This is a genomic window from Curtobacterium sp. PhB130 (assembly GCF_003755165.1).
GTDB lineage: Bacteria > Actinomycetota > Actinomycetes > Actinomycetales > Microbacteriaceae > Curtobacterium.
The window spans coordinates 166956-222640 of the sequence record NZ_RKII01000009.1 but is presented as its reverse complement, the minus strand read 5'-3'; the positions used below and the strand labels follow the sequence as shown (position 1 = coordinate 222640).

The following is a 55685-nucleotide window of genomic DNA, read 5'->3' as shown; positions in this document are numbered from 1 at the left end:
CACGCTCGCCGGTCCCGCCGACACCTTCGTCACCATCAACAACGACACCCTGTACTCGATGGCGCAGATCGACCTCAGCGTCGGGCCGGTCCGTCTGCGTGTGCCGGACACCGCCGGTCGCTACTACGTGCTGCAGTTCGTGTCGGCGTGGACGGACAACTTCGCCTACGTCGGACACCGGGCGACGGGGACCGCCGCGGGGGAGTTCCTGCTCGTCCCACCGGGCTGGAGCGGTGACGCTGCAGATGCGTCCACGGCCGATGCCGACCTCGCCGCGACGACCGTGATCCACTTCCCGACCACCGTCGCGTCCATCGTCGGGCGCTGGGCGGTCGCCGACGGTGACGACCTCAGCACGGTGCACGCGCTGCAGGACGCCACGACGCTGACACCGGTGGCCCCGGCTGCGGTCCCGGTGGGACTCGCGGAACCGGACGCCGGCGTCCCCGATGCGGTGGCGTTCCTCGAGGAGCTGCGCGTCTGGTCGCAGCAGTTCCCTCCCGCAGCGCGCGACCTCGAGTTGCAGCGCTCGTTCGGCCCTGCCGGCATCACCGCGCCCTCGAGTCCCTACCTCGACCTGCCGGAGGCGACGACCGAGTCGCTCGCCGACGGGATCGCTGCCGGACACGCGGCGCTGGAACACGCACTGTCGTCGGGAGCGAGTCCGCAGGTCAACGGGTGGAAGCTCACCCTGCACGCCTTCGACTACAACCTGGACTTCTTCGAGGTCGGTGCCCTCGACGACGAACGGTTCGAGATCGCCGACCCGGAGCTCCGGATCGTCGAGCGAGCCGCGGCCGCGCTCGGTGGCCTGTGGGGGAACCACGCCTACGAGGCGGCGTACATCATGACGTACGTGGACGACCACGACGAACAGCTCACCGGCAGTCGGACCTACGCACTCCGCCTCGACCCCACGCCGCCGGTCGGCGCGTTCTGGTCGCTGACGATGTACTCGGTCCCCGACTACTTCCTCGTCGCCAACCCGATCGACCGGTACTCGGTCGGCGACCGCACACCGGGGCTGGTGCGGGACGAGGACGGCGCGCTGACGATCACGATCAGCCACGAGCCACCCGCCGACCCGAACGCGAACTGGCTGCCGAGCCCGGCGGGGGACTTCCGTCCGATCCTCCGGATGTACGAACCGGACGACGCGGTCCTCGACGGGGAGTGGACTGCGCCGCCGATCGTCCGGCGGACCTGACCCCGGCGGACCTGAACCCGCCGGCCCCGACCCGACCCGGTCCGGCGTCAGGCGGTCGCCGAAGCCCGACGCGTGCGGGCGCACACCATGCCGACCCCCACGAGCGCCGCAGCGATCACCGTCAGCACCACGCCGGCGACGGTGATCCCGCCCTCGAACGTCGCGAGCCGCTCCGGCGTCCACGACGTCGTCGCGATGCTCCCGGACACCAGTGCCGCGAGGATCGTGCCGATCGCCGCGATGCCGACCCCGTTCGCGATCTCGCTCGCGGTGTCGACCAGTGCGGCCCCGACGGACGTCCGGTTCGCCGGCAGCCCCTGGATCACGTTGTTCCCGGCCACCACGCCGACCACCCGCATCCCGGCGGCGACGAGCACGATCGCAACGACGATCCACCCGTACCCGGCGCGGCCGCCGACGGCGAAGACCGCGAGTCCGGCGACCACGGCGCCGGCGCTCATCCACGCGGCCCGCCCCAGCCCGACCCGCTGGACGAACGGCCCGACGAACCGCCCGCTCGCGAGCAGCACGACGACCTGCGGCAGCATGGCGAGCGCGGCCAGGGACGGCGCCCACCCCCACGCGAACTGCAGCTGCAGCGTGACCATGTAGGACAGTCCGGACACGGCCAGCCCGGCGGCGGCCTTGTAGGCCAGTCCGCTCGCGACGAGCGGACGGGTGAGCAGCGTCAGGTCCAGGAGCGGCTGGGCCGCGGTCCGCTCGCGGAGCACGAAGGCGACGGCGGCGAGCAGGGTCACGGCCACACCGGTCCAACCCGGCCAGGAGGCTGGGCTCGCCTCGACGAAGAGGGTCGGGGTCACGAGTGCCCCGACCAGGGCAGTGGTCCCGATCACCGCGCCGGCCACGTCGATCCGGTCGGGATGGAGGTCCTCGGCCCGGTCGGCGGGGACGCCGAGCCGGATCCCGACGAACGCGAAGAGGGCGATCGGCACGTTCACGAGGAGGAGCGCCTGCCACGGGGCGACCGCCAGCGCGAACCCGCCGGCGGTCGGGCCGATCGCGAGGCCGACGAGCCCCGCGGTGGAGATCACGGTGAGTGCGCGGATGCGGAGCGACTCGACGTCGAAGAGCCGGAACGCCAGGGCCATCGACCCGGGCGTCGTCATCGCCGCGGCGATGCCCATCACGACCCGGACGGCGATGAGCTCACCGGTGGTCGTGACGAGGGCGGTCGCGAGGCTTGCGAGCCCGAGCAGGACGAGCCCGACGAGCATCACGCGCCGACGGCCGAACCGGTCGGCGACCGCGCCGAAGAGGAGCATCAGGGCACCGAACACGACCGAGTACGAGCCGGTGACCCACTGCAGTGCGGTGGTCGACGCGTGCAGGTCACGGCCGATCGTCGGCAGCGCGACGTTGAGCACCGAGTTGTCGAGCATCTCGAACAGGAAGACGGCGGACAGCCCGGTGAGGGCGACCCATGCGTCCTGGAGCCGAGGGGCGGTGGGGGTACCGGTGGAGACCGGGGTACGGGTGGACACGTGCACTCCTTCGATGAAGAAGTGGCGACTCGTCCGAGACCGCGTGTACTTGCCCTGCCGGCGAACCGGCGAGGCCTTTTGCCCTCTGCCAGAGAGGCTAGGCCCAGATCGCCCGGTTCACAACCCGAAGCCACCGTCCGACGTGAGGACCTGCCCCACCATCCAGCTGCCGGAGGCCGTTGCCAGCCACCCGATGAGCTCCGCCGGGTCCGCCGGCGCCCCGACACGACCGAACGGGGTGCTCGCGATGTACGCGTCGAGGTCCTCGAGCGAGCGGTCGGTCGTCTCCGGGTCCATGTATCCGGTGTTCACCGGGCCCGGGTTGATCGTGTTGAGGATGATACCGAGTTCCAGGAGCTCCGCCGCGACCGTCGCGGTGACCCCGGCGAGCGCCGCCTTGCTGGCGGCGTAGGCGACCTCGCCGCGCATCGCGCCGGAGATCTGTCCGGAGGTCATCCAGAACACGTGTCCCTGCGCCTCGGTGTACGGGCCGCTGCCGACGATCCGGTCCCCGGGCCGCCGCGGTTCCTCGAGCTCGGGCGCTCGGAGTCGCGCGAACTCGGCGGTGAGCAGCAGCGTCGAGCGGGTGTTGACGTCCCAGAAGGCGCTGAGCCGTTCGGGCGTCATGTCCAGGATGCTGCCGTCGTCGCCGCTCTTCGCGTGGTTGCAGACGAGCACGTCGAGCGTGCCGGTCAGCGCGGTCGCCGCGCCGATGACCTCGGGGATGCTCGCGGGGTCGGACAGGTCGGCCGCGACGTCGGCGAAGCGCGCGCCCTCGGTGAGGTGTTCCCGGACGCCGGTGCGGACGGCGTCGAGGTCGTCACCGCCCCAGGGGAGATCGAGGTCGTGCGGGCGGTGGTGGTGGATGACGACGCTCGCGCCGAGGGACGCGAGCTTGGTGGCGACGGCGAACCCGATGCCCCGGCGCCGTGAGACACCGGTGACGAGGGCGGTCTTGCCGTGCAGGGGAAGGTGTGCGGACATGGTGAACCTCTCGATCGCGCCCGGGACGGCGCAGTGATGGGAATCGGAGACGGTTCAGCGGCACTGCATGAGGAATACCCTAGCGGCGGACCGGTGAGGTGACCATGTCGAAGACGGTGCTCTACATGTCCATGTCGCTCGACGGCTTCATGGCCGGACCGAACGTGCGCGACGACAACGGGCTCGGCGACGGCGGTCCGCGACTGCACGAGTGGGTGTTCCCGCCGGAGGGCGAGGTGAACACCCGCGTCGTGGCGGAGTTCATGGCGACCGGCGCGGTCGTCGCCGGTCGCGGCACCTTCGAACCCGCCGGGGGCTGGGACGGCGACCACCACGATGGCGTCCCGATCTGGGTCCTCAGCCGGAACCCGGACCCTGCGTGGGCGGAGCGCTGGCCGCGGGTGCACTCCACCGACGACGTCGGGGAGGCGTTCCGCGCGGCGCGGGACGCAGCCGGGGACCGGGACGTCCTGGTGCACGGCGCGACCGTGGCGCAGCTCGCGATCCGGGCCGGACTGCTCGACGAGATGGAGATCCACCTGGTCCCGGTGCTCTTCGGCGGGGGACGGCGACTGTTCGAGCACCTCGGCGTCGGGCAGCGGGAGCTCGAACGCGTGCGGGTCCTGGCCGGCGACGGCGGCGTCACGCACCTCCGTTACCGGCTGGCGTCCGATCCCTCGTAGCCGGCGGTGGCGAGCGGACCGGATGCCATGGTCGCGACCAGGAGACGGACGGGAGGCCCGGTGCCAGCTGGCACCGGGCCTCCCGTCCTTCGTGCAGCGCGTTCAGCGCGTTCCGGACGTCACTCGGTCGTCGCGACCCAGTCGATCAGCAGGTGGCCGGAGGCACCCCAGTTCCCGACCTGGAACATGTACCGGTGCGGGGTGGTCGGGACGTCCTTCGTGAGCGTCTCGAGGACCGTGCCGTCGACGCTGTAGGTGACCGACTTCCCGGGGACCCAGTCCACGGTGTACGTGTGCCAGTCGCGCCACGAGACGCCGGTGCCGACCTGGGCGCGGTCGGCCTCCTGCCCGGGGACCATCGAGTGCTGGAAGGCGGAGGGGACGTCCTCGAAGTTGCCCTCGGGGAAGTCGATCTCGCCGTCCGACCAGGTTCCGGACGTCGGCCACAGCATGAACGCCGCGCCGTTGCCGTCGCCGCCGGTCGCCTTCGCGCGGACCGAGAACGAGCCGCCGACGTGGCCCCACGCCCCGGCGACGGACCCGAACGTGCCGGCGGTGCCGGAGCCGTTGCCGAGCGTGACGTCCATCACACCGTCGTGCACCGAGACGGTCTTGCTCGGGGCGTAGATGCCGGACGTGCCGTCCGGGTACGGCTGCCAGGACTGCGGGTACGCGGCCGCGACCTGGCCGGTGGCGGCGTCGGTGTCGAAGGTCTCGACGAACGAGGCGTCCGGGGCGTCGGCGGCGCCGGTGTCGGTGCTCGCGTCGGTCTCGGGGGCGGCCGTCGCGCTGGGCTGCGGCGTCGTCGTGACCGTCGGGGCGATCGGCTGGCCGGTCGCCGTGGCGGATGCGGACGGGGTCGGGTCTTCCGAGGGCGTCGCCGTGTCGCTCGGTGTCGGCGTGGTCGTCGGTGTGCTCGGCGCCGAGGGGGAGGCCTTCGGTGGGGCGTGGTGGTGTCCGCGGCCGCCCCACCAGGTGTGGGCGGAGGCGGCGGTCGGGACACCGATCACGAGAGCAGCGGTGGTGGCTGCGGCGACGAACACGCGGCGGCGGGTCACCGGGCGGTCCGTTCGGGCATGGTGGTGAGGGTCGTGTCACGCATGGGCGTGCACGTGCTTCGAGTCGAGATGTCGGGCTCCTCGTGGGCTCGGGCGCGGGAAGCGGGCAGGTTCGGACACGTCGTAGTGGGTGACGCGTCCCCGAACATCTTGCCTCATCTGTGCCCCGTTCGGGGGCCGTCACGCGATCCGCGGCCCCGCAGTCCGGCGCGACGGGCTCACTCGCGTGGCGCCCGGATCACGCCGCCGCTGTGCACCGGACGCACCTCGACGCCACTGCCCGGGGTCCGTGCGACCGGGTTCGTCGCCGCGATGCGGACCGCCTCGTCGAGGTCGGTCGCCTCGATGACGTAGAAGCCGGCGACGATCTGCCCGGTGTCCACGAACGGCCCGGGGGTGGATCCCTCGACACGGACCGACACGGCGTACTCCCGCGGGGTCAGTGCGTAGGCGACGAGCATCGAGTCGGCGGCCAGGAGCTCGCCGGCGTGGTCGTCGCACTCCTTGATGTCCTCGGGCGTCGCGTCGGGCGCGTGGGCGGAGTCGGGTGCGTAGATCAGGGCTGCGAAGAGCGGCACGTCATCGTCCTTCCGTGATGGGTGATTCCTACACCCCTCCGGCATCGCCGGTTGCGCGCGCCCGCTCCTTGATCGCGAGGATCACCGCGGTCTTCGCGTCCGCGTAGTCGTTCATGTCGTCCCAGTGCCTGCGCAGCAGGGCGCGCTTGGTGTCGGCGTACAGCGCGCGGTCGGCCGCGTCCCGGCGCAGGTGGTCACGGAGGAGCAGGTACTCCTGCACCGCGGCGTCACCCCGCTCGTAGACGTGCACGTGGACGTCACGTGCCGGGGTGCGGACGAGCCGGTGCCCGGGCTCCCGGACCCGGAGTTCGTAGCCGGCGGCGAGGAGCGGGTCGAGGTATCCCTGCTCAGCGGTGATGTCGTCGACGGCGACCACGATGTCGATGATCGGCTTCGCGGCCAGCCCGGGGACGGACGTCGAGCCGATGTGCTCGACGTCGACGTCCGTGCCCGCCAGTGCTCGGCTGATCCGCTGCCGGTGCTCGGCGTACACGTCCGGCCACCGCTCGTCGTACTCGTGGAGCTCGACAGCGACGGGCTCGGGGCCGCCGACGACATCGACCGTGGTGACGTCCTCGTGCGCGCTCATCGGGGCATCATCCCAGCAGGGACGCGCGTGCTGCGTCGACGCCGTGTCGCTCGAGCTGCCAGTCCGGGCGGACGAAGTCGTCCCGGGCCAGGCGGACACGGACCTCGTCGACCGTCTCACCGGGTCGGGTCTGCGACCGCGTGACCCCGTTCCGCTCGTAGCCGAGCTTCTCCGAGACGCGGAGCGAGCCGTCGTTCCACGCGGCGGCGCTCGACTCGGCCCAGTCGGCGTCGAGGTCGTCGAACGCGAAGGTCAGCAGTGCCGCCCGCATCTCCGTCCCGAGTCCGACGCCCTGGTGCGCTGACGCGAGCCAGGAGCCGCTCTCGACCGTCCTCCGCGCACCGAACCGGCGCGCGTGCAGCTCCTGGACACCGATGGGGGCGCCGTCACGGAGCACCGTGAAGGACACCCCCCACGAGTCCGGAGTCACTCCGGCGCGGAGCTTCCAGTGGTACTGCGCCAACGACCGTGCCAGCGCATCGGGTTCGGCGTCCGTCCACGGGACGCCGAACGGCATCCGCGCCGGATCGTGCACCCCGGACAGCGCTGCCTCGACCAGGCCGGGCAGGTCCTCGTCCCGCACCGGTCGGAGCTCCAGTCGCGGCGAGACGAGCCGGAGCCCGAACAACGGCCACACGTGTGCAAGGTCCATCGACCAACGATACGAGGCCCGCGCGTCCCGTGACGGCGCGCCCGCGTGGGCACCTAGCCTGATGGGATGACCGACGCCCCAGCCGCATCCGTTCCCGCCGACGATTGGGAAGCGCAGGTCGCGGCGCTGTGGTCGGATGACTCGCTCGGCGACGAGGAACGGCTCGGCGCGATGCGCGATCTCGCTGCTCGCGCGCCGCACCCGGCACTCGGCGCGTTCGAACTCGGCGGAGCGTTCGACTCCGCGGGGCACGAGGCCGAGGCCGACGTGCAGTACGCGCGCGCCACGGCCGACGGCCTCGGCACGATCGACCCCGAGCGCGCCGCCCAGCTCGTGGTGCAGCACGCGTCGACGCTGCGGAACCTCGACCGCGTCGACGAGGCGATCGCGATGCTGCGCGACGCACCCGCCCATCCCGCGACCGGTGCTGCGCCGCGCGTGTTCCTCGCCCTCGCGCTGCACAGCGCCGGTCGGACGGACGAGGCGCTCCGTGTCGCGATCGAGGCCGTCGAACCGACGCTGCCGAGGTACCACCGCTCGGTCCGCGCGTACGCGGCGGCCCTGACGGACGGGTAGTGCGCCGGATGGGGGCTCGACGTGTTGCGCTGGTCACTGGCGGGTCGGTGATCGTGGCCGCCGCCGCGGTGGCCGCGCTGCTCGTGTCGGGGATCGTGTGGCCGACGCGGGTCGCGGCGCTCCGCTACCCGGTGCAGGGCGTGGACGTCTCGGCGTACCAGGGCACGATCGACTGGCCGGTGCTCGCGCGGCAGCACATCGACTTCGCCTACGTCAAGGCCACCGAGGGCGCTGGCACGCAGGACTCCCGGTTCGCGGCGAACTGGTCAGCTGCCCACGAGACGGACCTGCTCGTCGGGGCGTACCACTTCCTGAGCATCGACAGCTCGGGCGGTGCGCAGGCCGCGAACGTCTTCGCGACCGTCGATCGCCGGAGCGGTGACCTCCCGCTCGTCGTCGACGTCGAGTGCTACGCGGCCTACTGCGACGCGCCGCCGTCGCGGGCCGAGGTCCGTGCGGTGCTCGACCCGCTGCTGGCAGCGGTGGAGCGGCACTACGGACGCCCCGCCGTGCTGTACGCGACGCGGGACTGGTACGAGCGGTACCTCGCGGACGCCTACCCCGACAACCCGATCTGGTTCCGGTCGGTCCTGACCGCACCGCACATCGACGACGGCCGCGACTGGACATTCTGGCAGTGGTCCGCCCGCGAGCGGCTCGACGGGTACGACGGCGACGAGGCGTTCATCGACCTGAACGCGTTCAGCGGCAGCCGGGCCGACCTCGACGCGATGCGGCTGCCGTGATGGACGCGTGGCTCATCGTCGTTCGGCTCCTTCGCTGAGCGCGTCAAGGACCTTCCGCTCGATGCCGGCCCTGTCCTGACCGCTGCGGTCGATGAGCAGGGAACGCATCCCGGCTGCTCGTGCTCCTGCGACGTCCGTCCCGGGGTCGTCGCCGACGAACAGGCAGGACGACGGTGTGACGTCGAGTGCGGTGGCCAGTGCAGCGAATGCGCGGGGATCGGGCTTCTGCACGCCGATCGACTCTGACACGCAGATCGCGTCGAACTCGTCGGAGAGCCCGATCAGATCGAGCTTGTCGCGTTGCTGCGATTCGATCCCGTTCGTCAACAGGCCCACTCGGTATCCGGTCGACCGGAGTTGGCGCAGGAGCGACCGGCTGCCCGGGAACGCCCGCCAGGCACCCCGGTAGGCGCGCAGGTACTCCTCGAACAGCGCATCCAGGTCGTCGTCGCCCGTCGGCAGCTCGACGCCGAGCGGCGGGAGGACGGCACGGAGCCGCGCCCGGCGTTGCTCCTGGAAGCTGATCCGCCCGCCCCGCCAGCGTTCGAACTCCCGCTGTTCCGCCGTGAACCAGGAGGTCACCGCCGCTTCGGTCGGCTCCACGCCGAGCGACCGGAAGAAGGACTCGACCCCGTCTCGCGCCGACCCGAGGTGGTCGAAGAGCGTGCCGTCGAGGTCGAACCCGACGGCGCTCACGCCGACCAGAGCCATCGCAGCGCGTCCGGGAGGAGCACCCCACCGTGGTTCGGACTGTGACCACCGTCCCCGACAACGAGTCGGACGTCGTACCCGGCTCGCGCGAGTGCCGACGCAGTGTCGAGGCTCTCAGCGAACCAGTTGTCCTCGCGCTGATTCCAGCCCAGGTCGCGGTGTGCGGCCTGGAGGAAGATCTTGATCGCCCGCGCGTCCCCGTTGGCGAGCAGCGACGGGTACGGATTCCCCCCGGGCATCTGCGCGAAGCTCGCGTTGAACGTGATGACACGCCCGAAGCCGTCCGTCCGCCACCAGGCTGCGGTGAGTGCCGCGTTCCCGCCACTGCTCCCACCGCAGATGCCGCGCATCCTCGGGTCCGACGAGATCCGGAAGCGCGCTTCGACGAGCGGCAACACCTCGTCGAGCAGGAAGTCCGCGTACTCGGAGTCGAACGCGTCGTACTCGGCGTTCCGGTGCTTGGTCGCGACGCCGTCCGCGTTGCGCATGCCTGGGTCGACGAACACACTGGTCATCGCGGGGATGTCGTCCGCAGCGGCGAGGTTGTCGAGAACAGTCCCCCCGCGGACGTCGCCATCGGGGTCGAGGTACCACCAGCCGTCGTTGAAGACCATCACCGCGGTTTCGTCCTCAGCTGACAGCCCAGCCGGCCGGTGCACCCAGATCCGGCGGGACGTGCCCGGGAAGCGACGGCTCGGCGGCATGTGCAGCTCGACGACCGTCCCCGGCGCGACTCCTGCGCGCGGCTCCGAGTCCGGGCCGTACTCGTAGGTGACGTCGACCTGGGAGGTCGGGATGGGGGAGTACCGCACCGTCGTGGCCACGCGTCGACTGTACCGAGCGGTCGTGCGAGGATCGAGCCGTGGGGGAGAAGATCGTGCTGCCGGCCGGGGCTCCGGAGCGGGTGGAACTGGAAGCGGGGGGCTGGACCGTCGTCGCCCGGTCCTTCGGGGCGCAGCTGGATGCGGACCGGATCGACCACGCGAGGCTCAGTGCGCTCGTGTCGCGAGTAGCCGGCCCCGTGCGTGAGCTCGACGCCGGCGACGTCGACGCGGTCCTGCGACTCGACGCCGTCACGGCGGACGACTACCCCGGGAGCATCGCCACCCAGCACGAGCCCCTCGACCGCTCGACGGCGATGCCGTCGGACTCGCGACGGGCCTTCGGCGCCTTCGCGACCGACGGGCCGCTCGTCGCGATGACCTACGTCGACGTGGACGGAGCCGCTGCTGAGACCGGCTTCACGGTGGTGCACCCCGGGACTCGACGTCACGGACTCGGTGTCGCGGTGAAGGCCGCCTCGGTGCTGCAGCTGGTCGCGGACGGGGTCGCACGATTCCGGACGGGTGGCTCACTCGAGAACACCGGCATCCTGCGCGCGAACGACGCGCTCGGCTACGTCCGCGACGAGGAGTGGGTCACCCTCGAGCGCCGCTGAGGCAGAAGAGCGAGGACGTTTCGTCAGCGACGTTGACGAATCCGGTTCTGCGAGCACGGGAATCCTCGACCGGATCCGTCAAACCGGATTCGGAACGTGCTGCTCCGCCGGCGTCGTCACGGCGTTCGGGGGCGTGACCGATCAGGTTCATGATGTCCGGCCCGCGCGAACCGGATCGGTCATCCCGCGATCTGAACGTGCGTGCCCGTCACGCACGGGTGCGCTGCAGGAGTCGATCGCACGCGAGCACCGCGGCGCCGAGCAGGGCACCCGCGACGGCCCAGATCGCCACGGTGAGCGCGATCCCCGCCGGCGGCAGCGCGGTGACGGAACTGGCGAACCCGCCGGACGTCGGGAACTCGGTGATCGGCGCCGTGAGTTCGATGACGGGGAACATCACCCCGGTCACCGCCGAGACGAACGCCGCACCACCCGCGGCGACCGCGGCGAGGGGGACGAAGAGCACCGGGCGCCGGATCCACGTCGCGACCGTCGCCACCATCAGCCCGAGCAGCGCGCCGGTGGTGACGCCCCACACCCAGTCCTGGTCGAGGGGGACCCGACCGAATCCCGCGCCCACGAACGTCCCCGAGCTCGGCAGGCCCGAGAACCAGGGTGCGTTCCCGCGCCGGAGCCACCAGCCGAGGAGCCCGGCCGCGCCACCGAGCACGGTCGTGAGCGCGATGCGTCGGACGGTCCCACCCGTTGGCCGGTGGACGGGACGCAGCACCGCGGTGAGCGACGCAACGGTCCCGCCGAGTGCTCCGACGGCGGTGAGGACCAGCGTCGCCGTGTTGAACACCGTGCTGTCCAGCGGCAGGAACATCAGGTACCGGGAGGGAAGGACGTCCGCGACGTAGCCCCAGCAGCAGAACGCGACCAACGCGAACGCGACGAGGAGCAGCTTCCGCGGGCCTCCGGTGCGCGAGAGCACCGGGGCGAACGGGGCGACCAGTGCTGCGAGCACCGTGCCGACCGCGGTCGCGACCAGGACCAGCGCCGGACCGAGGGCAAGCGCGCCGACGACGAGGAACCCCGTGTCGTTCCGCCCCGCGGCGGCGACGAACACGGCGACCGCCAGCCAGAGCGCTGCCGCGCCGACGATGCCGGCTCGGTACCCGATGAGGGCACCACGGCCGATGATCCTGCTGTGCATCCGACCATCCTGGCCGATGACCAGCCCCGCCACCGTCAGGCCGGCAGGACGATGACCTTTCCGGACACCCGCCCCTCGCTGGCTTCGGCGTGCAGTTCCGGCAGGGCGGTGAGGGGGATACGCCGCGTGACCTCGACCGTGAGCGCGCCCTGGTCGACGAGCGCCGCGAGTTCTGCGAGGCGGTCGCGGTTGCTCAGCACGAACACCGTCACCGACCGCACCCCGCGGGACGCGTCGTCCGGAGCGGCCATCCACGCCGTGGTGCTGACGACGACGCCGCCGTCCCGGACGAGACCGACGAGCGCCACGAACTGGTCGGGCTCGATCGGGGCGAGGTTGAGGAGCACGTCGACCTGATCTTCGACGGCGGCGAGGAGGTCCGTCGCGGTGTGGTCGACGACCTCGTCCGCCCCGGCTGCGCGCACCGCGTCGATGCTCCGCGGGCTCGCGGTCGCGACGACGTGCACGCCGGCACGCTTCGCGAGCTGGACGGCGTACTTGCCGACGACACCACCGGCGCCGACGATCAGCACGCGCTGCCCGGCCCGGAGTCCTCCGTCGTCGAACAGTGCCTGCCACGCGGTGAGCGCCACGGACGGCAGGGCGGCCGCGTCGGGGAGCGGGATGCTGGTGGGCGCCGCCGTCAGGACCGATGCCGGAGCCACGACGAACTCGGCCGCTCCGCCGTCCAGCTCCATCGGGAGGAAGCCGAACACCGCGTCACCGACGGCGAGCCCGGTGGCGTCCGGACCCAGCGCGTCGACGGTGCCGGACACGTCGTAACCGGGGACGTGGGGGAGGACGACCGGGATCGGGAGGAACCCGGCCCGCATGCCGTTGTCCGCCGCGTTGAACGCGGACGCGGCGACGCGGACGCGCACCTGACCCGCACCCGGCACCGGCTGGGGGACGTCCTCGATCCGCAGGACCTCGGGACCGCCCACCTCGTGGAACCGTGCTGCCTTCATGATCTGCTCCGTTCGCTTGTGCTTCGAGTTTGAAGCAACTGACGGCGACGCTAGCACTGCTTCGAACTCGAAGCAATAGGTAGGATGAGGTCATGGAACTGACGCCCACGCAGCTCTCGGCCTACTTCGCCTTCACGGAGGTCAGCAGCCTGCTCCGCCACGCGGTCGAGCGACAACTGCGCGACGTCGGGGATCTCAGCTACGTGCAGTTCCAGCTCCTCGCACGCCTCGGTGACACCCCGGGCGGGCGGCAGCGGATGACCGACCTGGCGGACGGCGTGGTGATCAGCCGCAGCGGACTCACCTACCAGGCGCAGCTGCTCGACCAGCGCGGACTCGTCACACGGGCGCCCTCGCCCGAGGACGAACGGAGCACCGTCGTCGCGATCACCGACGCCGGTCGGGACGTCCTCGCGGCGGTGTTCCCCGGCCACGTCGAGACCGTGCACAGCCTGCTCTTCGCGACGCTGTCGGACGCGGACGCCGACGACCTCGCGCGGATCCTCGGCCGGGCGAGCGAGCACCTCCGCGCCATCCCGCCGCGCTCAGCCGCACCCCGCAAGCGGAAGTGACGTCCTCGGCGAGCCGTCAGTCGTGCTGCGCGGAGTCCCACCAGTCGAGCACCCGCGTGCCGATCAGCGTGAGCCACGGCGACGCCTCGCCCGGCGGGACGTCCTCCGCGAACCAGACCCGGCCCGCGTGCACGCCGTCCTGCACCCAGCGTCCGTCAGCGCCCCGGGCGTCGCGGACCAGCTGGACCGCGTCCGCGAGTCGCGGGTCCGGAGCGGTGCCGTCGACGAGCGCGGCGGCGCGGAAGTGGTCCAGCGCACGCAGCGCGCTGTAGACCCACCGGAACGGGTACGTGAAGTGCGCCGTCCACGGTCCGACGGGTTCGCCCGTCGACAGGCGGCGGAGCAGGTGTCGTTCGAGCAGGTACTCCTCACCACGGTGCCGTGAGCGCCGGAGCGCATCGTTGCCGCCGGTCAGCTCCTCGTGCGCCAGCAACCCCTCGATCACGTTGAGCGTCGAGTGGAACGAGGACCGTGTGGAGCCCTCGACCCACTCGCAGTTCCAGCCCCCGTCCTCGAGCTGGTGCGCCGGCAGCCAGTCCGCGAGCCCGCCCACATCGGCCCCGAGCCACGCCCCGTTCGCGAGCGTGAACCCGTTGATGCAGCAGTCGTCCTCGCCGTTCCAGTACGGCGCGTCGTTGGACTCCCAGCGGCTGTTCCGGGCGAGGAGCTCGGCGGTCCCGGCGAGTGCCGCCGCGTCGACACCCCACCGGCGCAGCGCGTTCAGGGACCAGGTGGTCGCCGTCCACGGCTGGCCCTCGGCGTCGTCCACGTCGCCCTCGACGTCGTGCCCGGCGTCCTGCGCCGGGAAGTACGCACCGCCGGCCCACTGGCCGTCCTCGTCCTGCAGCGCGAGGAGCCGCGCCCCGAACCCGGTGGTGGGCACCGTGGCGCGGGTCGCGCGCCATCGCTCCTCCGGCGCACGCAGCACGTCTCGCTCGACCTGCCAGCGCACCGCCGGGTCGGTCTCCAGCAACCAGTCGACGAGGGCGGGTTCCGCAGCCATGGACGGAGGCTACGCCGGACGGGAGGCTCGGTGCCAGGCCGATCCGAGCCTCCCGTCCGCCTGTCGGTCGCGTCTCGTCACCATGCCGGCCGGACTAGCGCTCGGTCGCCGCCCGCAGGATCCACGTGCGGAACTCGACGGCGAAGTGCTCCAGGTGCTGCTCGACGACCGTTGGTGCACAGGACGCCGGCAGCGTGACGGAGAGCCGGGCGGTGAAGCCGTCGGGCTCGTCGACGAACGTGTTCGCGATGGAGCCGATGACCGTCCCGTCGGCCAGCAGCATGTGCGACCGTCGACCAGCGGGTGGCTCCGCGACGGGGAGCTCCTGCTCGACGACCAGGCTGTCGTCCCACGGGTGCATGAAGAACGAGCACACGTACTCGTCCAGGGTCTCGACGATGTTCACGTCCTGCCCGGGCTCCGCGTGGATCGCGTAGTGCTCGGGGTGGCCCGCGAGCATGACGTCCTCGCGGGCGAACGCGGCGCCGAGCCACGCCCCGAACTCCGCGGCCGTGATGCCGCGCGCACGGAGCGTGGTCGTGCCCGTCGTATCCTCGCCGCCGGAGCGTTCGAGGTGGCCGCGGAGGAACGCGTCTCCCGCGGCGATCTCGTCGGCCAGGAGCTCGAGGAGCCGCGCGCGTCCCGCCTTCCGCTTCAGGAGCGCGAGTGCCCGGCGGGCGGAGAACAGCTCGAAGCCGTCGATCGTGGCGTCGGTGTCCTCGCCCGCCAGGCGGACCGTGGCGGCGGTCACCGCGCTGCCCGGACGGGGAGCTGCAGGTACGAGGCGTGGTCGCCGCCGGTGTGCACGACGTGCGCCCCGGAGTTCGCACCGACGTACTCGCGGATGGCCGGCATCAGCGTGCCGAGGAGGTTCCGCGAGCTCACGATGAACCGCAGCTGTTCCCCCGCGTGGAAGCGCAGCCCGACCGGGAGCAGGTCGATCTCGATCTCGGCGATCTCGCCCGGGGCCAGCTTCTCGACGCGGTCGAAGGTGTGCGCTGGGACGTCGTCGGTCGTCAGCGTCTCGTCGAGGTGCCGGGCGGACACGCGGAGCCTGCCGTCGGAACCCTTGTAGCGGAGGATCGTCGCGCCGTGGTCGGTGAGGTCGTGTGCGATCGCAGACTGGTTCGGGACGGTGAACGCCTGCAGCGGCGTGCCCCACCGGTCGGTCTTCTGGACGAGCACGAACAGGTCCATGTCGTCGGCGCCGCGAGCCTCGACGAACAGGTGCGCCTTCGGGTGGCCGACGAGGACGGTCTCCTCGTCGAAGCGGGTGATGAACGAGACGGCGTCCGGGTTCGCGTCGACGGCGTACGACGCCTCCGCTGCGTCGGACGGCGCGCTGGTGGACAGGGTCCGGGTCCGTGCGTCGAGGAAGTACTTCGTGGCGGTGGCGTCGGCCGGCGGGAACGAGTCGGCGGGGACCGCGACCTCGTCGCCGCCCTCGAGGTCGAGGACCGAGTACCGGACGGTGGGGGTCCGCTCCCACCCGTTGTCGACGCCCTTGAGGAAGTGGTCGAAGAACCGGCGGAGGTCCTCGACGTTCGCCTGGTCGTAGTAGTCCGGCCACTCCTGGCCGTTGTGGATCCGGAGCCACTTCTCGGTACTCGCCATCCGGCGCCAGGCGCGGAATGTGCCAGCGGTGTGCAGGGTGTTCGAGTAGCTCGCGACGACGTACGCCGGGACGGCGATCTTCGCGAAGTCGGGGATCTTCTGCTCCCAGAGGTCTGTCATCAGCGGGTACGCCTCGACCTCGGCGAGGATGTCCTCCTTCTGGCCCTTCCCGAAGAAGCTGCCGTCCTGGAGTTGCTGCGCGAACCCGGTGTCGGGCATCCCGCCGCGCATCACGAGGTCGCGGTAGACGTCGCTGACGCCTTCCCACGGGTTGATCGCGACGAGGTGCGGGGGCTGCTCGGCGGCGGCGAACCACTGCGAGACGGCGAGGTAGCTCGTGCCGCTCATGCCGACCTTGCCGTCGCACCACTCCTGCTCGGCGAGCCACTCGATGACGTCGTACGCGTCGCGGCCGTCCTGGCGGTCCCAGAGCACGCTGTCCCCCTCGGACTGGTCGATCCCGCGGTGGTCGACGTTGCAGATCGCGTAGCCGTGCTCGACCCAGTACGCCGGGTCTGCTCCTTCGAACTTCTCGAGCCCGGACACGGTGCTGTTCGGCAGGCCGACGAGCCCGAACACGCCCATCACGCTGGGGGAGGTGCCCTGTGCCTTGCCGTAGGGGCTCCACGCGAGGATCACCGGGACGGGGGTCGGCGCCGTCCCGGTCGTGGTCGCGGGTCGGAAGACGTCGACGTGGATGGTGGTGCCGTCGCGGAGCTGCATCGCGACGTCCTTGTCGAACACCGTGTCCACCGGCAGCGGCGCGAACTGCGGCGCGATCCGGAACCCGGCCTGGAGCGTGCGGGTGCCGGGCTCGAACGGGGTGAGCACGCCGGTCCGGGCGGCGGGCAGCGGCGTCGACGGGGTCGTGATCCTCTGGTCGGTCATCGTGATCTCCTTCGTGCGGGAGTCCTCCGTGGGCTCGTCGTCGTGGCGAGTGTACGTCCGATCCCGCCGAAACTCAACAGGCGTTGAGAACGGATTCCAGCGTCGGGTAGATTCGGCGCATGACCTCGGAGAACCAGCCAGCGCAGGCCGGCCGCGTCGGGCGTCGTCCCGGTTCGTCGAGCACGCGGACGACGGTGCTCGCCGCCGCCAGCGCGCGGTTCGCCAGTGACGGCTTCGCCGCGACGACGATCCGGCGGGTCGCGGCGGACGCCGGGGTCGACCCGTCCCAGGTGATGCAGTTCTTCGGGTCGAAGGACGACCTCTTCGCTGCGGTGATGGCCGTGCCCGCGACCGCGCTCCGGCGCTTCGACACGGCGTTCGAGGGGCCGGACGAGCACCTCGGCGAGCGCGTCGTGCGGGCGTTCCTCGAGGCGTGGGAGGGGCCGGTCGAGGAGTCCGAGCCGCTGATGGCGATGCTCCGCGGGGCGGTGGTGAACGACGAGGCCAACAAGCAGCTCCGGGACTTCATCCAGGCGCGGCTCGTCGCCGGGGCGGGGCGCGGCGGGACCGAGGTGGCCGAGGACCGGGCGCTCCGCGCCGGGCTGGCTGCCGCGATGCTCGTCGGGATCGTGACCGGCCGTCGGGTCATCGGCGTCCCGACGCTCGTCGAGGCCGACCACGACGCCGTCGTCGCCGTGGTCGGGCCGGCGATCCAGCACGTCCTGGTGGGCCCGGCCGACTCCTGAGGCGCGGCCGCGGGGCGCTCCCGGGTCAGGCGCGGTCGTGCAGGGTGACCTGGTAGCCGTCGGGGTCGGCGAAGGTGAACGTCCGGCCGAACGGGCCGTCGATCGGCGCCGAGACGATCGTGTGCCCGTCGGCGACGAGGGCGTCGTGGATGTCCTGCACGTCGGTGGCGTGCAGCCAGATCGCCGCGCCGATGCCCGGCTGCGGCACGGACGCGAGGTCGGTCCCGGGCACGACGTCCCGCAGCGCGAAGGCGATCGGAGTCGTCTCGAACACGACGGCATGCGGGGGGCCCGCCTGGGAGCGGACGAGCCCGAGGTACTGCTCGTAGAACGCCTGCGACGCGTCGAGGTCGCGGGTCTGCAGGGAGATGAAGTCGGGACCGGTGACCGGCATGGTGTGCTCCTTCGTGTGGTGTCAGTCTTCTGACACGACGCAACCTATGTCAGACTACTGACATGAGTCAAGACGGAGCGGCCATCGACCTCGAGACCTCGCTCGGCTACCTGCTGAAGGAAGCATCGAGTGCGCTGCGGGTCGCGATGGAGACGGTGCTGCGGCCGCTCGGGCTGACCGTGACGCAGTACTCGTGCCTCGAGCTGCTCGCCCAGCGCCCCGGGTTGTCGAACTCCGACCTGGCGCGAGGCGCGTTCGTCACCCGGCAGTCGATGAGCGTGTTGCTGCAGGCGTTCGAGCGGGACGGCCTCGTGGTCCGGGCGGCCGAGCCCCCGGTCGGCAAGGCACTCCCGACGCGTCTCACCGACGCGGGGCGACGGACCCTCGGGCAGGCGAGCGCCGCGGTGCGCTCCGTCGAGGACAAGATGCTCACCGGCATGACGGGGGACGAGCGGACGGCGGCGTTCCGGAGCCTCCAGAGCATGATCCGCTCCCTGCGCTGAGGGCGACAGCGAGACCGGATCGCAACACTCGCTCGTCAGGAACGGCAGGAGACTGACACTGCATGGGTAGGGGCACCCTCAGGCGCCCCGTCCGGGAATCCGAGGGGGATGCCATGAACCAGTCCACGAAGCCGGGGTACCGCCGCACCGCGGTCGTCGGCGCCACGATCGCACTCGTCGCCACTGCGGGGGTGCTCGGGTTCGGCGCGACGGCCGCCACCGCCGCGACCGCGTCGCCGTCGCCGACGCCGACCGGGACCAGCACGCCGGCCGTCAGCACGCCCGGCAGCGCGCCGGCCGCGACCAGCGCGCCGGCCGCCAGCACGCCCGTCACCTGGTCGGAGCCGTCCACGCCGCAGCACCCGATCATCCTCACGGTCACCGCCGGCGAGCCGTTCTCCCACACCTTCGTCGCGAACGGCGGCGACGGTCCGCTCGAGTACCTGTTCAACCCCCTCGCCGGCGCCGACGGCTTCACCTGGGACGAGCAGACCGGTGTCCTCAGCGGCACGCTCACGAGCGCGACCTCGTACCCGTTCGACGTCACCGCGACCGACCTGCACCAGAGCGCGGTGCAGCACGTCGTGGTCGAGGTCCAGCCGGCCGCTCCCGTGCAGGTGGTCGCCGACGTGGTCTCCGGACCGAACGGCGAGGCCCCCGGGTGGCTGCTCAAGGACGGCACGATCACCGCGCACCAGGGCGACGCGACCGTCTCGACGATCCCGGCGGAGCAGGGGCAGTCGGTCTGGATCGACTCCACCCCGGTCGACCGCTTCGGCAACCCGTTGTACGGCCCGGAACAGGGCGGGAAGCCCGCGATCACGAGCAGCGTCGCCAGCGACGAGTTCGCCTGGGACGCCACGCGGGCCCTCTGGCGGGTCACCTTCACCCACGCCTCGCCGCACGTCGTGACGCTGACGTACGGGGACGTGACCGGCGTGCTCCGGTTCGCGGTCGCCGCCGCCACGACCCCGGTCGCCACGCCCACGCCTGCGCCCACACCGACCGCGGTCGCGGCCGCCACCGGCACGGCGACCGGCAGCGGGACGGACACCCTCGCGTACACCGGCGCGGACGACACCGGCCTGCTCGCGTGGGCACTCGGCCTGCTGGCCGCCGGTGGTGGACTGCTGGTCTGGCGTCTGCGCCGACGCGCCTGAGACGCGACCGATCGACGGCCTGGAGGCCCGGTGCCGGACCGCACCGGGCCTCCAGGCCGTCATCCGGTTGCGACCACCGTCCGCGCGCCGACCGGCCGGACCGCGTCAGATGGTGACGACGTCGACGGCCCACGCCTCGACGGCGAGGCGCAGCGTCGCCGGCCCACCCGCGAGGATCGCGGTGGACAGGACGTCGGCCGTCACCACGTCGTCGGCGATCACCGTGACCTGCCGGTAGACGCGGTCCTGGTCGGTGCGCCAGACGTGCTCGCCGCGTTCGGAGGTCCCCGAGGTCGCGACGGCGCGCCGCGGGGCGGCCAGCCGGACCACGCGGAGGACCTCGCCGGCGCGGTCCGGGTCGGTGATGCCGGCGTTCCAGTCCCGGCCCGTGACCGTCCCGGAGACGAGCACGTCGCCGCCGACGTTGACGCACCAGTCCGCGTGCCCGGCACTCCGGAGCAGTGCACCGGCCCCCTCGATCGCCGCGGCCTTGACGATGCCGGTCAGGTCGACGCTGCGGTCCGCGCGGTGGGGCTCGAACGCCCCGCCTGTCGCGTTCCGCCACGCGATCGCCCGCGCGTACATGTCCCGGTGCTCGCTGCTCGCCCGGGTCAGCGCGAGCCGGCCGTCGGCGACCTGCGAGGCGGGGGAGTCGGGCCGGTACCGGCTGTACTCGGCGTCCATCCGGGCGAACAGGCGCTCGACGTCGTCGAGCACGGCGGTGGTCGACTCCGTGCCGGCCCCGTCGACGTGCACGGAGGCGACGGTCCCCATGGTGTCGAAGACCCGGCGCACCTACATGCCCGCCTGGTCGAGTGCCGACTGCAGCGACTGGATGTACCCGTCGGAGGTGTACGTGGCTCCGCTGACCGTGTCGATCTGGGCGGACTGCGCGGTGAGGGCCTCCTGCCGGAGCGCGGGCGCCGCCTGCGCACTGATCATCGACGAGCGCGGGTCGTCGTCGGTGAGCTGCAGTGCCGTCACCTCGGTGAGCTTCCCGCCGGCGACGGTCACCTCGACCTGGACGTCGCCGTACCGGGTGCTGACCGCGGTGCCGGTGTAGGTGCCGTCAGCGGCGGACGAGCCGGAGCCGGAGCTCGCGTTCTCCGTCCCCGAGGTGCCCGTGCCGGTGGTCCCGCCGGCCTGGGTCGTCGTCTGCGTGGCCTGCAGGCTCCCGGCCTCGACGCCGGCGGCGATGATCCCGAGGGACACCAGCGCGCCCCCGATCACGATGCGTTTCCTCACCAGTCGAACCGCTCTCGGTGCAGGTGGTCGACGGGGAGCCCCGCGGCGAACGCGTCGCGTTCGACGAGGTCGCTCCACCGTCCCGGACCACAGATGTACAGGTCGGAGTCGGCGAGGTCGGGGAACACCGAGCCCGCCCACACGCCGCGGGCCGTGTCGGACGCCGCCAACCAGCCGGCGGGTCCGGCACCGCGCAGGCCGATGCTCGCGAACACGCGGTGCCCGTGGAGGGCCGCCCAGTCGCGGATCTCGTCCCACAGGAAGGACTCCTGCTCGGACCGGCCGCGGAGCAGGATCGTGACGGCACCCGGAGGCGCGTCGAGCCGCTCCAGGAAGGCCCGCACCGGGGTGACCCCGATGCCGCTCGCCGCGACCGCGATCCGGGTGCTCGTCCGGGTCGCCTCGGTGAAGATGCCGTACGGGCCCGCGAAGCTCACCGGGGTCCCGTGCCGGAGCGCGGCGAGGTCCGCGCTGCCTCGGCCGAGTGCACGGACGGTGATCCGCATCGTCGTGTCCGTCGGCGCAGCGGACAGCGACAGCGGGTGCGCGTGCCACCAGGTCCCGCCCGTCCAGAACCGCCACATGAAGAACTGGCCGCCCGCCGCCCGCAGCCGGTCGAGGTCCCGCCCGCGGAGGTGCACGGACACCACGTCGGCGCCGACGCGCTCGATGCGGTCCACCGTGACGCCGTGCCGGAGGCTCCGGAGCGCAGGCAGCCCGAACCGGAACACCGCGACGGACCCGAGCGCGACCACGTAGAGGACCACCCAGTACACGCGCTCCCAGCTCCCCGCGGCGAGGATCCCGCCCGCGGAGAGCTGGTGCGGGATCGCGACCCCCACCGCGACGTAGGAGAGCAGGTGGACGGCGTGCCACGCCTCGTAGGGCAGCACACGGCGGACCGCGACGATCGACGTCCACACCACGGCGACGAACAGTGCGAGCCCGACGATCGCGAGCACCATGTCCGGGGTGTTCCAGAGCGCCACGGTCTCCGCCACGACGTTCGTGCCGTCCTCGAGCGAGTAGCCCACGATCAGGAGCACCGCATGTGCGAGGAGCAGGTACAGCGCCGGCTTGCCGAGCTTGCCGTGCTGCTGCATCGCGGCGTCGTGGCCGACGAGCCGGTCGACGAACGGCAGCCGCGCGGCGAGCACGAGCATCACGAGCACCAGGTCCGTGCCGACCAGCCCGGCGACGATCCCCGCGGCCGTGACCACGGGGCCGACGCCGGCCAGGTCGACGGTGCCGGAAGCCAGCCAGAGGGTGACGGCCATCGCGGCGGACGCCCAGGCGGTGATGCCGAGCAGGTCCGCGACACCGCGACGGCGTGCGACGCGGCGCCGGTACGGCCGGTCGTGCGGCAGCGGGGGCCGGCTGCGCGCCGGCGGGCGCGTGGTCGGGCGGGGGGCTGCGGCGGTCATGGGGTCGATTCAGCCGCGCGGCGCTATGGGGAGGCTGTGGTGCTGCCGTGGACTTGCCGCGCGGTTCGTGCCGTCTTCCGATGTGCCGGACGGCGCCGTCCGTAACGGTTGCGTAACGGCGCTTTGCGTCAAGACGTTTGACGTTCGTACGGTCACATCAATCGATTGACGAAGCCCGTCGATCGATCGACGTGAAGGAGCGCCATGCTGACGATGAAGGACATCGCCGCCCAGGTGGGTGTGTCGGTGTCGTCCGTCTCGCTGGTGCTCAACGACCGTGACGCCGGGCGGGTCAATCGCGAGGTCGCGCAACGGATCCGTGAGCTGGCGGACGCGTTCGGGTACGTCCCGAACCAGCTGGCGCGGTCGCTGAAGTCGAAGCAGACGCAGACGATCGGGCTGGTGTCCGACCGGGTGGCGACCGTCCCGTTCTCGAGTGCCATGCTCGCCGGCGCGCAAGAGGCTGCCTGGCGTCGCGGGTACGTCCCGATGCTCGTCGACACCGGTGGGAACGAGGAACTGCAGACCCCGGCGGTGCAGTCGCTCCTGCAGCGCAACGTCGACGGGCTCATCGTCGCGGCGACGTTCCACCGCGAGGTCACGATGCCGGATGTCCCGACGTCGACGCCGGTCGTCCTGCTCGACGGACGTCCGGAGACGGAAGAAGCCAGCGCCGACTTCGTCGTGCCGGACGAGGAGCGCGGTGCGTACGACGCGGTCACGCACCTCGTCGAGGCGGGACACCGGCGCATCGGGTTCTGCAGCGTCAGTGCCTACCCGATCGCGGACGCCCTGCGCTCCCGCGGGTACCGGCGAGCCCTCGCCGACGCCGGACTCCCGGTCGATCCGGCGCTCGTCGTGACCGCCGAGGACGCCGCGACCCGATGTGCGATCGCTCCTGCGCAGCGCCTCCTCGACCGGCCCACAGCAGCGCGACCGACCGCGGTCTTCTGCTTCGGCGACCAGATCGCCATGGGCTTCTACCAGGTCGCCAGGTCCCTGGGCCTCGCGATCCCCACCGACCTGTCCATCGTCGGCTTCGACAACCAGGAGTTCGTCGCCGAAGCGCTGGAGCCCGGACTGACCACCATGCAACTGCCGCACCGCGCCATGGGGGACTGGGCGGTCGAGCGGATCCTCGCCCGGATCGACGGCTCCGTACCGCGGTCGGTCGCTCCCGCCGGCATGCGCATGCACTGCCCCCTGGTGATCCGCGGGTCGGTCGCACCGCCGCGCGATCCCCCCTGATCCCCCCCTCCGTCTCGACCCACTCGTCCACGCCGTGCGCCCTGCACGTCGTGCTGGTCGAGCGCGCCTCGGCGCATCCCGAAACGCCATCAGCAAAGGAGCTGCACCATGCACCGAACACCACACCGCCGATCACTGCGCATCACTGCCATCGCCACCCTCGCCCTCGCCGTTGCAGCGCTGACCGGGTGCAGCAGCGCCGGATCGGCCTCGGGCGGCAAGACGTTCACGATCCTGCAGTACGAGGACAAGACGACCGCGCAGGGGCAGGGCTGGCAGCTCGCGCTCCAGATCTTCAAGAAGAAGCACCCCGACGTCGACGTCAAGTTCCAGACGACGAGCTTCGACGGGTTCCGGAAGAACGCGAAGCTCGTGCTCGGCGGCAACAAGGTCCCCGACGTGGTCGAGTTCAACAAGGGCAACGCCGACGGCGGTCAGTTGACCAGCCAGGGACTGCTGCAGGACCTCGACGACCAGGTCACGAAGTACGGGTGGGACGACAAGATCACCGGGTCGATGCAGTCGTTCGCGAAGTACGACCAGCAGGGCAAGGCCGGCAGCGGGAAGTGGTACGGCATCCCGAACGTCGGCGAGTACGTCACCTTCTACTACAACAAGGACAAGTTCAAGCAGGCCGGCATCACCGCCGAGCCGACGACCATGGCCGAGTTCGTCACCGACATGCAGAAGCTCAAGGGCGCCGGCACGACGCCGATCTCGTCCTCCGCGGCGGTGAACCAGGGCTTCAACCAGATGTGGATCTGGTACTCGCTCGTGTCGGCGGCCGCGGACCGGAAGCACATCGACGACTTCATGTTCCTCAAGGGCAAGGTCGACTTCTCCAAGGACCCGTGGAAGACCGGGACCGAGGAGTTCCAGGACTGGATCGACAAGGGGTACGTCGGGAAGGACCTGGGCGGCCTCAACTACGAGCAGGCGACGGTCAACTTCCTCAGCGGCAAGACGGGGATGCTCATCTGGAACAACGGCGTGTTCAGCCGGATCAAGGACCAGTCGACGTTCGGCTGGGGGTCCTTCACGCTCCCCGGTGCGTCCATGTCGATGGGCTCGTCCGGCCACCTCTGGGGTGTTCCCGCGAAGGCGGGCAACAAGGAACTCGCCTACGACTGGATCAACACCACGCTGAGCAAGCGCGTGCAGGACAAGATCGGCGAACTCGGTGGTCTGCCGCTCGCCGGTGACACGGACGCGATCTCCGACCCGGTGACGAAGGCGTACACGCAGCGCTTCGACGAGGTCGTCGCCGACGACACGCTCTCGTTCTACCCGGACTACCCGGTCCCCGGATTCCTGGACTTCATCCAGAACAACATGTCGGCGATGTCGAACGGCAACGAGACGGCGGACGAGTACCTCACCAAGCTGCAGCAGTTCTACGACGACGGCAAGAAGACCGTCGACCAGGGCTGACCCCGACCCGCGGGGCGGGTGCCGTCGTGGCACCCGCCCCACCTCCGAGGAGACCGCGATGACCGCACTCACGCAACGAACCACCGGATCTCCCGGCGTCCGACGCCGGGACCGCCAGCACTCGTACTGGTGGTACCTGGTGCCGATGATCCTCGGCACCCTCGCCATCGTCCTGCTGCCCTTCGCGATGAACGTCTGGTACAGCCTCTTCCAGTGGAAGGGCGGGCTCGCCCCGATGCGCTGGTACGGACTCGGCAACTACGTCGACCTGTTCGCCGACTCCCAGTTCTGGTTGGCGTTCAAGAACTCGGTCTTCATGATCGTCGGCATCGTCGTGGTGCCGACCCTGATCGGGCTCGTGCTCGCGGCGATGCTGTTCGACTACCTCGGCCGCGAGTTCGGACCGAAGGTCGCAGCGACGCTGCGCGCCATGTACTACCTGCCGCAGATCCTGCCGATCGCGGTCGCCGGGTTCATCTGGAGCTGGGTGCTCGCGACCCAGAACGGGCTGCTCAACAGCGTCCTCGCCGTGTTCGGGGACAGCAATCCACCCGACTGGCTCGGCAACCCGGACATCGCGATCTACGCCGTGATGCTCGTGCTCGTCTGGCTGCAGATCGGCTACCCGGTCGTGGTCTTCATGGCCGCGCTGCAGCGGGTCGACCCCGAACTGTACGAGGCGGCGTCGCTCGACGGCGCCGGGTGGTGGCGCCGGTTCACGGCGATCACGCTCCCGCAGATCCGGCCCGAGGTCTTCGTCGTGGTGATCACCGCCACCGTGGGTGCCCTCAAGGTGTTCGCACCGATCCTCATCCTGACCGGCGGCGGACCGGAAGGGTCCACCGTCGTGCCCTCCTACTACTCGTACCGGAACTTCTTCGAGCTCTCGAAGGTCGGGTACGGCTCCGCCATCGCGACGGTCATGTCGATCGTCATCTTCGTCATCGCCGGCATCCTCATGTGGCTGCAGCGTCGCGATGCCGAGGGGAAGGAATCCGCATGAGCGCCCTCCTGTCCGAACCCACCGTGAGCGCACCCGAGCAGCGCACGCCGGCTCCGCTGCGGCGGAGACGCGCGCGCAGGGGCCCTGCGCGATGGATCGTCCTGGCAGCGGCGGCGGTCTTCGCGCTGCTCATGCTGGCGCCCCTGCTGCTCCTGGTCCTCAACGCCTTCAAGACCGGCGCCGACTACTCCGCGCACGGACCGTTGGCCCTGCCGCGGCACCTCAGCATCGAGGCGTTCCAGCAGTACCTCGAGATCGTCGACTACCCGCGGGCGCTCGTGAACTCGGTCGTGATCTCCGGCCTGGTCGCGATCCTCGGGACGGCGCTCGCCCTGATCACGGCCTACGGGATCGGGATCGGTCGGATCCGCGGTCGCGGTTTGCTGCTCGCCGTGTTCCTCCTGGCGACGATGCTCCCGCAGGAGTCGCTGATCTACCCGCTCTTCTACGGTGCACAGGCGACCGGCCTCTTCAACACCGTGTGGAGCGTGGTGATCGTCTTCACCGTCCTGCAGGCGGCGTTCGGCACCTACCTGCTCTCGAGCGTCATGAGCACGATCCCGGAGTCACTGCTCGAAGCGGCGGCCCTCGATGGTGCCGGTCGCTTCCGGATCCTCTGGTCCGTCGTCTTCCCGGTACTCCGACCCACGCTGTCCGTACTCGTCGTCTTCTTCTTCGTCTGGACCTGGAACGAGTTCTACATCCCGCTCGTGCTCCTCACGGACCAGTCCGCGCAGACCGTACCGATCGCCCTCGCGACCCTGCAGGGCCAGAACAGCATCAACCTGACCGCCCTGAACGCCGGGTCCCTGCTCTCACTGCTGCCGACCCTGGTCTTCTTCCTGATCTTCCAGCGCACCCTGAGCCGCGGCGTCACCGCCGGCGCGGTGAAGTGACCGCCCCGGAACCGACCACCCAACCGCTCTCGAACACCGGAGGCTCCATGCTCCCCACCATCACCGAACTCGCACCGCCCGCCGGCGTGCGGTCGCGGTCGATCAACGCCGAGAACCCCGCCGGGGCGTTCGGGGCGGCGGCGGCGGCGTCCTCCGCGCTCGGCCCGGGCCGCAAGGGCAGCGCGTGGTCGAGTCTGCCCGCCGGCGGCACGATCGACCTGGTCGACATCGACGGGCCCGGAGTGATCCGCCACATCTGGATCACCGTGGCGGACGCGACCGACGCCGGACCGTTCGTCCTCCGCGACCTGGTGCTCCGTGCCCACTGGGACGACGAGGAGACCCCGTCGATCGAGGTGCCCCTCGGCGACTTCTTCTGCAACGGCTTCGCGACCAGGGCCCTCGTCACGTCGGAGCCCGTCACCGTCGCGCCCACCGGCGGCATGAACAGCTACTTCCCGATGCCGTTCCGGAAGCACGCCCGGATCTCGCTGAGCAGCGAGCACGGCGCGGACCTCGAGCACGTGTTCTTCCAGGTCGACCTCACCACGGGTGACGAGATCGCCGAGGACACCCCCTACTTCCACGCGCAGTGGCGTCGGTCGAACGCGTCGACCGCACTCGGCGAGGACCACGTGATCCTCGACGGCGTGCAGGGGAGCGGGCGGTACGTCGGCACCTACGTGGCCCTCGCATCGCTGAGCAGGTTCTGGTGGGGCGAGGGCGAGGTGAAGTTCTTCATCGACGGGGACGACGACCTGCCGTCGCTCTGCAGCACCGGACTCGAGGACTACGCCGGGGGCGCGTGGGCGTTCCAGGACGAGCTCCGCTCCGATCCGGAACCGGTCCCGCTCACCTTCAGCGCGCCGTACTTCGGGTACCCCTTCTGCAGCAGCCGGGACACCACCGGAGCGGCGACCTTCCTGCAGGCCACCGCGCCGATGCACGCGCTGTACCGCTGGCACCTGCCGGACCCGATCTGGTTCGCGCGTGACCTCCGCGTGACGGTGCAGCAGATCGGGACGTGGGACCACGGGCTGTTCGAGCGTTCGGACGACATCAGCACCGTCGCCTACTGGTACCAGACGGAGCCGCACCGCCGGTTCCCGGACCTGCCCGCGGCAGCGGGTCGCGTCCCGAGGTGAGCACGTGATGGACGGGAGGCCCGGTACCGGCCCGCACCGGGCCTCCCGTCCGCCCTGGTCACCACCGTCAGCCGTTCCTGGGAAGGTGGGCACATGAACCCCGTCGTCGTCATCGGTGAAGCACTCGTCGACGTGGTCGACCGGCCCGACGGCCGTGTCGAGCACCCGGGCGGCAGCCCGATGAACGTGGCGGTCGGGCTCGCGCGCCTCGGTGTGGCCGCCCGACTCGTGTGTGCGCTCGGCCACGACGAGCGGGGTGCGGTGATCCGCGCGCACATCGGCGCGAGCGGCGTCGAGCTGGACGCGACCACGATCGACCGTACGTCCACCGCGGTCGCCACGATCGACGGGGACGGCGCTGCGACGTACGAGTTCGACCTGGACTGGCGACTGGATCCCGTGTCCGTCCCCGCGGGGACACCGTTGGTCCACGTCGGGTCGATCGGTGCGGTGCTCGACCCGGGTGCCGCATCCGTGCTCGACGCGGTGCGGCGTCGAGCTCCCGGGACGCTCGTGTCCATCGACCCCAACGTGCGGCCGTCGATCACGCCCGACGCCGCGGCGGTGCGTTCCGCGCTCGCACCGCTGCTCGCCGAGGCGGACGTCGTGAAGCTCAGTGACGAGGACGCCGCCTGGCTCTGGCCGGACCGGGACGTCGATGCGGTGCTCGACGGACTGCTGGACTCCGGCGCGACGGTGGCCGCCGTCACACTCGGGGGGAACGGGTGTGCGCTCGCGAACGCCTCGCGCCGCATCGTCGTCCCGGCACCCCAGGTCGAGGTGGTCGACACGATCGGCGCGGGGGACTCGTTCACGGCCGGACTGCTCGACGGGATCTTGGCCGCTGGGTCGACCTTCTCCGACGATCTCGAAGCGCTCGCTGCGCACGCGCTCGCCTGCGCTCGGGTGACGGTGTCCCGTCCCGGAGCCGATCCGCCGCGGCGGGACGAGCTGCCGGCCTGACCCGCGCTGCGCGGGTGGGCCTAGGGTGGCGGCATGTCGAAGGTCAGGGTGCACAACTTCGCGGTCTCGCTCGACGGGTACGGCACGGGGGCCGAGCAGTCGCTCGAGCGGCCGTTCGGCCACGCCGACGGTCACCTCATGTCCTGGTTCGCGGCGACCGCGACGTTCCGCGCGATGCAGGGGGCGCCGGGCGGGGACACCGGCCTCGACGACGAGTACGCACGGGCCTGGGGATCGGGCATCGGCGTGGAGATCATGGGCCGGAACAAGTTCGGGCCCGAGCGGGGGCCGTGGACCGATGACGACTGGAAGGGCTGGTGGGGCGAGGACCCGCCGTTCCACACGCCCGTCGTGGTCCTCACCCACCACCCGCGCGAGACCCTGACGATGGCCGGCGGGACGACGTTCCAGTTCGTGGACGCGCCGCCGGCGGAAGCGCTGGCCGTTGCCCGCGCGGCCGCTCCGGGAACCGACGTCCGCATCGGTGGCGGGGTCGAGACGGTGCGGTCGTTCCTGGCCGCCGACCTGATCGACCACCTCCACGTGGTGGTGGTGCCGATCGTGCTCGGGCGTGGGGAGCGGCTGTGGGACGGGCTCGAGGGACTCGAGGACCGGTTCGACATCAGGACCGAGGCGTCACCGTCGGGCGTCGTGCACCTGACGTTCGACCGGCGGGGCTGAGCGCACCGCCGGTCTCCGGGCTCGCCGGTCGTCGGGTCGCCGGCCTTCCGGCTCGCCGGTCGTCGGGTTCTCAGTCCTCGGGGATGACCCGTTCGAAGCGTGACGTGTCGGCGCCGTCCGGGTCGGGCCCGTTGCGGCGACCGGTGTCGAGGGCGTCGAGTGCGGCGAGTTCCTCGTCGGCGAGCGTGAAGTCGAACACCGCGAAGTTCTCCGCGATGCGACCCGGGTTCGTCGACTTCGGGATCGCGTTCCGACCCTGCTGGACGTGCCAGCGGAGCATCACCTGCGCCGGCGTCTTGCCGTGCGCCGCGGCGATCGCGCCGATCGTCGGGTCGTCCAGGACGCTCACCCGCTCGTCGCCGAAGCCCGGGTAGAACGTGATCCCGCCGATCGGGGACCACGCCTGGTCGAGGATGCCGTGCTCGGCGTCGGCGCGCTGGACGTCGGGCTGCGTGAAGTACGGGTGCAGCTCGACCTGGTTGAGCGCCGGGATGACGTCGGTCTGCTCGAGGAGGGAGCGGAGGTGGTGCGGCATGAAGTTGCTCACGCCGATCGCGCGGACCCGGCCGTCGGCGTACAGGCGCTCGAGTGCCCGGTACGCCTGCACCGTCCGGTCGAAGCGGTCGGGTGCGGGCTGGTGCAGGATCAGCACGTCGACCGTGTCGAAGCCGAGCTTGCGGGTCGCCTTCTCGAACGCGTGCAGGGTCTCGTCGTACCCGTAGTCGGAGACCCAGATCTTGGTCTCGACGACGATGTCGTCCCGGTCGACGCCGGAGGCGCGGATGCCCTCGCCGACCTGGCGCTCGTTGCCGTACGCGGCGGCGGTGTCGATGTGGCGGTAGCCGACCTCCAGTGCGGTGCGCACCGCGTCGACCGTGTCCTCGGGGGAACTCTGGAAGACGCCGAAGCCGATCGGGGGGAGCTGGACGCCGTTGTTGAGCGTGATGTTGTCCATGTGTCCGACGCTAGGACCGCGACCGGCAGTGTGGAGGGCTCTGTCGGTACCTGTCTCCCCGGGGTGCCCTACTGCGCGTCGGCGCGCTGTCGGCCGGCTGCGGACGCGATCACGATCGTGATCGCCAGCAGCGCCGCGGGCACGAGCATCGCGACGCGCAACCCGAGGTGCTCACCGAGGAAGCCGAGTGCGGGCGGCCCGACGAGGAAGGCGATGTACCCGGCGGTGGCGACGACGGACACGCGCCGGTCGCCGTCGGTCGGGTGGTCGCCGGCCGCGGACACCGCCAGGGGGAAGCCGAGGGCGATGCCGAGCCCCCACACCACGGCGGCGCCGGCGGTCACGAACGGTGACGGGGAGACCACGACGACCAGCACCCCGACGACGCCGACCACGGCGCACGCGCGCACCACGGCGCCGCGGCCGAACCGGGTGACCAGCGGCGTCCCGGCGGAGCGGCCGATGAGCATGGCGAGCGCGAAGCCGGTGAAGACGAGGGAGCCGAGGACCTCCGGGGCGTCGTGGTCGCTCGTCATGAGGAGCGGGAGCCAGTCGCTCGCGGCACCCTCGGCGAACGCCATCGCCAGCGTGATCACCGCGATGAACACGAGCTGCATCGTGACGACCGACCTGCGGATGGTGGTCGTCGACCGCGGCGCATCGACGTCGACGGCGGGTTCCGCTCGGGGCAGCGGCCGGAGGTTCGTCGCCGCGAACGCCGCGAGGCCCGCCATCACGAGCGCGGCGATCGGGAGGTGCACGATGACCGGGACGTGGGCGGCGGTCATCGCGATGCCGACGATGCCGCCCGCGACCGTCCCCAGGCTGAAGCACGCGTGCAGCACCGGGACGACCGGGCGGTCGGTGAGCCGCTCGACCGCGGCGGCCTCGACGTTCAGGCCGATCTCCGCGACCCCGGCGCCGAAGCCGACCAGGAACAGGCCGGCCCAGACACCCACGGTGACCTGCGCCGGCGCGGACAGCCCGACCAGCAGGATCCCGACCACCGGCAGGGCTGCGCCGAGGAGGACGAGTGGGCGGGTCCCGAGCCGGCGGATGAGCGCGCCCGCGCTGAGGATCCCGAGCATCGAGCCGATCGAGAGCCCGAAGAGGACGAAGCCCATCGCCTCGATCGACGCGCCGAGGTCCTCACGGACGGCCGGCGTCCGGGTGACCCAGGACGCGATGCCGAACCCGGTCATGGTCGACGTCGCGAAGAGCGCCAGACGGTGTCGTCGGGTCGAGGGCGGCGCCGCCGTGGTGTCCACGGCACCACTCTCCCACAGCGGGTCACGCTGCCGGGGGAGCAACCTCGTCGACGGCGGCCAGGCCGTTCAGTGTGCGGGGGTACCCGATGAAGGGCACCAGCACGGTGAGGACGTCGAGCAGGTCGGCGCGGGTGTTCCCGACGTGCAGGTTCGCCGCGACGTGGCCCTTGACCTGGTTGTCGGCGCCGCCGAGCCCGACGAGCATCGCGAACGTCAGGAGTTCGCGCGTCCGCACGTCGAGTCCGGTGCGTGTGTAGTGGTCGCCGAAGCAGTTCGCCGACAGGAACCGCTGGAAGTGCACGGCGTCCGCCGGGGCGTTCGCGTACATCGCGTCGACGCGGTCGCCCACGATCGCGGTCTGCTCGGCCCTGCCGACGTCGAACCGGGTCTCGGGCGTGGTGGTCGACTGGCCGGGCAGCGGCAGCTCGACGCCACGGGCGGTGAGGACCTCGTTCGTGATGTGCAGGAAGTCCACGACCCGGGCGATGCCGACGTACGCGACCGCCTGGTAGACGACTTCCTTCACCTCGACCGGGGTCACCTCGTTGTCCAGTGCGGCCCCGAGCAGCACCCGGAACTCGTGCTGCGCGCCGACGGCGATCACGGCACCGAGCTGGACGACGAGCCGGTGGTGGCGGCTGATCGATGCCGCACGGAGCGTCTCGTCGAACGCGAAGTCGTCGAAGGAGGCCACGAACTCGGGGTCGGTCTCGGCGAGCGTGGAGCGGTGGGCGGGGAACAGGGTGTCGTGCTCGCGTCGTGCGGCGTCGTTCGCTGGCATGTCCGCCACGCTACGAGCGCCCGGCCCCGCGAGGGGTGCTCTGCCGGTACACGGAACGGCCGGGCACAGCTCGATCGACGCGCCGCCGCCCGCGCACAGGCACCGCCTGCCAGGCTCTGAGGTCCATGGAACTCATCGCACCCGAACTCGTCGTCGTGCTCGCCACGGCGATCGCGGTCGCAACGGCCGTCTCCGGGCGGCTGCGCATCGCTCCGCCTGTCCTGCTCCTGGCCTTCGGCGCCGGCATCGCCTTCATCCCCGTGTTCACGAAGGTCGAACTCCCCGCCGACGCGGTGCTGCTCCTGTTCCTGCCCGCGCTGCTCTACTGGGAGAGCCTGACCATCTCGCTCCGGGAGATCCGCGCGAACTTCCGCGGGATCCTGCTCATGGGCACCCTGCTCGTCGTGTTGACGGCAGGCGGGGTCGCGACGCTCCTGCACCTGCTCGGGATGCCGTGGGGTCCGGCGTGGGTGCTCGGTGCGGCCGTCGCACCGACCGACGCCACGGCGGTCGGTGCGCTGACACGGTCCCTGCCGCGGCGCAACACGACGGTGCTCCGCGCCGAGAGCCTCGTGAACGACGGCACGACCCTCGTCATCTACGGCATCGCGGTGGCGGTGACCGCGGGGGAGCAGACGCTCACCGTGTGGAACGTCTCCGGCATGCTGCTGCTGTCCTACGTCGGCGGCATCGCGGCGGGGCTGCTGGTGTCGTGGCTCGGGATGCTCGTGCTCCGACGCGTGGACGCGGTGCTGCTGGAGAACCTGCTGACGCTCCTGGTGCCGTTCGTGGCGTTCCTCGCTGCCGAGGCGATCGGGGCCTCCGGCGTGCTGGCCGTCGTCGTGGCGGGGCTCGTCGTGAGTCAGGTCGCCCCGAAGCTCGACCGCGCCGAGACCCGGCAGCAGGTCCGGTCGTTCTGGTCCTTCGCGACGTTCCTGCTCAACGGCGCGCTGTTCGTGCTCGTCGGGATCGAGGCGACGATCTCGGTGCGGGCGCTCGAAGGGCACGAACTGCTCGTCGGCCTCGGCATGATCGGGCTCGTCTCACTGGCCGTCGTGGTGCTCCGATTCGCCTTCCTCAACCTGTCGTGGGGCGCGGTCCGGCTCGTCACCCTGCGGACCGGGGGCTCACCGCGCGAAGGTCACCGCGACCGCGTGGTGAGCGGCTTCACCGGGTTCCGCGGCGCGGTGTCGCTCGCGGCGGCGGTCGCGGTGCCGCGGATGGTGGAGAGCGGCGCTGCGTTCCCGGACCGGGACCTCATCGTCTTCGTCGTCGCTGGCGTGGTCGTCGTGACGATCGTGGGACAGTCGCTCGTGCTCCCCGCGGTGGTGCGGTGGGCGGACTTCGGCGGCAGCCACGAGGTGGTCGAGGAGCGCCGGCTCGCGGAACGCCGGGCCATCGAGGAGGCGCTCGAGGCGCTCCCGAAGCTCGCGAAGCGCTCCGGTGTCGACGACGAGGTCGTGCAGCGCATCCGCGACGACTACGAGGGGCACCTGGCGCTCGTGCGGGCCGAGCAGAGCGACGACGACGAGCACCCGCTCCTGCAGCAGCGCGGCGCCGCGGTCGAACTGGAGCTCGCGCTCGTGCGGCTCAAGGCGTCGACGGTGCTCCGGATGCGGGACGACGGCGACATCGACGACCTCGTGCTCCGCCAGGTCCGTGCCGAGTACGACGCCGAGGAGACCCGCCTGCTGCGCCAGGGCGAGCGCGACTGACGCAGCACCGGCCCCGGCAGCGGCACCGGCGGCAACGCCGCGCCGCGGCTCAGCGGCCGGCGCGCAGCGTCCCGCGGACGACGGAGTCGCCCGAGTGCGCGGGGTCCCCGTCGTCGGGTTCGGCGGACACGTCGACCACCGGGTAGCGCGACGGGTCGACGCCCGTCGGTACCGTGAACCGACCCCGGTCGCCGTCGAGGAACCCGACACTGACCAGGCCCGACAGGTCGCCGCGCATCATCCAGACCTCGCGGAGCGGTGCGTCCCCCTCCGCCGCGCGCGGGTCGACGTCGATCACGAGCGTGAGCCGCCCGTCGCTCCCGCGCTCCAACGCCGCGCTGCCCTTCGCGCCGGTCCACCCGGGGAGCGGCGCGAGCGCGGTGCGGGAGACCACGGCGGCGTCGGTGGTGGGCTGGTCGGGGCGGCTGCCGAAGGCGAACGCCCCGATGCCGAGTCCGAGCACGAGCCCGACGACCCCGGTCGCCGCGGTGACGAGCAGGACGGTGCGGCGACGGAACCGCGCGACACGGCGGCGCGGCGCGACATCGGGCACGGCCGCACCAGGGGCGGCATGCGCGGCAGCAGCGGCAGGCGCAGCAGCAGCAGCGGGCCGTTCCTCGAAACCGAGCTCGGTCGCGATGCGATCCCACACCCGGGGCGACGGCGGCTCGAGGTCGACCCCGTGCGAGGACTTCGCGAGCGTCACCACCCGCCGGAGGTCGGTCAGCTCGCCACGGCACTCGGCACACCCGGACAGGTGCTCCGCTTCCGCCCCGGAGGGCCCGACGTCGCCGATGGCGAGCAGCGCGAGGGTCTCCTCGTCGATGTGGGTCATTCGATCACCTCCAACCTCGTTCGGAGCCGAGCCAGTCCGCGACGGATGTGACTCTTGACGGTGCCGAGCGGCAGCCCGAGCCGTTCGGCGATCTCACGGTGGCTGAGTTCCTCGTAGAACGCCAGTCGCAGCACCGTCCGGGGGACCTCGTCGAGCCGGTCGAGCTCCCCGGCGACGAGCATCCGTTCGGCCAGTCCGTCGGTGTCGTCGGTCGTTTCGGGGGTCGTCGCCTCCGAGTCGGCGACGGCGTGGGCGAGCCGTGCACTGCGGGCACGGTCGGCGTGGGCGTCGGCGATGCAGTTCCGGGTGATCCCGACGAGCCACGCGCCGAGCGGTGCGCGTTCCGGATGGTAGGTGTCGCGATGCCGCCAGGCCCGGACGAAGACCTGCTGGGTGACGTCCTCGGCCGCTGCGACGTCCCCGAGGGACCGCAGGGCCAGGGTGTGCACGAGGGCCGACCACCGTTCGTAGACCGCCCGGAGGACGCGCTCGTCACCGCTGCCGAACGCGTCGGCGAGGTCGCTGTCGTCGGGTGTGGTGGTGGTCACGTCGTCGTGATGCCTTCCGGGGGCCACGGGGCTCCTGTCGCGATGCTAGTTCGTCGGCGTCGCGGTGACCACGAGGTTGCTCAGGTAGTGGTGCGTCGTCGTGTCGAAGTCGCCGCCGCAGGTGACGAGCACGAGCCGTCGTGGCCCGTCCCGGTCGAAGATGCTCGGCCATGGCACCCCGGTCTTCCGGAGCAGGGAGACCGTCGTGACGGCGTAGTGCGTGGTCGTGCCGGCGGCGTCGGTGAGGCTGATCGGCGTCCCGGCGGGGACGTCGACGAGGTGCGCGAACGGGCCGATCCCGTACCCGACCGCGTCGACGTGTGCGGCGATGACGGTGGACCCGGTGCCCGAGGCGGGGCCGGCGCCGTACCGGTACCACCCGGCGACGGCGGGGTCCGGCGGCAGGGCCATCGCGCCGGTCGCGTCGACACCCTCCGGTCGGACCGGTTGGTCGATGCCGACCCGGTCGACGGTGATCCGCACCGGGGCGGCGACGGTGGGGACGTCGTCGGGGAGCGCGGCGTCGTGGCGGGGGACCGCTGATGAGGAGGCGGACGGCGCCGCCGACGAGGAGGCGGACGGTGCCGCCGACGGGACGACGGTCGGGAGCGGGTGCTCGCCGGGGACCCGATCCGCCGACGAGCACCCGGTGAGGCAGGCCAGGACGACGGTGGCGGCAAGGGGGATCGCCACCGCCGTCCCGACCCTCGTGCGCACGGTCAGGGCCGTGCGTTCCGTGCGGCGACGGTCGCGCGTCGTCGCAGGACCACGAGCACCAGCCCGGCGAGGAGGACGGCTGCGCCGCCGATCGCGAGCGGGGTGGTGTCGGAGTGGTTCGTCGCGACGAGTCCGGCGTTCCCGGCCGGCACGCCGTTCGGGTCACCGCCGAGTCCGGTCACGGTCTGGGTGGCGAGCGCCAGGTTCTTGTCGTCGAGGCTGCCCCAGGCGTACACGATGGTGTCGGCGCCGGCCTGCACGGCGACGTCCGCGGGGCCGATCACCGGAGCGGTCGTGCCGGTCGCGGCCACCGTGGCGGAGACGGTCCCGGCCGCGAGCACCAGTGCCTTCTCGTCCGGGTTGGCCAGGTTCGACACGACGGCCTTCCCACCGGCCAGCACGTCGACCGCGGGTGCTGCGGCGACGTGCCGGACGACGAGACGACCCTGTCCCGCGGGAACCGCGGAGGTGTCGTTGGTGAAGACGGTGGCGGTCGGGTCACCGTCGGCCTTCAGGTGGGCGACGGCGGTGTAGTTCCCGCCGGCGGTGAAGGAGACGTCGGCCGGGCCGATGATCGGCTTGGAGTCGTCGGTGGCGTCACTCGCGGTGATCGCCAGGGTGTGGGCACCCGCGGGGACCATCATCGGGCCGGCCATGGTGCCCGGCGTGAAGTCGTCGAGTGCGCGGGCGCCGTCGAGGTACACGTCGACGGTGGTGCCGGGGACGGCGTGCAGGACGGAGAGCGTGGCGTCGCCGGCAGCCGCCGTGGCGGCGGTCGCGGGGACCACGAGCGCGAGCGCCGTGAGCAGTGCACCGGCGCCGATGCCGGTGACGAGGTTCTTCCGCATGGTGTTCCTCCTGGATCGGGTGGAGACGTCGTCATCGACGCTCACCCCCACTACCGGCCGGGGACCCCGCCTGGATGCACCCGTGCACACGAACGCGCTTACGGCCACCGGGCTCCGGCCGATAGAGCGCACTGACCACCCACGGACGGGTGGTCGGACACCCTGCCCCACGGACGGCGGCGGGGACGAAGAACACCAAGGACGGGCCATGATCGTCGTCACACGACTCAACGGCAGCGGATTCGCTGTCAACCCCGATCTCGTGGAGCGCATCCAGGAGACGCCGGACACGACGCTCATCATGGTCGACGGCGCGAAGTACATCGTCCGCGAGTCGATGGCCGAGGTCATCGAGCGGATCGCCGCGTACCGCGCCCGCATCGTCACGATGGCCTACGGCGCCGAGCCCCGCACCGTGACCGGCACGACCGGCCCGCAGCCGACGCTCGCCCCGGTCGCCCCGATCCGTGCGCAGGACGGGGGTCGCTGAGATGGACATCGCGACGATCGTCGGCATCCTCCTGGCCTTCGGTGCCCTCTTCGGCATGGTCGAGATGGAGCACGTGGAGATCTCCGGGCTGTTCATCCCGGCGCCGATGCTGCTCGTGTTCGGCGCCACCATCGGCTGCGGCATCGCGAGCACCACGCTGAAGGACGCCATCGCGAGCTTCAAGGCCGTGCCGAAGGCGTTCACCGGCAAGGTCACCCCGCCGGCGTCGGTCATCGACGACGTCGTGGGCCTGGCCGAGACCGCCCGCGCGAACGGGCTCCTCGCGCTCGAGCAGGAGGCCGACAAGCACGACGACCCGTTCATGAAGAAGGCGCTGCAGAACATCGCGGACGGCACCGACGGCGACGAGCTCCGGATCCTGCTCGAGGACGAGATCGAGTCCAACGCCGCCCCGGTCCGGAGCGCGAGCGCGTTCTTCATGGGCCTCGGCGGGTTCGCACCGACCGTCGGCATCATCGGCACCGTCGTGTCGCTGACCCACGTGCTCGCGAACCTCGGCAAGCCGGACGAGCTCGGTCCCCTCATCGCGAGCGCCTTCGTCGCGACGCTCTGGGGTCTCCTCACCGCGAACTTCCTCTGGCTGCCGATCGGCGGCAAGCTCCGCAAGCTCGCGCAGCTGGAGTCCGACCGCCAGACGCTCCTGATGGAGGGGCTCCTCGCAGTCCAGGCCGGCAGCCAGCCCCGCCTGCTCGGTGAGCGGCTCAAGGCGATGGTCCCGCCGGCGGCGCGCAACGACCCGGCGGCGGCCAAGGGCAAGGGTGGCAAGGGCGGGAAGAACGCCGACGACGCCGACGACCAGCAGCTGGCGGCCTGAGCATGAGCGCGAACCCCCGCGGGCACGGACGCGGTCGTGGCGGCCGGAAGAAGGGCGGCCACGACGAGGCCGAGCACCCAGACGAGCGCTGGATGGCGTCCTACATGGACATGATCACGGTGCTGATGTGCATGTTCCTCGTGCTCTTCGCGATGTCCACCGTCGACCAGCAGAAGTACATCGCGCTGAAGACGTCCCTCGCCACCGGGTTCGGTGAGGTCGAGACGAAGAAGGTCGACACCGCCAGCGGCACCGTCGTGAAGAAGAACGAGGTCACGGACGGCAAGGGCTACTCCGTCGACGACGCGAAGGCGGACCACTCCACGGCCGCGTCCGGAGCGGAGGACACCAACGCCGATCCCGCGTCGACGGTGGTGCCGGCGACGGCGACCAAGCAGGACGTCGCCGCAGCGGAGAAGGAGCTCGACGACCTGAAGGCGATCCAGGAGGCGATCACCGGGAACCTGGACGAGATCGGGCAGACCTCGAACGTGCAGTTCACGGTCGACGCCCGCGGGCTCATCGTCCGGCTCGTCGGCAGCGAGACGTACTTCGGCACGAACAGCGCGGACCTCTCCGACCAGGCGAAGCGGATCATGGACGCGATCGCCCCGGTGCTGAAGACCGCGCACCACGACGTCAGCGTCGAGGGGCACGCGGACCAGCGGAACTCGACCGCGCCGTACGCCACGAACTGGGAGCTCAGTGCGGCCCGCGCGACCGGGGTGCTCCGCGACCTGGTCGAGCGGGGCGGGATGCCGGGGGAGCACATCCAGAGCGTCGGCTTCGGGTCGAGCCGGCCGCTCGCGAAGGGCGGCACCGACGCGGACCTCGCACTGAACCGCCGGGTCGACATCGTGGTGCTCTCGAACCAGGACCAGGACGTCAGCAAGCTGATGCCGGCACTGGCCGCCGCGCAGGACGGAGCAGCGACGGGCTAGGGAACGCGACCGCCCCAGAACGGGGTACAGCACTGACGGGTGGTACTCAGCGAACCGATAGACCCACCCGTGACCGAGACCCTGCCAGCGCCCGAGGTGTACGACTTCGCGCGCCCGTCGACGCTCGCCCGCGAGCACGCCCGGGTGCTCGAGCTCGCCTTCGAGACGTTCGCCCGGCAGTGGGGCACGCAGCTGACCGCGAAGGTCCGCGTCGTCAGCCAGGTCACCTGCGAGCAGGTGCAGATGATGACGTACGACGAGTACGCCGCGTCGCTGCCCGCGCTCACCGGCATGGCACTCCTGCCGATCGCCGACACGACCCCGAAGGGCGTGCTGCAGGTCCCGCTCGACGCCGCCCTGACCTGGGTGTCGCACGCGCTCGGCGCCTCGAAGCCGCTGCCGACCCCGGAGCGCACCTTCACGCCCATCGAGCAGGCCCTGGTCCGGAAGATCGTCGAGGACGCCCTCGACGACCTCCGCTACTCGTTCGGCGGGCTCCTCGCCCACGACGTCACGGTCGGCGGGTTCCAGTACAACAGCCAGTTCGCCCAGGCCGCCCAGAAGGGCGACCTGATGATCGTCGCGTCGTTCAGCATCCGCGTCGGGGACCGGATCGCCCCCGGCACGCTCGCGCTCCCGGCGGAAGCGATCCTCCCGCAGCTCGGAGAGGCCGCCGCGTCGGTGTCCGCCGCCGACGCCCGCGCGCTCCTCGACGCGCAGCTCGCCGGCGTCCCGGTGGGCGTCTCGCTGCGCCTCGCCCCCGCGACGGTGCTGCCGTCGCAGGTCCTGCGCCTCGCCGTCGGCGACGTGCTGCCGCTGCCGCACCCGCAGCACCGCCCCCTCACCATCACGGTCGACGGCGAGCCCGTCGGCACCGCCGCCGTCGGCGCGAACGGGTCGCGCCTCGCCGGGATCGTCGTCACCACCACATCGGAGCCCCTCGCATGACCGCCACCACCACCCTCCACTCCGGTGCCGCCGAGGCACTCGTCGCGCAGCTCCCGACGGCGGCTCCCCTCCGCGCGCTGACCATGCCGGGAGGCTCGACCCCCGCCGTCCTGGAGGCTGCGGTCGACGGTGTGGTCGCGTCCTTCGTCGGTGGCCTCTCCGCGGACGTCGCGGTGGTCCTGACGGACCTCGACGCGATCGCCGCGGCCGGCGGCACCGACCACGGTCTGGTCGCCGTCACCGACGTGCTCCGCCCGTCGCTCGAGGCCGCCGCGTCGGTCCTCGGCGTCGGGGTCCTCGGCGAGGCCCGCCGCGAGTCCGCCGCGTCGCTGTTCGCCGACCCGGAGACGGTCGTCTTCGAGCTCACCGCCGGTGGCCTGCCCGGTGGCTGGTTCGCCATCCGGATCCGGGAGAACGGCACCATCGGCACGCCCGCGGCGCCGGCGGCGTCGATCCCGACCGGGAACCTCGGCCGGATCAACAACGTCGAGATGACCCTGACGGTGGAGATCGGCCGCACCCGGATGTCCGTCCGCGACGTCCTCGGCATGGAGCCGGGCGCCGTCGTCGAACTCGACCGCTCGGCCGGCGCGCCCGCCGACGTCCTGCTCAACGGCCGGCTCATCGCGCACGGCGAGGTCGTCGTCGTGGACCAGGACTACGCCGTCCGCATCACCAAGATCCTCGACGTCGCCGAGACGGTCTGATCCGTCGTGGACACGCTCGTCATCACCCTCCGCGTCGCGCTCTCGCTCGGCGTCGTGCTCGCCCTGATGTGGGTGCTGCACCGCCGCGTGTCCAAGGGGCAGCTCGGCCGGACCAAGGCGAAGGGCCGTCGGTCCGCCGCCGTGGAGGTCGTCGCCCGGCAGGGGATCGGCGGCAAGGCGAGCGTCGTCGTGGTGGACGTCGAGGGTGAGCGCCTCGTGCTCGGCGTGACCGAGCACGGCGTGAGCCTGCTCACGAGCGGTGCGGCGCCCGCGCCGGAACTGACCATCGTCACGGGTCCCGTCGTGCTGCCGACCGTGCCGCGACCCGTCGTGCCGGAGCCGACCGCCCCGGCCGCGTCCGCCGACGCGTTCCGCGCGGAGCTGGACAAGCAGGACCAGGCCGCGCCCAGCCTCCCGTCCGATCTCCCGATGCGTCCCCGCAACCGCAACCGACGCGCCGTCGCCGTCCCCACTTCCGCGCAGCTGCAGGGCTCGATCCTCTCCGTGGACACCTGGCGCCAGGCGGCTGCCGCCGTGCGCAACCGGCGGGCCGGGTGACCGCCGCGCGGACCGGGCGTCTGCTGCTGCTCGCCGTCCTCGGCGTGGCGATGGTCGCCGGGTTCCTGATGCTCACGGCGACCGGTGCGCACGCGGCCGGCGTCGTCGAGCCGACCGCGCCGGCCACCCCGACCGCCCCTGCCACGGGCGGCTTCTCGGTCAGCGTGAACGGTCCGGACGGCGCGCCGTCCTCCGCCGTCGTGACGCTCATCGGCATCACGCTGCTCAGCGTCGCACCGGCGCTGCTGCTCATGATGACGTCGTTCACGAAGATCTTCGTCGTCCTCGCGATGACCAGGAACGCGCTCGGTCTGCAGTCGATCCCGCCGAACCAGGTGATCGCCGGGCTCGCGCTCTTCCTGTCGCTGTTCGTGATGGCACCCGTGATCGGGCACATCAACGACGACGCGCTGCAGCCCTACCTCGCCGGGCACCTCGACTTCCAGCAGGCCGTCGACATCGGCACGAAGCCGCTCCGGACGTTCATGTTGCACCAGACGCGGGACGAGGACCTGGCGCTGATCACCCGTGCCGCGGGACTCGCGAACCCGAAGGACCTCGACGCGGTCCCGATGACGACGGTGATCCCGGCGTTCATCATCTCCGAGCTCCGGAGCGCGTTCATCATCGGGTTCGTCATCTTCATCCCGTTCCTCGTCATCGACCTCGTGGTCTCCGCGGCCCTGATGTCGATGGGCATGATGATGCTCCCGCCGGTGATGATCTCGCTGCCGTTCAAGATCCTGCTGTTCGTGCTCGTCGACGGGTGGGGGCTCATCATCAAGTCGCTCATCGAGAGCTACCAGGTGGTGCACTGATGGACCAGCAAGCCGTCATCGACCTCGTCCTGCAGGCGCTCCTCGTCGCGGGGAAGCTCGCCGCCCCCGTCCTCGTGACGTCCCTCGTGGTGGGCTTCGCCATCTCGCTCTTCCAGTCCGTGACCCAGATCCAGGAGGTCACGCTCTCCTTCGTGCCGAAGGCCCTCGCGGTCGCGATCGCGCTCGTGGTCTGCGGCAACTGGATGATCTCGGAGATGATCGGGTTCACGCACTTCGCGTTCGACCAGATCCCGAAGCTCCTCGGGGTCGGCTGATGGAACTGGCCATCGACTTCGACTCCCTCGAGGGCACGATGCTGGCCGGGGTCCGGATGATCGCGTTCTTCCTCATCGCACCGCCGTTCTCGTACAAGGCGTTCCCGAACACCGTGAAGCTCATCCTCGCGCTGGGGCTCGCCATCGGCGTCGCACCGCGGGTGACCGCCGGGTACGTCTCGCTCGACACGGGCCCGTTCCTCGTGGCCCTCGTCACACAGCTCGTCGTCGGTCTGGTGCTCGGGTTCCTCGTGTACCTGGTGTTCGCGGCCGTGCAGTCCGCCGGTGCGCTCATCGACCTGTTCGGCGGGTTCACGCTCGCGCAGGCGTACGACCCGCAGTCCCAGGTGAACGGTGCGCAGTTCACCCGGCTGTTCCAGATGGCGGCGCTCGCGCTGCTGTTCGCCTCGGGTGGGTACCAGCTGATCGTCGGCGGCCTCGTCCGGTCGTTCGACGCGGTGCCGCTCGTCACCTCCGATGGGCACGTCGGGTCGTTCGCGCTCGGTGGGGTCGCCGGCCTCCTCGTCGCCGCGCTGTCCCAGATGTTCCTCGCGACGCTGCAGATCGCCGGCCCGCTCGTCGTCGTGCTCTTCCTCGCCGACGTCGGCCTGGGGCTCCTCACCCGGGTCGCGCCGGCGCTCAACGCCTTCCAGATGGGCTTCCCGATCAAGATCGGCCTGACCGTCATCTTCGCCGGGGCGCTCTTCATGGCGCTGCCGTCCGTCGTGTCCAGCCTGACCGGTGACGCCGTGCAGGCGATCACGGGGAGGGGGTGAGCATGTCCGACAGTGGTGAGAAGTCCGAGAAGGCCACATCCAAACGGATGAAGGACGTCTACAAGAAGGGCCAGCTCGGCCGTTCCCAGGACCTCGGCGCGTGGATCGGCATCGCCCTCGCGGCGCTCATGGTCCCCGCGACCATCGGCCGGGCCGCGGCGGCCGGGCAGTCCCAGCTCGACGGCGTGCGGCTGGTCATCGCGGACCCGACGATCGGCACGATGCGCGGGGTGTTCGACGACGCGATGGGCTCGATCGGCGCCACGATCGGCCCGATGCTCCTCGTGGTGCTCGTCGGCGTCACCGCGGCCGCCGTCGCGCAGGGCGGCGTGCACTTCCGTTCCCTCGCCCCGACGCCGGAGCACTTCGACCCGATCCAGGGCATCAAGCGGGTGTTCGGCACGCAGGCGCTGTGGAACGGGCTGAAGGCCCTCGTGAAGACGGCCGTCGTCGGCCTCGTGCTCTGGTTCGCCGTGCAGGGACTCGTCCCGGTCCTGATGACCAGCGGCTCGCTGCCCCTGTCCGCCGTGCTCTCCGCCGCCGGTGCCGGTGCCGGCACCCTGCTCCGCGCGGCGATCGCCGCCGGGCTGGTGCTCGCCGCGCTCGACGTGTTCGTCGTGATCCGCCGGAACCGGAAGCGCACGATGATGACCAAGCGTGAGGTCAAGGACGAGAACAAGTCCGCCGAGGGCGACCCGCTCGTCAAGGGGCAGCGCCGCTCCCGGCAGCTCGCGATGAGCCGGAACCGGATGATCCAGGCGATCCCGGGCGCCGACGTCGTGATGACGAACCCGACGCACTACGCGGTCGCGCTCAAGTACGAGCCGGGCAAGTCCGCGCCCCGCGTGGTCGCGAAGGGCGCCGGTCCGGTGGCGTCCCTGATCCGCGAACGCGCCGAGGACGCACGGGTGCCGATCGTCCGCGACGTCCCGCTCACCCGGGCCCTGCACGCCGCGTGCGAGCTCGGGCAGGAGGTCCCCGTCGACCTCTACACGCCCGTCGCCCGGGTGCTCTCCTTCGTGATGGCGCTCAAGGCGAAGGGGGCAGCAGCCGGTACCCACGCTCCGCCACGGCCGACCACGCCGGACGAGGTCGCCACGGTCATCGACCCGGCCACCCTGACCGGGGACCTCCGGCCCCGCAAGCTCCGTCCCTCCCGCACGACCCCGTCTCCCGAAGAGGTGCCAGCATGAACCGCAAGGACCTGCCGAAGCTCGCCGTCCCGGTCTTCATCGTCGGCATCATCCTGCTGCTGATCCTGCCGGTGCCGTCGTTCCTGCTCGACTTCCTGATCATCTGCAACATCCTGCTGGCGCTGGTGATCCTGCTCACGACGCTGTTCGTGAAGAAGCCGCTCGACTTCTCGGTGTTCCCGTCGCTGCTCCTCGTCGCGACGCTGTTCCGGCTCGGCCTCAACGTCGCGTCGACGCGGCTCGTCCTCGGCGAGGGCTTCGCCGGCGACGTCATCCAGGCGTTCGGGCACGTCGCGGTCTCCGGCTCGATCATCATCGGCGCGGTGATCTTCCTCATCCTCATCGTCATCCAGTTCGTCGTCGTGACGAAGGGTGCCGAGCGCGTCGCCGAGGTCGGCGCCCGCTTCACCCTCGACGCGATGCCGGGCAAGCAGATGGCGATCGACGCGGACCTCAACGCCGGACTGATCACCGACGCCCAGGCCAAGGAGCGCCGCGCGTCGGTGTCCGCGGAGGCCGACTTCTACGGCGCGATGGACGGCGCGTCGAAGTTCGTCAAGGGCGACGCGATCGCCGGCATCCTGATCATCGTCATCAACCTCGTCGGCGGCATCGCGATCGGCATGCTGCAGAACGGCCTCTCGGTCACCGACGCGCTCTCGAAGTACGGCATCCTGACCATCGGCGACGGGCTCGTCACGCAGATCCCGGCGCTCCTGATGGCCGTGTCCACGGGCATGATCGTGACCCGCTCCGGCGCCGAGTCGGAGATGGGCTCGTCCGCGGCCGCGCAGCTCGGGCAGTCCCGGAACGCGCTGATGATCGCCGGCGTCGCGGCGATCGCGATGGGCTTCATCCCCGGGATGCCGATCGTGCCGTTCCTGCTCGTCGGCGCGACGCTGCTCTTCACCGGGTGGCGCATCGGGCAGAACGCCGCCCGCGCGGAGCAGGCGGCCGCGCAGCAGGAGGCCCTCGCCGCTGCGGCACCCTCCGGCGACACCCCCGAGGACCTCATCGAGCAGATGCGCGTCCACGCCCTCGAGATCCTCCTCGCACCCGACCTGGTCGACATGGTGTCCGGCGCGTCCGACGACCTGCTCGGCCGTGTCCGGGCGCTCCGCCGGAAGATCGCGCTCGACATGGGCATCGTCGTCCCGCCGGTCCGCACCCGCGACAGCATCGACCTGCCGCCGTCGACGTACGCGATCCGGATCGCCGGCGTCGAGGCCGGCCGGGGCACCGCGCCCGCGCGGAGCGTCCTCGCCCTCGGCGACCACCTCGACGGGCTGCCAGGCGACGCGACCGTCGAGCCGGTGTTCGGCCTCGCCGGCAAGTGGGTGCCCGCCGAGCTCCGGCACGCCGCGGAGATGACCGGCGCCACCGTGATCGACCGCGTCTCCGTGCTCGTCACCCACCTGCAGGCCGTGATCGGCGACAACGCGGCACGGCTCCTCACCCGCGAGGACGTCAAGGTGCTCGCCGAGGGCGTCAAGCAGGTCAACCCCGCCGCCGTCGAGGAACTCGTGCCGGGCATGCTCTCGATGGCCGAGCTCCAGCGCGTCCTGCAGGGGCTCCTCGTCGAGCGCGTCCCGATCAACGACCTCGGCCGGATCTGCGAGGCGCTGACGCTCCGTGCGAAGGTCTCCACCGACCCCGAGGGACTCGTCGAGGCCGCCCGCGCCGCACTCGGCCCCGCGCTGCCCGCCCGGCACCTCGACAACGGGGTGCTCCGCGTGATCATGATCGACCCGCTGCTCGAACAGTCCATGCTCGAGGGACTCCGACCCTCCGAGCAGGGCACCCAGATCGTGCTCGACGCGCACCGCATCGAGCAGGTCCTCGGGTCCGTGCGGGACGCCGTCCGGAGCGTCGAGGAGCAGGGGCTCTCCGCCGTGCTCGTCTGCGCACCGCAGCTCCGCCCCGCCGTGCACCGCATGGTGTCCGCGCAGTCCAACGGCCTGCCCGTGCTCTCCTACCAGGAGGCCACGGCAGCGGGCTCCACCATCGAGACCGTGGGAGTGGTCCGTGCCGCCGACCCGATTGCAGCGTAGCGCCGCGACGCTCGAGGACGTCCGCGAGGCCGTCCGCGCCGAGTTCGGCCCCGGCGCCCGCATCGTCGCCGCCGAGCGCGTCACGAGCGGTGGCATCGGCGGGCTCTTCCGGAAGGCCCACGTCGAGGCCACCGTCGAGGTCCACGACGCCACCGACGTCCCCACCGCCCGGGTCGCGATCGCGGACGGGCCCGCGAAGCGCGTCGGCATCGCCGCGCTCCTCGCCGACGCCGAGGAGACCGAGGCACGGATCGCCGCGTCCTCCGGGACGTCGGCGACGCGGGCCGACGCCTTCGCGTCGGTGCTCGACGGGTTCGTCGCGGACGGGATCGCGCCCGCGGTTCCTGCCGCTGCTGCTGCCGCTGCTGCCACCGCCCCCGGCCCCGGTGCGGGGCCGGATCGTTCCGTGGAGGGCGATCCGGGCCTCCTGTCCGATGCGCCGTTCCGGTCTGGAGGCACGGCCGGCGTCGACGACGTCACGTCACCTCGTGCGTTCGGTGCGTCGGCCGCGGCGCGGACGCCGGTGCCGGCGGTCCTGTCGGCCGACGGCGACCTCGTCGTGCTCGTCGGCCGCGCCGGTGACGTCGACGCTGCTGCTGGGGTGTTCGCCGCGCGACACGGACTCCGCGAGACCGATGCTGCCGACCGTCGCGGGGGGATCCTGGCGCGGGCGGACGGGGTCCGGCTCGGCCACGCGCTCCTCGGGGTCGCGACGTGGGACGACGCTCGCACGCTCGACGGGCTCGCGCCGGACCAGGTGTGGGTCGTGGTCGACGCGGGGCGGAAGCACGAGGACAGCCTGGCGATGGTGGACGCGGTGGCATCCGTGGTCGCCGTGGCGGGGGTGCTGTCGATCGGGGGGTCCGAGACGGCGTCGCCGGAGTCCGTCCACGGCCTCGGCCTGCCGGTCCGCACGCTCTGACGCCGTGTGGGACGCGCTCGCCGCGCCGCACTGTGGCTAGGCTGAGCGGGTGCTGGTACTCACGCGGAAGGTCGGCGAGCGGATCCTCATCGGTGACGACATCGTCATCACGGTCCTGGACTCCCGAGGGGACGGTGTGCGCATCGGCATCGATGCGCCCCGTGGCGTGAAGATCCAGCGCGAAGAGGTCGTCCGTGCCGTCGCCGAGGCCAACGTCGAGGCCGCGCAGGCTGCCGGTGACGACGCCGAGGCCCGCCTGCGTGCCGCGCTCGGCGGTGCGGCGGGGCCTGCGGCACCGTCCTCGCCGTCGTCGTCGACCGACTGACGTCGTCGTCGTCGTCGATCGACTGACATCCGTTCGCGCCCCTGACGAACACCGCGCCCCGGTGTGCCGGGGCGCAGCGTTCGTGACGGGGCGCGAGGCGGCCGTGCTCAGGGGCGGGGCTTCTTCTCCTGCTCGGGGAGCCGTCCGGCGGCGCGCTCGGCAGCGAACCAGGCGTGTGCCTCGTCCTGGCGGGCCTGCTCCTCGCCGAGGGCGATCGGTGCGCGGACGTGCCCTGGTTCGTAGCCGAACGTGTCGAGCAGCTGCGGCACGAGCGGCCGGATGCGCGCGATGAGCCGGTCGATGTACGCCGAGACGGCCCGAGCGCGCTGCGACGACATCCGGCCGTGCACGAGGTACCACTCGAGGTGCTGCTCGAGCAGCCCGAGCGCGAAGAGGTCCCGGAGCCAGACGAGCACCCGGCGGGTGTCACCGTGGGGAACCTCGTCGATCGCGGCGGTGAACGCGTCCCACTGCATGAGTTCCGCGTGCGCCTTCGACGCCTCGATGAGCTCGTGCTGGGACCGGTTCAGCAGGAGTGCCTGCCGTGCACGGTCCTTGCCGGCGGTGTTCAACCGCATCCCGATCTCGGCGACCATGGTGTCGACACGGCCTGCGAGGAGGTCGCGCTGGGTGCCGGGGTCGCGGAGGTCGGCGACGCTCGCGGCGAGCGACCCGCGGTCCTTCGCCGCCTGACCGAGCCGGCGGACGCCGCTGGCGTCGGCGAGCTTCGACCCCACCTGCGCGGCGACGAACTTCGCGGTCGAGGCGGCGTCACGCGGAGCGCGCTTCCGGAAGTCGGTGAGCAGGCGCTTGCCGACGAGCTGGAGCAGCACGGTGTTGTCGCCCTCGAACGTCACGTAGACGTCGAGGTCGGCGCGGAGGCTCGTCAGCCGGTTCTCGGCGAGGAAGCCCGCGCCGCCGCAGGCCTCGCGGCACTCCTGCAGGGTGTCCAGGGCGTACCAGGTGGACATCGACTTGAACGCCGCTGCCTGGGTCTCGAGGTCCTCGCGGCGCTCCGGGGTGTCCAGGCGGCCGCTGAACACGTCGTCGAACGTGCGGAGCAGCTGCTCGTGCGCGAAGGACTGCGCGAAGACGCTCGCCAGCCGGGGGATCAGGCGGCGCTGGTGCTGGCCGTAGTCGAGCAGGACGCCCTCGGTTCCGCCGCCGGTCGGGAACTGGCGACGCTGCATCGCGTAGGTGAGCGCGATCTGCAGCCCGATCTTCTGCGCGACGACCGCGGCGCCGTCGAGCGACACGCGGCCCTGCACGAGGGTGCCGAGCATCGTGAAGAAACGGCGTCCGGGGGAGTCGATCGGTGAGGAGTAGGTGCCGTCCTCGGCGACGTCGCCGTACCGGTTCAGCAGGTTCGTGCGGGGGACCCGGACGTGGTCGAAGTGCAGCCGGCCGTTGTCGATGCCGTTGAGGCCGCCCTTGACGCCGTCGTCCTCGCCGCCGATGCCCGGCAGGAACTCGCCGTCGTCGTCGCGCAGCGGGACGTAGAACGCGTGCACGCCGTGGTCGACGCCCTGCGTGACGAGCTTCGCGAACACGACCGCGGCCTTGCCGTGCAGGGCGGCGTTGCCGATGTAGTCCTTCCACGCGCCACGGAACGGCGTGTGCACGACGAACTCCTGCGTCTCCGGGTCGTACGTGGCGCTCGTCGCGATGCTCTGCACGTCGGAGCCGTGGCCGGTCTCGGTCATCGCGAAGCAGCCGGGCACGTCGAAGTCGATGATGCCGGGCAGGAACTCGCGGTGGTTGCGCTCGGTGCCGAGGTGGTGGACGGCGGAGCCGAAGAGACCCCACTGCACGCCGGCCTTGATCTGCAGCGACGGGTCCGCGGTGGTGAACTCCTCGAACGCCGCGATGTTGCCGCCGTGGTTCGACTCGCCGCCGAACTCCTCCGGGTACGGGCGCTGGATGGCGCCGGCCTGCTGCAGGATCCGCAGTTGGTCGAACGCGCGGGCGCGGTGCTCGGCGATGGTGAGGCCCTCGACCTTGTGCAGCGCCGGGTCGAGCACGAGGCGCCGCGATGCCCGGCGGTCCTCGGCCCAGCGACCGAGGAGGTGCTCGGCGAGCAGGTCGACGTCGATGCGCACGTCCGTGTCGGTGCCGGCCGTCGGGGTCCCGGCTGCCGGATCGCCCGCGGCGTCGGCCTTCGGGGTCTCGGTGCGGGTGTCGGCGGTGGTCTCGGGTGCGGTGTCGACCATGTGTTCGGTCCCTCCTGAACGGCGATGTTGCTCCGGTCCACGCTATGCACCGCGCCCGAGAGCCGCACGAGAGGGGTGCGCGGGCCACAACCGCTCACCGTTCCGGTCCGGAACAGATCGTGGGAACCCTCCAAAGGCGGATGTGCGAGCGGTCCTCGACGATTGGGCGCGCCCCTCGGATGCGGGGCAGACTGGCTGGCATGTCAGGCACCACCGCCCCAGGGCACGATGTGAAACCACGACGGACCTTCTTCGGCCAGCCGTTCGAGCTGTCCACCCCGTTCGCCGTCGAGCTCTGGGAGCGTTTCTCCTTCTACGGGATGCAGGGCATCGTCCTCATCTACATGTACTACTCGGTCGCCCGCGGCGGCCTCGGCGTCGACGAGCACGTCGCCACCGGGATCATGGGCGCCTACGGCGGCGCCGTGTACCTGTTCACGATCATCGGCGCGTGGGTCGCCGACCGGCTGATCGGTGCGGACCGCACGCTGTTCACCAGCGCCATCGTCGTGATGTGCGGCCACATCGCCCTGGCCCTGCTCCCCGGGGTGACCGGCGTCGGGGTCGGCCTCGTGCTCATCGCCCTCGGGTCCGGCGGGCTCAAGGCCACGGCGACGACGATCGTCGGCGGGCTCTACTCGAAGGAGGACCCGCGTCGCGACGCCGGGTTCTCGCTGTACTACCTCGGCGTCAACATCGGCGCGTTCTTCGGGCCGATCCTCACCGGGCTCCTGCAGTCCTCGCTCGGCTTCCACTTCGGCTTCGGTCTGGCCGCGGTCGGCATGGCCGCCGGCCTCATCCAGTACGGCATCCGCCGGCGGAAGCTGCCCGAGGTCGTCCGCCACGTCACGAACCCGCTGCCGAAGCGCCGGTACCCGATGGTCGGCGTGCTGGTCGCCGTCGGCCTCGCGATCGTCGTCGTCGCGGTGCTCACCGGGCTCCTCAACGTCGACAACCTGCCGACCGTCGTGGTCGCGATCGTCATCGTCGCTGCGATCACGTACTTCATCGTGATCCTCACGAGCGGCATCACGAAGGACGAGCGCTCCCGGGTGCTCGCCTTCATCCCGCTGTTCATCGGCAGCGCGGTGTTCTGGTCGCTGTACCAGCAGCAGTTCACGGTCGTGACGATCTACTCCGACCAGCGCCTCGACCGGACCATCGGCGGGTGGGAGATGCCGGTGTCGTGGGTGCAGTCGATCAACCCGATCATGATCATCGTGCTGTCCGGGGTGTTCGCGGCGATGTGGACCAAGCTCGGCAAGCGCCAGCCGTCCACGCCGACGAAGTTCGCCCTCGGCACCGGGATCATGGGCATCGCGTTCCTGCTGTTCCTGCCCTTCGTCGGCACCGGTCGGAACGGCACGCCCGTCCTCGTGCTCGTCGGCATCCTGCTCGTCTTCACGATCGCCGAACTGCTGCTGTCGCCGATCGGGCAGTCCGTCGCCACGAAGCTCGCACCGCCGAAGTTCCAGACGCAGATGGTCGCGCTGTTCTTCCTGTCCGTGTCGCTCGGCACCGCGGTGACCGGCGTCCTGTCGAAGTACTACGACCCGCAGAACGAAGCGCCGTACTTCTCGATCCTCGGCCTCGTCGCGGTCGTCGTCGGCGTGCTCTTGCTCATCGCCGCCCGCCCGGTGCTCCGCCTGATGCGCGGGATCCGGTAGCCTGAGAACCGCCACATCGGCCTCGAACCTGGGAGACACATCATGCTGGAGCTCGTCGGAGCAGTCGTCATCGGCATCGGCGTCATCGGTGGCGTGTTCACGTGCATGGCCATCGCCGCCATGCTCAAGAGCGGGTCCGAGGAGTACTAGGCCCTAGCTCACGTCCGGTTCCACCGGGACCAGCTGACGACTCAGGACGGTCGCGCGCTCGAAGGGGCCGCGGCCGTCCTTCGTGTACACGGGCTCGTCGAAGGCGACGGTCCACGACAGCGGCTCGCCGACGCCCGGGTAGCCGACGATCTGGTTCCCGCCGGGTCCCACGACGACACCGACCAGGTCACCTGAGCCGTCGGCGTCCACCCACTGCTCGCCGCCGGTCGTGGCGTCGACGACGCGGACGAGCGCCCCGATCCCGAGCGCCCCGGGGGACTCGTCGCCAGCGGGGGTTCGGCGCTTCCGGTTCCACATCACGCCTCGACCGTACGGCACGCCTCGACCGTACGACACGCCTCGGTGAGATCGCACTTCGTGTCGGTGTCGCCCAGCGAAGGCGACAAGAAGTGCGATCTCACCAGTGGCTGGCTGGTGCCCACCCGCCCGTCAGGCTGACGCGCGGACGATCTCCGTCACGGACGAGTGGCCCGTGTCGGGGTGCTTCCGCATCGACAGCAGGCGCTCCATCGAGGGCTCGAGCGCGGTGACCTTGTCGAGCGGTGCACTCACCACGAGCTGGAACCCGAGCCGGAGCCACGCCGTCACGGCACGCCCGGCGAACTCCGAGTCCGCCTTGATGAACGCCTCGTCGAGGAACACCGGCGCGAACCGGGGCCGCGGCCGGGTCTCGTCGCCGAGCTGGTAGCGGAGCGCCGCCCCCACGATGAACGCGACGAGCTCCTGCGTCTCACCGCCGGACTTGTCGCCGAGGGACGAGTACACGCCGAGGTCGTTGCCCGCGGTGTCGTAGCGGACCGCGGTGATCTCCATGTGCCGCCGGACGTCGAGCACGGCGTCGCGCTGCGAGGCCCGCGCGCCACGGGGTGCGGACGGGTCCTGCCGGATGACCGCCATGAACCTCCGGAGCCGGCGGAACCGGGTCTCGAGCACGTCGTCGGTCAGCTCGGTGTCGACCGAGGCCGACAGGGCGCGGAGCTCCCGACGGAACTGCGTGACGTCCTCGCGGGTGACCCGGCGGATCACGATCTTCAGGCGGTCCCGGTTCGCCCCGAACGGCAGGTCCCGGAGGATCTCGTTGACCGGCTCGAGGCGCTCCTCGATCTCGACGACGGCGCGGTCGAAGGCGCCGGCGAGCGGGACGAGGTCCTCGCCGCTCCACTGCGACAGGCGTCGACGCCACTCGCTGCGGCGCGCGTGCAGCCCGGTCGCGACGATCTGGTCGAGGATCGCGCGGTAGTCCGGGTACGAGGCGACGCCGGTGCCGAGGTTCGGGTCGGGCCAGGCGTCCTGGTACCGCTGGAAGGTCATCGTCAACGCGTTCGAGGCCGACGCGGCACCGTCGAGCGCCTGCGACAGGCGTTCTTCGAGCCGCCGCCGGAGCCGGCGGGTGGCGTCGTCGAAGCCGTCGACGCCGTCGGGCGCGCCGACCTCGTCGAAGGTCTCGGCCAGGAGCTGTGCCTGCTGGTCGTCGGGGAGCGACGCGGGGGAGTCGTCGAAGCGCGCCAGGATCTCCGCGGCGGCGTCCTGCCCGTCGACGAGCACGGCGTGCCGTTCCTCGAGCCGCTGCACGGTGAGGCGCGCGGCCGAGCGACGATCCGCGGCCTCGTCGAGGGAGGTGCGGAGCCGCGCGACCGACGCCCGGAGCGTCCGGAGCCCGTCGTCGGCGGCGAGCAGGGCCTCCCGCTCGGTGGAGAGCCGGTCGAGCGACGCCTCGACCCCCGCGACGTCGATGCCCTCCCAGGTGGTGTCGACCAGGTGCTGGTGCGCCGCACGGAGCTCGTCGAGCGCGGCGATGTCCTGCGCGACGTCGGTGCGCCGGGCCTCGAGCGTCGCGAGGTCCTGCGCGATCGCGGCGAGTTCGGTCTCGACGGCGACGACGCGGGCCTCGTTCGTGAACCCGATGACGTTGGCCTGCCGACGGTCCCCGTGGGCACCGCGTCGGCCGTCGCGGAGCTGTCCGGACTCGGTGACCCGTCGGCCCCCGCCACCGAGCTCCGATGCGGAGGACACACAGCGGGCGTCGATCCGGTCCGACTCGATGCGGGAGCGGACCCACGTGCTGAACGGGGAGTCCTTGATCGCGAGCTTGCCGGACACCATCGCCCGGTCGCCGTCGACGTCGAGGTGCGGGCCCGACGGCACGCCCTCGAACTGCACGCGGACCGGGATGCGCAGGGCGTCGATGGCCGCGCTGAAGGAGTCGAGCTGGTCCTGGTCGACCAGGAGCGTGCGGGCGACGGGCGCGAGCACGGACTCGATCGCCGTGCGCCAGCGCTCCTCGCCGGGCAGCACGTCGAGGAGCTCCGCGACGAACGGCAGGTCGGCGGGGTCGAGTCCGGCGGCCTGGGCCATCGCGACGCGGGCCTCGTGCATCGGCAGCGGCATCGCGCCCTGCCGGTGTTCGAGCGACTGCCGCTCCTGGCGGAGGGACCGCTCGCGGTCGAGCAGCGGGTACTCCTCGCGGGTCAGTGCGTCCCGTCGAGCGTCCAGCGAGGAGCGAGCCGCGTCGAACGTCCCGAGGAACTCGTGCGAGGCGCGCTGCGCCGCGACGAACGAGGACTCCGAGGAGACCGTCACGTCGAGCGGAGCGGTCCGCGTGTCGAACGTCGCACGCGCCCGGGCGACCACGTCACGCTCCCGCGTCCGCCGGTCGATCCGGTCCTCGAGCTGCGCCAGCGCGTTGCCGCCGGAGTCCCGGAGCCGGGCCTCGGCCTCACGCAGCTCGATCTCGACGGCGGCGTGCCGGGCGGAGGCCGCCTCCACCTCGGCGCGCCCCGCGGTCCGGGAGCGGCTGTTCCGGGCGACCTCGTCGTCCAGGAGCTCGCGCTTCCGGGTCGCGGTCCAGTGCGCGAAGGGCGACACCTCGGACCCGGTGGCGATCCCGTCGAGCGCCGCGGCGGCCGAGCGGGACCGCTCGATCTCCAGGTGCAGCTCGGTGATGGGGGCGAGGATCCGGACCTTCCGCTCCTCGGTGTCCATCGCCTCGTACGCCTCGTCGAGCGCGGAGAAGTGCGCGAGCGCACGGTCGGCGGCCTCGTAGGTGCCGGGCGTCTCGAGCACGAGCGACTTGTACAGCGAGTCGACCGTCGGCATGTGCTGCCCGGCCTGGATCCGCGCGAGCAGGCGCATCGCCCGGTTCCCGCCACCGGAGTCGCCGATCCCGAGCCGCGTCTGCAGCGTGTACGCGAGCTCCTGGTACGTGTCGCGGATCACGAGCCCCGGGACGCGTCCGGTCAGCTCGAGGTGGCTGAACCGGGACGGCACGAAGTCCTCGAGCCGCCGCAGGTCGAAGTCGTCGTCGACCGTCGCCATGGTCATCTGGATGTCGCCGACGCCGCGCGCCCGCTTCGGCACGATGTACGCG

General features: G+C 71.6%; 58 protein-coding genes (2 of these 58 cut by a window edge). 31 read left to right on the top strand and 27 right to left on the bottom strand.

From position 1 onward, the window contains the following. Positions 1-1207 carry the 3' portion of a DUF1254 domain-containing protein gene (locus tag EDF24_RS14525; RefSeq protein ID WP_123704103.1) on the top strand. 164 nt of this gene lie to the left of the window's left edge, so the window shows 1207 of its 1371 coding nt (coding positions 165-1371); the start codon falls outside the window, past its left edge; its stop codon occupies positions 1205-1207. 47 nt (positions 1208-1254) lie between these two features. On the opposite strand, the gene EDF24_RS14520 is transcribed toward EDF24_RS14525, so the two are convergent. Both EDF24_RS14520 and EDF24_RS14515 read right to left on the bottom strand, forming a co-directional pair. Beyond that, positions 1255-2709 carry an MFS transporter gene (locus EDF24_RS14520; RefSeq protein WP_260233456.1) on the bottom strand — a complete coding sequence of 485 codons (1455 nt, stop codon included), beginning with the start codon at positions 2707-2709 and terminating at the stop codon, positions 1255-1257. A gap of 117 nt (positions 2710-2826) precedes the next feature. Continuing rightward, positions 2827-3693: an SDR family oxidoreductase gene (locus EDF24_RS14515; protein WP_123703770.1), complete on the bottom strand. Its 867-nt coding sequence runs from the start codon at positions 3691-3693 to the stop codon at positions 2827-2829. A gap of 104 nt (positions 3694-3797) precedes the next feature. Between EDF24_RS14515 and EDF24_RS14510 the strand changes: the two genes are divergently transcribed. Beyond that, on the top strand, positions 3798-4376 hold the full coding sequence (locus EDF24_RS14510; protein WP_123703768.1) for a dihydrofolate reductase family protein: 579 nt from the start codon (positions 3798-3800) through the stop codon (positions 4374-4376). Between the two features lie 119 nt (positions 4377-4495). Here EDF24_RS14510 and EDF24_RS14505 read toward each other — a convergent pair whose 3' ends face one another. The 4 genes from EDF24_RS14505 to EDF24_RS14490 all read right to left on the bottom strand — a co-directional run bounded on the left by EDF24_RS14505 (position 4496) and on the right by EDF24_RS14490 (position 7253). Then, positions 4496-5434 (bottom strand): glycoside hydrolase family 16 protein, encoded by a 939-nt coding sequence (locus tag EDF24_RS14505; RefSeq protein WP_243698389.1) that lies wholly within the window; start codon positions 5432-5434, stop codon positions 4496-4498. Positions 5435-5652: 218 nt separating this feature from the next. Further along, positions 5653-6012, bottom strand: coding sequence for a YciI family protein (locus tag EDF24_RS14500; RefSeq protein ID WP_123653312.1), 360 nt, complete (start codon positions 6010-6012; stop codon positions 5653-5655). Positions 6013-6040: 28 nt separating this feature from the next. After that, positions 6041-6601 (bottom strand): GrpB family protein, encoded by a 561-nt coding sequence (locus EDF24_RS14495; RefSeq protein WP_123703766.1) that lies wholly within the window; start codon positions 6599-6601, stop codon positions 6041-6043. Positions 6602-6608: 7 nt separating this feature from the next. Beyond that, positions 6609-7253 (bottom strand): GNAT family N-acetyltransferase, encoded by a 645-nt coding sequence (locus EDF24_RS14490; protein ID WP_123703764.1) that lies wholly within the window; start codon positions 7251-7253, stop codon positions 6609-6611. Positions 7254-7319: 66 nt separating this feature from the next. Here EDF24_RS14490 and EDF24_RS14485 point away from each other — a divergent pair, with 66 nt between their 5' ends. Next, complete coding sequence (locus EDF24_RS14485) at positions 7320-7829, top strand: tetratricopeptide repeat protein (RefSeq protein WP_123703762.1); 510 nt, start codon at positions 7320-7322, stop codon at positions 7827-7829. 8 nt (positions 7830-7837) lie between these two features. Continuing rightward, on the top strand, positions 7838-8575 hold the full coding sequence (locus tag EDF24_RS14480; RefSeq protein ID WP_185021676.1) for a GH25 family lysozyme: 738 nt from the start codon (positions 7838-7840) through the stop codon (positions 8573-8575). Positions 8576-8587: 12 nt separating this feature from the next. Here the strand turns inward: EDF24_RS14480 and EDF24_RS14475 are convergent, their stop codons facing one another. Further along, a complete protein-coding gene (locus tag EDF24_RS14475) occupies positions 8588-9286 on the bottom strand; it encodes an HAD family hydrolase (RefSeq protein WP_123703760.1) in 699 nt (232 codons plus the stop codon). Further along, positions 9268-10110 (bottom strand): esterase family protein, encoded by an 843-nt coding sequence (locus tag EDF24_RS14470; protein ID WP_123703758.1) that lies wholly within the window; start codon positions 10108-10110, stop codon positions 9268-9270. The genes EDF24_RS14475 and EDF24_RS14470 overlap by 19 nt, the downstream gene beginning before the upstream one ends. A gap of 38 nt (positions 10111-10148) precedes the next feature. Here EDF24_RS14470 and EDF24_RS14465 point away from each other — a divergent pair, with 38 nt between their 5' ends. Next, entirely contained in the window at positions 10149-10724 is a 576-nt protein-coding gene (locus EDF24_RS14465; protein ID WP_123703756.1) for an acetyltransferase, read from the top strand. Between the two features lie 208 nt (positions 10725-10932). Here EDF24_RS14465 and EDF24_RS14460 read toward each other — a convergent pair whose 3' ends face one another. Further along, the gene (locus tag EDF24_RS14460) at positions 10933-11880 is read right to left on the bottom strand and encodes a hypothetical protein (protein ID WP_148070903.1); all 948 of its coding nucleotides are present in this window, start codon (positions 11878-11880) and stop codon (positions 10933-10935) included. A 35-nt stretch (positions 11881-11915) separates the two neighbouring features. After that, positions 11916-12848, bottom strand: coding sequence for an NADP-dependent oxidoreductase (locus EDF24_RS14455; protein ID WP_123703752.1), 933 nt, complete (start codon positions 12846-12848; stop codon positions 11916-11918). A 92-nt stretch (positions 12849-12940) separates the two neighbouring features. On the opposite strand from EDF24_RS14455, the gene EDF24_RS14450 reads away from it, so the two are divergent. Next, the gene (locus tag EDF24_RS14450) at positions 12941-13420 is read left to right on the top strand and encodes a MarR family winged helix-turn-helix transcriptional regulator (RefSeq protein ID WP_123703750.1); all 480 of its coding nucleotides are present in this window, start codon (positions 12941-12943) and stop codon (positions 13418-13420) included. A gap of 16 nt (positions 13421-13436) precedes the next feature. On the opposite strand, the gene EDF24_RS14445 is transcribed toward EDF24_RS14450, so the two are convergent. The 3 genes from EDF24_RS14445 to EDF24_RS14435 all read right to left on the bottom strand — a co-directional run bounded on the left by EDF24_RS14445 (position 13437) and on the right by EDF24_RS14435 (position 16925). After that, entirely contained in the window at positions 13437-14423 is a 987-nt protein-coding gene (locus EDF24_RS14445) for a squalene cyclase (protein ID WP_123703748.1), read from the bottom strand. 94 nt (positions 14424-14517) lie between these two features. Continuing rightward, entirely contained in the window at positions 14518-15174 is a 657-nt protein-coding gene (locus EDF24_RS14440; protein WP_123703746.1) for a hypothetical protein, read from the bottom strand. Continuing rightward, the gene (locus EDF24_RS14435; protein ID WP_123703744.1) at positions 15171-16925 is read right to left on the bottom strand and encodes a CocE/NonD family hydrolase; all 1755 of its coding nucleotides are present in this window, start codon (positions 16923-16925) and stop codon (positions 15171-15173) included. The genes EDF24_RS14440 and EDF24_RS14435 overlap by 4 nt, the downstream gene beginning before the upstream one ends. A gap of 119 nt (positions 16926-17044) precedes the next feature. Here EDF24_RS14435 and EDF24_RS14430 point away from each other — a divergent pair, with 119 nt between their 5' ends. Then, positions 17045-17671: a TetR family transcriptional regulator gene (locus tag EDF24_RS14430; protein ID WP_123703743.1), complete on the top strand. Its 627-nt coding sequence runs from the start codon at positions 17045-17047 to the stop codon at positions 17669-17671. A 25-nt stretch (positions 17672-17696) separates the two neighbouring features. Here the strand turns inward: EDF24_RS14430 and EDF24_RS14425 are convergent, their stop codons facing one another. After that, positions 17697-18065 (bottom strand): VOC family protein, encoded by a 369-nt coding sequence (locus EDF24_RS14425; RefSeq protein ID WP_123703741.1) that lies wholly within the window; start codon positions 18063-18065, stop codon positions 17697-17699. Positions 18066-18127: 62 nt separating this feature from the next. On the opposite strand from EDF24_RS14425, the gene EDF24_RS14420 reads away from it, so the two are divergent. Both EDF24_RS14420 and EDF24_RS14415 read left to right on the top strand, forming a co-directional pair. Beyond that, the gene (locus EDF24_RS14420) at positions 18128-18568 is read left to right on the top strand and encodes a MarR family winged helix-turn-helix transcriptional regulator (RefSeq protein ID WP_123653328.1); all 441 of its coding nucleotides are present in this window, start codon (positions 18128-18130) and stop codon (positions 18566-18568) included. A 113-nt stretch (positions 18569-18681) separates the two neighbouring features. Next, complete coding sequence (locus EDF24_RS14415) at positions 18682-19728, top strand: hypothetical protein (protein WP_123703739.1); 1047 nt, start codon at positions 18682-18684, stop codon at positions 19726-19728. Positions 19729-19833: 105 nt separating this feature from the next. Here EDF24_RS14415 and EDF24_RS14410 read toward each other — a convergent pair whose 3' ends face one another. Genes EDF24_RS14410 through EDF24_RS14400 form a run of 3 tightly spaced genes read right to left on the bottom strand, consistent with a single transcriptional unit; the run spans position 19834 to position 22397 of the window. Continuing rightward, the gene (locus EDF24_RS14410) at positions 19834-20502 is read right to left on the bottom strand and encodes an FAD:protein FMN transferase (RefSeq protein ID WP_123704097.1); all 669 of its coding nucleotides are present in this window, start codon (positions 20500-20502) and stop codon (positions 19834-19836) included. A gap of 21 nt (positions 20503-20523) precedes the next feature. Continuing rightward, positions 20524-20973, bottom strand: coding sequence for an FMN-binding protein (locus tag EDF24_RS14405; protein ID WP_260233455.1), 450 nt, complete (start codon positions 20971-20973; stop codon positions 20524-20526). Beyond that, positions 20970-22397, bottom strand: a complete 1428-nt coding sequence (locus EDF24_RS14400) for a ferric reductase-like transmembrane domain-containing protein (protein ID WP_123703737.1) — start codon at positions 22395-22397, stop codon at positions 20970-20972. The genes EDF24_RS14405 and EDF24_RS14400 overlap by 4 nt, the downstream gene beginning before the upstream one ends. 204 nt (positions 22398-22601) lie before the next feature. Here EDF24_RS14400 and EDF24_RS14395 point away from each other — a divergent pair, with 204 nt between their 5' ends. From EDF24_RS14395 to EDF24_RS14365, 7 genes are all read left to right on the top strand, one after another. Continuing rightward, the gene (locus EDF24_RS14395) at positions 22602-23645 is read left to right on the top strand and encodes a LacI family DNA-binding transcriptional regulator (protein ID WP_123703735.1); all 1044 of its coding nucleotides are present in this window, start codon (positions 22602-22604) and stop codon (positions 23643-23645) included. A 108-nt stretch (positions 23646-23753) separates the two neighbouring features. Then, complete coding sequence (locus EDF24_RS14390) at positions 23754-25076, top strand: ABC transporter substrate-binding protein (RefSeq protein WP_123703733.1); 1323 nt, start codon at positions 23754-23756, stop codon at positions 25074-25076. A 145-nt stretch (positions 25077-25221) separates the two neighbouring features. Beyond that, entirely contained in the window at positions 25222-26079 is an 858-nt protein-coding gene (locus EDF24_RS14385; RefSeq protein WP_123704093.1) for a carbohydrate ABC transporter permease, read from the top strand. Continuing rightward, positions 26076-26975 carry a carbohydrate ABC transporter permease gene (locus tag EDF24_RS14380; RefSeq protein WP_123703731.1) on the top strand — a complete coding sequence of 300 codons (900 nt, stop codon included), beginning with the start codon at positions 26076-26078 and terminating at the stop codon, positions 26973-26975. The genes EDF24_RS14385 and EDF24_RS14380 overlap by 4 nt, the downstream gene beginning before the upstream one ends. Before the next feature lie 47 nt (positions 26976-27022). Further along, a complete protein-coding gene (locus EDF24_RS14375) occupies positions 27023-28120 on the top strand; it encodes a glycoside hydrolase family 172 protein (protein WP_123703729.1) in 1098 nt (365 codons plus the stop codon). Positions 28121-28213: 93 nt separating this feature from the next. Then, complete coding sequence (locus EDF24_RS14370; RefSeq protein WP_123703727.1) at positions 28214-29083, top strand: carbohydrate kinase; 870 nt, start codon at positions 28214-28216, stop codon at positions 29081-29083. Positions 29084-29116: 33 nt separating this feature from the next. After that, entirely contained in the window at positions 29117-29764 is a 648-nt protein-coding gene (locus EDF24_RS14365; protein WP_123703726.1) for a dihydrofolate reductase family protein, read from the top strand. A gap of 70 nt (positions 29765-29834) precedes the next feature. On the opposite strand, the gene EDF24_RS14360 is transcribed toward EDF24_RS14365, so the two are convergent. The 3 genes from EDF24_RS14360 to EDF24_RS14350 form a co-directional block, all read right to left on the bottom strand. Continuing rightward, entirely contained in the window at positions 29835-30719 is an 885-nt protein-coding gene (locus EDF24_RS14360) for an aldo/keto reductase (RefSeq protein WP_123703724.1), read from the bottom strand. A gap of 68 nt (positions 30720-30787) precedes the next feature. After that, positions 30788-31987: an MFS transporter gene (locus tag EDF24_RS14355; RefSeq protein ID WP_260233453.1), complete on the bottom strand. Its 1200-nt coding sequence runs from the start codon at positions 31985-31987 to the stop codon at positions 30788-30790. Positions 31988-32009: 22 nt separating this feature from the next. Beyond that, the gene (locus tag EDF24_RS14350; RefSeq protein ID WP_123653339.1) at positions 32010-32768 is read right to left on the bottom strand and encodes a carboxymuconolactone decarboxylase family protein; all 759 of its coding nucleotides are present in this window, start codon (positions 32766-32768) and stop codon (positions 32010-32012) included. Between the two features lie 125 nt (positions 32769-32893). On the opposite strand from EDF24_RS14350, the gene EDF24_RS14345 reads away from it, so the two are divergent. After that, entirely contained in the window at positions 32894-34483 is a 1590-nt protein-coding gene (locus EDF24_RS14345; RefSeq protein WP_123703722.1) for a Na+/H+ antiporter, read from the top strand. Between the two features lie 49 nt (positions 34484-34532). Here the strand turns inward: EDF24_RS14345 and EDF24_RS14340 are convergent, their stop codons facing one another. Genes EDF24_RS14340 through EDF24_RS14325 form a run of 4 tightly spaced genes read right to left on the bottom strand, consistent with a single transcriptional unit; the run spans position 34533 to position 37431 of the window. Continuing rightward, positions 34533-35318, bottom strand: a complete 786-nt coding sequence (locus EDF24_RS14340) for an anti-sigma factor (protein ID WP_123703720.1) — start codon at positions 35316-35318, stop codon at positions 34533-34535. Beyond that, on the bottom strand, positions 35315-35866 hold the full coding sequence (locus tag EDF24_RS14335) for an RNA polymerase sigma factor (protein ID WP_123653342.1): 552 nt from the start codon (positions 35864-35866) through the stop codon (positions 35315-35317). Before EDF24_RS14335 ends, EDF24_RS14340 begins: the two co-directional genes overlap by 4 nt. 45 nt (positions 35867-35911) lie before the next feature. After that, positions 35912-36559 carry a class F sortase gene (locus tag EDF24_RS14330; protein ID WP_260233452.1) on the bottom strand — a complete coding sequence of 216 codons (648 nt, stop codon included), beginning with the start codon at positions 36557-36559 and terminating at the stop codon, positions 35912-35914. 26 nt (positions 36560-36585) lie between these two features. Beyond that, a complete protein-coding gene (locus tag EDF24_RS14325) occupies positions 36586-37431 on the bottom strand; it encodes a DUF4397 domain-containing protein (protein WP_123703718.1) in 846 nt (281 codons plus the stop codon). A 208-nt stretch (positions 37432-37639) separates the two neighbouring features. Here EDF24_RS14325 and EDF24_RS14320 point away from each other — a divergent pair, with 208 nt between their 5' ends. The 13 genes from EDF24_RS14320 to csrA all read left to right on the top strand — a co-directional run bounded on the left by EDF24_RS14320 (position 37640) and on the right by csrA (position 48270). Then, complete coding sequence (locus tag EDF24_RS14320) at positions 37640-37921, top strand: flagellar FlbD family protein (protein WP_123653345.1); 282 nt, start codon at positions 37640-37642, stop codon at positions 37919-37921. A gap of 1 nt (position 37922) precedes the next feature. Then, positions 37923-38756, top strand: coding sequence for a motility protein A (locus EDF24_RS14315; protein ID WP_123703716.1), 834 nt, complete (start codon positions 37923-37925; stop codon positions 38754-38756). A 2-nt stretch (positions 38757-38758) separates the two neighbouring features. Then, on the top strand, positions 38759-39697 hold the full coding sequence (locus tag EDF24_RS14310) for a flagellar motor protein MotB (RefSeq protein ID WP_123653347.1): 939 nt from the start codon (positions 38759-38761) through the stop codon (positions 39695-39697). Between the two features lie 69 nt (positions 39698-39766). Further along, positions 39767-40645: a flagellar motor switch protein FliM gene (locus EDF24_RS14305; RefSeq protein ID WP_123653348.1), complete on the top strand. Its 879-nt coding sequence runs from the start codon at positions 39767-39769 to the stop codon at positions 40643-40645. Beyond that, on the top strand, positions 40642-41352 hold the full coding sequence (gene fliN / locus EDF24_RS14300) for a flagellar motor switch protein FliN (protein ID WP_123653349.1): 711 nt from the start codon (positions 40642-40644) through the stop codon (positions 41350-41352). Before EDF24_RS14305 ends, fliN begins: the two co-directional genes overlap by 4 nt. Positions 41353-41358: 6 nt before the next feature. After that, complete coding sequence (locus tag EDF24_RS14295) at positions 41359-41910, top strand: flagellar biosynthetic protein FliO (protein ID WP_123703714.1); 552 nt, start codon at positions 41359-41361, stop codon at positions 41908-41910. Between the two features lie 50 nt (positions 41911-41960). Further along, positions 41961-42728 (top strand): flagellar type III secretion system pore protein FliP, encoded by a 768-nt coding sequence (gene fliP / locus EDF24_RS14290; protein WP_260233468.1) that lies wholly within the window; start codon positions 41961-41963, stop codon positions 42726-42728. Continuing rightward, the gene (fliQ, locus tag EDF24_RS14285; RefSeq protein ID WP_123653352.1) at positions 42728-43003 is read left to right on the top strand and encodes a flagellar biosynthesis protein FliQ; all 276 of its coding nucleotides are present in this window, start codon (positions 42728-42730) and stop codon (positions 43001-43003) included. Before fliP ends, fliQ begins: the two co-directional genes overlap by 1 nt. After that, positions 43003-43779 (top strand): flagellar biosynthetic protein FliR, encoded by a 777-nt coding sequence (locus EDF24_RS14280; protein WP_123653353.1) that lies wholly within the window; start codon positions 43003-43005, stop codon positions 43777-43779. Before fliQ ends, EDF24_RS14280 begins: the two co-directional genes overlap by 1 nt. 2 nt (positions 43780-43781) lie before the next feature. Beyond that, positions 43782-44972 carry a flagellar biosynthesis protein FlhB gene (locus EDF24_RS14275; RefSeq protein WP_123653354.1) on the top strand — a complete coding sequence of 397 codons (1191 nt, stop codon included), beginning with the start codon at positions 43782-43784 and terminating at the stop codon, positions 44970-44972. Further along, positions 44969-47023 (top strand): flagellar biosynthesis protein FlhA, encoded by a 2055-nt coding sequence (locus tag EDF24_RS14270; protein WP_123703712.1) that lies wholly within the window; start codon positions 44969-44971, stop codon positions 47021-47023. The genes EDF24_RS14275 and EDF24_RS14270 overlap by 4 nt, the downstream gene beginning before the upstream one ends. Beyond that, on the top strand, positions 46998-47945 hold the full coding sequence (locus EDF24_RS14265) for a hypothetical protein (RefSeq protein ID WP_123653356.1): 948 nt from the start codon (positions 46998-47000) through the stop codon (positions 47943-47945). The genes EDF24_RS14270 and EDF24_RS14265 overlap by 26 nt, the downstream gene beginning before the upstream one ends. Before the next feature lie 49 nt (positions 47946-47994). Beyond that, positions 47995-48270 (top strand): carbon storage regulator CsrA, encoded by a 276-nt coding sequence (csrA, locus tag EDF24_RS14260; RefSeq protein ID WP_123653357.1) that lies wholly within the window; start codon positions 47995-47997, stop codon positions 48268-48270. 107 nt (positions 48271-48377) lie between these two features. Here the strand turns inward: csrA and EDF24_RS14255 are convergent, their stop codons facing one another. Then, positions 48378-50480: an acyl-CoA dehydrogenase gene (locus EDF24_RS14255; RefSeq protein WP_123703708.1), complete on the bottom strand. Its 2103-nt coding sequence runs from the start codon at positions 50478-50480 to the stop codon at positions 48378-48380. 200 nt (positions 50481-50680) lie between these two features. Between EDF24_RS14255 and EDF24_RS14250 the strand changes: the two genes are divergently transcribed. Beyond that, positions 50681-52147: a peptide MFS transporter gene (locus EDF24_RS14250; protein ID WP_123653359.1), complete on the top strand. Its 1467-nt coding sequence runs from the start codon at positions 50681-50683 to the stop codon at positions 52145-52147. Positions 52148-52300: 153 nt separating this feature from the next. Here the strand turns inward: EDF24_RS14250 and EDF24_RS14245 are convergent, their stop codons facing one another. Further along, positions 52301-52636, bottom strand: a complete 336-nt coding sequence (locus EDF24_RS14245; RefSeq protein WP_123653360.1) for a hypothetical protein — start codon at positions 52634-52636, stop codon at positions 52301-52303. A 111-nt stretch (positions 52637-52747) separates the two neighbouring features. After that, positions 52748-55685, bottom strand: partial view of an ATP-binding protein gene (locus EDF24_RS19265; protein WP_165931539.1) — the 3' portion only. 437 nt of this gene lie beyond the right edge of the window; the window shows 2938 of its 3375 coding nt (coding positions 438-3375); its start codon lies beyond the right edge, outside the window; its stop codon occupies positions 52748-52750.

Excerpts from the sequence above, each read along its gene's own strand:
- EDF24_RS14360 (WP_123703724.1), bottom strand. The coding sequence starts at position 30,719 with ATGGACAACATCACGCTCAACAACGGCGTCCAGCTCCCCCCGATCGGC.
- EDF24_RS14350 (WP_123653339.1), bottom strand. The coding sequence starts at position 32,768 with ATGCCAGCGAACGACGCCGCACGACGCGAGCACGACACCCTGTTCCCC.
- EDF24_RS14310 (WP_123653347.1), top strand. The coding sequence starts at position 38,759 with ATGAGCGCGAACCCCCGCGGGCACGGACGCGGTCGTGGCGGCCGGAAG.
- EDF24_RS14395 (WP_123703735.1), top strand. The coding sequence starts at position 22,602 with ATGCTGACGATGAAGGACATCGCCGCCCAGGTGGGTGTGTCGGTGTCG.
- EDF24_RS14430 (WP_123703743.1), top strand. The coding sequence starts at position 17,045 with ATGACCTCGGAGAACCAGCCAGCGCAGGCCGGCCGCGTCGGGCGTCGT.
- EDF24_RS14455 (WP_123703752.1), bottom strand. The coding sequence starts at position 12,848 with ATGAAGGCAGCACGGTTCCACGAGGTGGGCGGTCCCGAGGTCCTGCGG.
- EDF24_RS14415 (WP_123703739.1), top strand. The coding sequence starts at position 18,682 with ATGAACCAGTCCACGAAGCCGGGGTACCGCCGCACCGCGGTCGTCGGC.
- EDF24_RS14490 (WP_123703764.1), bottom strand. The coding sequence starts at position 7,253 with ATGGACCTTGCACACGTGTGGCCGTTGTTCGGGCTCCGGCTCGTCTCG.
- EDF24_RS14480 (WP_185021676.1), top strand. The coding sequence starts at position 7,838 with ATGGGGGCTCGACGTGTTGCGCTGGTCACTGGCGGGTCGGTGATCGTG.
- EDF24_RS14475 (WP_123703760.1), bottom strand. The coding sequence starts at position 9,286 with ATGGCTCTGGTCGGCGTGAGCGCCGTCGGGTTCGACCTCGACGGCACG.
- EDF24_RS14420 (WP_123653328.1), top strand. The coding sequence starts at position 18,128 with ATGAGTCAAGACGGAGCGGCCATCGACCTCGAGACCTCGCTCGGCTAC.
- EDF24_RS14380 (WP_123703731.1), top strand. The coding sequence starts at position 26,076 with ATGAGCGCCCTCCTGTCCGAACCCACCGTGAGCGCACCCGAGCAGCGC.
- fliQ (WP_123653352.1), top strand. The coding sequence starts at position 42,728 with ATGGACCAGCAAGCCGTCATCGACCTCGTCCTGCAGGCGCTCCTCGTC.
- EDF24_RS14320 (WP_123653345.1), top strand. The coding sequence starts at position 37,640 with ATGATCGTCGTCACACGACTCAACGGCAGCGGATTCGCTGTCAACCCC.
- EDF24_RS14510 (WP_123703768.1), top strand. The coding sequence starts at position 3,798 with ATGTCGAAGACGGTGCTCTACATGTCCATGTCGCTCGACGGCTTCATG.
- EDF24_RS14400 (WP_123703737.1), bottom strand. The coding sequence starts at position 22,397 with ATGACCGCCGCAGCCCCCCGCCCGACCACGCGCCCGCCGGCGCGCAGC.
- EDF24_RS14340 (WP_123703720.1), bottom strand. The coding sequence starts at position 35,318 with ATGACCCACATCGACGAGGAGACCCTCGCGCTGCTCGCCATCGGCGAC.
- fliP (WP_260233468.1), top strand. The coding sequence starts at position 41,961 with ATGGTCGCCGGGTTCCTGATGCTCACGGCGACCGGTGCGCACGCGGCC.
- EDF24_RS14325 (WP_123703718.1), bottom strand. The coding sequence starts at position 37,431 with ATGCGGAAGAACCTCGTCACCGGCATCGGCGCCGGTGCACTGCTCACG.
- EDF24_RS14315 (WP_123703716.1), top strand. The coding sequence starts at position 37,923 with ATGGACATCGCGACGATCGTCGGCATCCTCCTGGCCTTCGGTGCCCTC.
- EDF24_RS14410 (WP_123704097.1), bottom strand. The coding sequence starts at position 20,502 with ATGGGGACCGTCGCCTCCGTGCACGTCGACGGGGCCGGCACGGAGTCG.
- EDF24_RS14460 (WP_148070903.1), bottom strand. The coding sequence starts at position 11,880 with ATGCACAGCAGGATCATCGGCCGTGGTGCCCTCATCGGGTACCGAGCC.
- EDF24_RS14385 (WP_123704093.1), top strand. The coding sequence starts at position 25,222 with ATGATCCTCGGCACCCTCGCCATCGTCCTGCTGCCCTTCGCGATGAAC.
- EDF24_RS14435 (WP_123703744.1), bottom strand. The coding sequence starts at position 16,925 with ATGACCGACCAGAGGATCACGACCCCGTCGACGCCGCTGCCCGCCGCC.
- EDF24_RS14365 (WP_123703726.1), top strand. The coding sequence starts at position 29,117 with ATGTCGAAGGTCAGGGTGCACAACTTCGCGGTCTCGCTCGACGGGTAC.
- EDF24_RS14345 (WP_123703722.1), top strand. The coding sequence starts at position 32,894 with ATGGAACTCATCGCACCCGAACTCGTCGTCGTGCTCGCCACGGCGATC.
- EDF24_RS14425 (WP_123703741.1), bottom strand. The coding sequence starts at position 18,065 with ATGCCGGTCACCGGTCCCGACTTCATCTCCCTGCAGACCCGCGACCTC.
- EDF24_RS14515 (WP_123703770.1), bottom strand. The coding sequence starts at position 3,693 with ATGTCCGCACACCTTCCCCTGCACGGCAAGACCGCCCTCGTCACCGGT.
- EDF24_RS14445 (WP_123703748.1), bottom strand. The coding sequence starts at position 14,423 with ATGGCTGCGGAACCCGCCCTCGTCGACTGGTTGCTGGAGACCGACCCG.
- EDF24_RS14390 (WP_123703733.1), top strand. The coding sequence starts at position 23,754 with ATGCACCGAACACCACACCGCCGATCACTGCGCATCACTGCCATCGCC.
- EDF24_RS14485 (WP_123703762.1), top strand. The coding sequence starts at position 7,320 with ATGACCGACGCCCCAGCCGCATCCGTTCCCGCCGACGATTGGGAAGCG.
- EDF24_RS14275 (WP_123653354.1), top strand. The coding sequence starts at position 43,782 with ATGTCCGACAGTGGTGAGAAGTCCGAGAAGGCCACATCCAAACGGATG.
- EDF24_RS14270 (WP_123703712.1), top strand. The coding sequence starts at position 44,969 with ATGAACCGCAAGGACCTGCCGAAGCTCGCCGTCCCGGTCTTCATCGTC.
- EDF24_RS14280 (WP_123653353.1), top strand. The coding sequence starts at position 43,003 with ATGGAACTGGCCATCGACTTCGACTCCCTCGAGGGCACGATGCTGGCC.
- EDF24_RS14495 (WP_123703766.1), bottom strand. The coding sequence starts at position 6,601 with ATGAGCGCGCACGAGGACGTCACCACGGTCGATGTCGTCGGCGGCCCC.
- EDF24_RS14375 (WP_123703729.1), top strand. The coding sequence starts at position 27,023 with ATGCTCCCCACCATCACCGAACTCGCACCGCCCGCCGGCGTGCGGTCG.
- EDF24_RS14370 (WP_123703727.1), top strand. The coding sequence starts at position 28,214 with ATGAACCCCGTCGTCGTCATCGGTGAAGCACTCGTCGACGTGGTCGAC.
- fliN (WP_123653349.1), top strand. The coding sequence starts at position 40,642 with ATGACCGCCACCACCACCCTCCACTCCGGTGCCGCCGAGGCACTCGTC.
- EDF24_RS14255 (WP_123703708.1), bottom strand. The coding sequence starts at position 50,480 with ATGGTCGACACCGCACCCGAGACCACCGCCGACACCCGCACCGAGACC.
- EDF24_RS14450 (WP_123703750.1), top strand. The coding sequence starts at position 12,941 with ATGGAACTGACGCCCACGCAGCTCTCGGCCTACTTCGCCTTCACGGAG.
- EDF24_RS14250 (WP_123653359.1), top strand. The coding sequence starts at position 50,681 with ATGTCAGGCACCACCGCCCCAGGGCACGATGTGAAACCACGACGGACC.